This is a genomic window from Cytobacillus oceanisediminis (assembly GCF_007830235.1).
In the GTDB taxonomy this organism is placed as follows: Bacteria; Bacillota; Bacilli; order Bacillales; family Cytobacillaceae; genus Cytobacillus; species Cytobacillus oceanisediminis.
On sequence record NZ_VLKI01000017.1, the window covers coordinates 57672 to 112972 of the forward strand.

At 40.7% G+C, this 55301-nt stretch carries 60 protein-coding genes, 3 pseudogenes, 1 riboswitch and 2 other annotated features (1 of these 66 only partly in view); of the genes and pseudogenes, 17 read left to right on the forward strand and 46 right to left on the reverse strand.

The features are described from left to right. Positions 1-18, reverse strand: the 5' portion of a protein-coding gene (locus tag IQ19_RS20985; RefSeq protein ID WP_144544759.1) for a molybdopterin oxidoreductase family protein. The gene continues 2151 nt to the left of window position 1, outside the view; the window shows 18 of its 2169 coding nt (coding positions 1-18); it begins with the start codon at positions 16-18; the stop codon falls past the left edge of the window. Beyond that, a complete protein-coding gene (locus tag IQ19_RS20990; RefSeq protein WP_144544761.1) occupies positions 5-1087 on the reverse strand; it encodes a hypothetical protein in 1083 nt (360 codons plus the stop codon). The genes IQ19_RS20985 and IQ19_RS20990 overlap by 14 nt, the downstream gene beginning before the upstream one ends. 270 nt (positions 1088-1357) lie before the next feature. Between IQ19_RS20990 and IQ19_RS20995 the strand changes: the two genes are divergently transcribed. Both IQ19_RS20995 and IQ19_RS21000 read left to right on the forward strand, forming a co-directional pair. Further along, positions 1358-1687 carry a hypothetical protein gene (locus IQ19_RS20995; protein ID WP_144544763.1) on the forward strand — a complete coding sequence of 110 codons (330 nt, stop codon included), beginning with the start codon at positions 1358-1360 and terminating at the stop codon, positions 1685-1687. Between the two features lie 65 nt (positions 1688-1752). After that, positions 1753-2013, forward strand: coding sequence for a hypothetical protein (locus IQ19_RS21000; protein ID WP_144544765.1), 261 nt, complete (start codon positions 1753-1755; stop codon positions 2011-2013). A 211-nt stretch (positions 2014-2224) separates the two neighbouring features. Here the strand turns inward: IQ19_RS21000 and IQ19_RS21005 are convergent, their stop codons facing one another. Next, entirely contained in the window at positions 2225-2557 is a 333-nt protein-coding gene (locus tag IQ19_RS21005; RefSeq protein WP_242021081.1) for a hydrolase, read from the reverse strand. Positions 2558-2722: 165 nt separating this feature from the next. Between IQ19_RS21005 and IQ19_RS21010 the strand changes: the two genes are divergently transcribed. Then, positions 2723-3235: a DUF3231 family protein gene (locus IQ19_RS21010; protein WP_144544767.1), complete on the forward strand. Its 513-nt coding sequence runs from the start codon at positions 2723-2725 to the stop codon at positions 3233-3235. Positions 3236-3297: 62 nt separating this feature from the next. On the opposite strand, the gene IQ19_RS21015 is transcribed toward IQ19_RS21010, so the two are convergent. Beyond that, positions 3298-3732 carry a VOC family protein gene (locus IQ19_RS21015; protein WP_144544769.1) on the reverse strand — a complete coding sequence of 145 codons (435 nt, stop codon included), beginning with the start codon at positions 3730-3732 and terminating at the stop codon, positions 3298-3300. Positions 3733-4098: 366 nt separating this feature from the next. Continuing rightward, on the reverse strand, positions 4099-4377 hold the full coding sequence (locus IQ19_RS21020) for a hypothetical protein (protein WP_144544771.1): 279 nt from the start codon (positions 4375-4377) through the stop codon (positions 4099-4101). Between the two features lie 154 nt (positions 4378-4531). On the opposite strand from IQ19_RS21020, the gene IQ19_RS27845 reads away from it, so the two are divergent. Beyond that, positions 4532-4669 carry a hypothetical protein gene (locus IQ19_RS27845; RefSeq protein WP_158638873.1) on the forward strand — a complete coding sequence of 46 codons (138 nt, stop codon included), beginning with the start codon at positions 4532-4534 and terminating at the stop codon, positions 4667-4669. A gap of 463 nt (positions 4670-5132) precedes the next feature. On the opposite strand, the gene IQ19_RS21030 is transcribed toward IQ19_RS27845, so the two are convergent. Next, positions 5133-7265: a peptidoglycan D,D-transpeptidase FtsI family protein gene (locus IQ19_RS21030; protein ID WP_144544775.1), complete on the reverse strand. Its 2133-nt coding sequence runs from the start codon at positions 7263-7265 to the stop codon at positions 5133-5135. 251 nt (positions 7266-7516) lie between these two features. Here IQ19_RS21030 and IQ19_RS21035 point away from each other — a divergent pair, with 251 nt between their 5' ends. Beyond that, positions 7517-7981, forward strand: a complete 465-nt coding sequence (locus tag IQ19_RS21035; protein ID WP_144544874.1) for a DinB family protein — start codon at positions 7517-7519, stop codon at positions 7979-7981. A 31-nt stretch (positions 7982-8012) separates the two neighbouring features. Here IQ19_RS21035 and IQ19_RS21040 read toward each other — a convergent pair whose 3' ends face one another. Together IQ19_RS21040 and IQ19_RS21045 are read right to left on the reverse strand one after the other, a co-directional pair. Next, complete coding sequence (locus IQ19_RS21040) at positions 8013-8684, reverse strand: SOS response-associated peptidase (RefSeq protein ID WP_144544777.1); 672 nt, start codon at positions 8682-8684, stop codon at positions 8013-8015. Positions 8685-8714: 30 nt separating this feature from the next. Continuing rightward, positions 8715-10019, reverse strand: a pseudogene (locus IQ19_RS21045) (TrkH family potassium uptake protein). Between the two features lie 175 nt (positions 10020-10194). Between IQ19_RS21045 and IQ19_RS28175 the strand changes: the two are divergent. Next, positions 10195-10350 carry a hypothetical protein gene (locus tag IQ19_RS28175; protein WP_199749513.1) on the forward strand — a complete coding sequence of 52 codons (156 nt, stop codon included), beginning with the start codon at positions 10195-10197 and terminating at the stop codon, positions 10348-10350. 33 nt (positions 10351-10383) lie between these two features. On the opposite strand, the gene cdaS is transcribed toward IQ19_RS28175, so the two are convergent. Next, positions 10384-10983, reverse strand: coding sequence for a sporulation-specific diadenylate cyclase CdaS (gene cdaS / locus IQ19_RS21050; RefSeq protein ID WP_144544779.1), 600 nt, complete (start codon positions 10981-10983; stop codon positions 10384-10386). A gap of 145 nt (positions 10984-11128) precedes the next feature. On the opposite strand from cdaS, the gene IQ19_RS21055 reads away from it, so the two are divergent. After that, positions 11129-11326: a hypothetical protein gene (locus IQ19_RS21055; protein WP_144544781.1), complete on the forward strand. Its 198-nt coding sequence runs from the start codon at positions 11129-11131 to the stop codon at positions 11324-11326. Positions 11327-11356: 30 nt separating this feature from the next. Further along, positions 11357-11953 (forward strand): class I SAM-dependent methyltransferase, encoded by a 597-nt coding sequence (locus IQ19_RS21060; protein ID WP_144544783.1) that lies wholly within the window; start codon positions 11357-11359, stop codon positions 11951-11953. A 53-nt stretch (positions 11954-12006) separates the two neighbouring features. On the opposite strand, the gene IQ19_RS21065 is transcribed toward IQ19_RS21060, so the two are convergent. The 13 genes from IQ19_RS21065 to IQ19_RS21125 form a co-directional block, all read right to left on the reverse strand. Beyond that, entirely contained in the window at positions 12007-12747 is a 741-nt protein-coding gene (locus IQ19_RS21065) for a TPM domain-containing protein (protein WP_144544785.1), read from the reverse strand. Next, a complete protein-coding gene (locus IQ19_RS21070) occupies positions 12744-13322 on the reverse strand; it encodes a LemA family protein (RefSeq protein WP_144544787.1) in 579 nt (192 codons plus the stop codon). The genes IQ19_RS21065 and IQ19_RS21070 overlap by 4 nt, the downstream gene beginning before the upstream one ends. A 390-nt stretch (positions 13323-13712) precedes the next feature. Further along, positions 13713-14705 carry an aliphatic sulfonate ABC transporter substrate-binding protein gene (locus IQ19_RS21075; RefSeq protein ID WP_144544789.1) on the reverse strand — a complete coding sequence of 331 codons (993 nt, stop codon included), beginning with the start codon at positions 14703-14705 and terminating at the stop codon, positions 13713-13715. A gap of 15 nt (positions 14706-14720) precedes the next feature. Continuing rightward, positions 14721-15476 (reverse strand): ABC transporter permease, encoded by a 756-nt coding sequence (locus IQ19_RS21080; RefSeq protein ID WP_144544792.1) that lies wholly within the window; start codon positions 15474-15476, stop codon positions 14721-14723. Continuing rightward, a complete protein-coding gene (locus tag IQ19_RS21085) occupies positions 15460-16248 on the reverse strand; it encodes an ABC transporter ATP-binding protein (protein WP_144544794.1) in 789 nt (262 codons plus the stop codon). The genes IQ19_RS21080 and IQ19_RS21085 overlap by 17 nt, the downstream gene beginning before the upstream one ends. A gap of 292 nt (positions 16249-16540) precedes the next feature. After that, positions 16541-17326 (reverse strand): tryptophan synthase subunit alpha, encoded by a 786-nt coding sequence (gene trpA, locus IQ19_RS21090; protein WP_144544800.1) that lies wholly within the window; start codon positions 17324-17326, stop codon positions 16541-16543. Next, entirely contained in the window at positions 17323-18528 is a 1206-nt protein-coding gene (gene trpB / locus IQ19_RS21095) for a tryptophan synthase subunit beta (RefSeq protein ID WP_144544802.1), read from the reverse strand. The genes trpA and trpB overlap by 4 nt, the downstream gene beginning before the upstream one ends. Beyond that, positions 18525-19148 carry a phosphoribosylanthranilate isomerase gene (locus IQ19_RS21100; protein ID WP_144544804.1) on the reverse strand — a complete coding sequence of 208 codons (624 nt, stop codon included), beginning with the start codon at positions 19146-19148 and terminating at the stop codon, positions 18525-18527. Before IQ19_RS21100 ends, trpB begins: the two co-directional genes overlap by 4 nt. Further along, the gene (trpC, locus tag IQ19_RS21105; RefSeq protein ID WP_144544806.1) at positions 19145-19939 is read right to left on the reverse strand and encodes an indole-3-glycerol phosphate synthase TrpC; all 795 of its coding nucleotides are present in this window, start codon (positions 19937-19939) and stop codon (positions 19145-19147) included. The genes IQ19_RS21100 and trpC overlap by 4 nt, the downstream gene beginning before the upstream one ends. Further along, positions 19940-20965, reverse strand: coding sequence for an anthranilate phosphoribosyltransferase (trpD, locus tag IQ19_RS21110; RefSeq protein ID WP_144544808.1), 1026 nt, complete (start codon positions 20963-20965; stop codon positions 19940-19942). Then, positions 20937-21548: an anthranilate synthase component II gene (locus IQ19_RS21115; RefSeq protein ID WP_144544810.1), complete on the reverse strand. Its 612-nt coding sequence runs from the start codon at positions 21546-21548 to the stop codon at positions 20937-20939. Before IQ19_RS21115 ends, trpD begins: the two co-directional genes overlap by 29 nt. Then, the gene (gene trpE / locus IQ19_RS21120) at positions 21545-22930 is read right to left on the reverse strand and encodes an anthranilate synthase component I (RefSeq protein WP_394140458.1); all 1386 of its coding nucleotides are present in this window, start codon (positions 22928-22930) and stop codon (positions 21545-21547) included. Before trpE ends, IQ19_RS21115 begins: the two co-directional genes overlap by 4 nt. Before the next feature lie 75 nt (positions 22931-23005). Then, positions 23006-23254 (reverse strand) — a binding site (T-box leader). Between the two features lie 43 nt (positions 23255-23297). Next, positions 23298-23549: a binding site (T-box leader), on the reverse strand. A gap of 61 nt (positions 23550-23610) precedes the next feature. Next, on the reverse strand, positions 23611-24252 hold the full coding sequence (locus IQ19_RS21125; RefSeq protein ID WP_144544814.1) for an MOSC domain-containing protein: 642 nt from the start codon (positions 24250-24252) through the stop codon (positions 23611-23613). A 180-nt stretch (positions 24253-24432) separates the two neighbouring features. On the opposite strand from IQ19_RS21125, the gene IQ19_RS21130 reads away from it, so the two are divergent. Continuing rightward, the gene (locus tag IQ19_RS21130) at positions 24433-25692 is read left to right on the forward strand and encodes a bacillibactin exporter BcbE (protein WP_144544816.1); all 1260 of its coding nucleotides are present in this window, start codon (positions 24433-24435) and stop codon (positions 25690-25692) included. Positions 25693-25732: 40 nt separating this feature from the next. Here the strand turns inward: IQ19_RS21130 and IQ19_RS21135 are convergent, their stop codons facing one another. The 4 genes from IQ19_RS21135 to IQ19_RS21145 form a co-directional block, all read right to left on the reverse strand. Beyond that, entirely contained in the window at positions 25733-26494 is a 762-nt protein-coding gene (locus IQ19_RS21135; protein ID WP_144544819.1) for an alpha/beta fold hydrolase, read from the reverse strand. A gap of 111 nt (positions 26495-26605) precedes the next feature. Next, on the reverse strand, positions 26606-26731 hold the full coding sequence (locus tag IQ19_RS29045; RefSeq protein ID WP_277875356.1) for a hypothetical protein: 126 nt from the start codon (positions 26729-26731) through the stop codon (positions 26606-26608). A gap of 287 nt (positions 26732-27018) precedes the next feature. Further along, positions 27019-27108 (reverse strand): putative holin-like toxin, encoded by a 90-nt coding sequence (locus IQ19_RS29320; RefSeq protein ID WP_219993454.1) that lies wholly within the window; start codon positions 27106-27108, stop codon positions 27019-27021. 486 nt (positions 27109-27594) lie between these two features. Continuing rightward, entirely contained in the window at positions 27595-28395 is an 801-nt protein-coding gene (locus IQ19_RS21145; RefSeq protein WP_199749514.1) for a DUF2935 domain-containing protein, read from the reverse strand. 168 nt (positions 28396-28563) lie between these two features. On the opposite strand from IQ19_RS21145, the gene IQ19_RS21150 reads away from it, so the two are divergent. Continuing rightward, positions 28564-29097, forward strand: coding sequence for a DJ-1/PfpI family protein (locus tag IQ19_RS21150; RefSeq protein ID WP_144544823.1), 534 nt, complete (start codon positions 28564-28566; stop codon positions 29095-29097). A gap of 25 nt (positions 29098-29122) precedes the next feature. Here IQ19_RS21150 and IQ19_RS21155 read toward each other — a convergent pair whose 3' ends face one another. The 5 genes from IQ19_RS21155 to IQ19_RS21175 form a co-directional block, all read right to left on the reverse strand. Next, complete coding sequence (locus IQ19_RS21155; RefSeq protein WP_144544825.1) at positions 29123-29992, reverse strand: GNAT family N-acetyltransferase; 870 nt, start codon at positions 29990-29992, stop codon at positions 29123-29125. A gap of 497 nt (positions 29993-30489) precedes the next feature. Then, the gene (locus IQ19_RS21160; RefSeq protein ID WP_144544827.1) at positions 30490-32361 is read right to left on the reverse strand and encodes a PTS fructose transporter subunit IIABC; all 1872 of its coding nucleotides are present in this window, start codon (positions 32359-32361) and stop codon (positions 30490-30492) included. Between the two features lies 1 nt (position 32362). After that, positions 32363-33292, reverse strand: a complete 930-nt coding sequence (pfkB, locus tag IQ19_RS21165) for a 1-phosphofructokinase (protein ID WP_144544829.1) — start codon at positions 33290-33292, stop codon at positions 32363-32365. Further along, positions 33289-34041, reverse strand: coding sequence for a DeoR/GlpR family DNA-binding transcription regulator (locus tag IQ19_RS21170; protein WP_144544831.1), 753 nt, complete (start codon positions 34039-34041; stop codon positions 33289-33291). Before IQ19_RS21170 ends, pfkB begins: the two co-directional genes overlap by 4 nt. A gap of 939 nt (positions 34042-34980) precedes the next feature. Continuing rightward, on the reverse strand, positions 34981-35250 hold the full coding sequence (locus IQ19_RS21175) for a DUF2188 domain-containing protein (protein WP_144544833.1): 270 nt from the start codon (positions 35248-35250) through the stop codon (positions 34981-34983). A gap of 274 nt (positions 35251-35524) precedes the next feature. On the opposite strand from IQ19_RS21175, the pseudogene IQ19_RS21180 reads away from it, so the two are divergent. Next, positions 35525-36901: pseudogene (locus IQ19_RS21180) on the forward strand (M20/M25/M40 family metallo-hydrolase). 77 nt (positions 36902-36978) lie between these two features. On the opposite strand, the gene IQ19_RS21185 reads toward IQ19_RS21180, so the two are convergent. Continuing rightward, complete coding sequence (locus IQ19_RS21185; RefSeq protein ID WP_144544835.1) at positions 36979-37212, reverse strand: hypothetical protein; 234 nt, start codon at positions 37210-37212, stop codon at positions 36979-36981. 250 nt (positions 37213-37462) lie between these two features. On the opposite strand from IQ19_RS21185, the gene IQ19_RS21190 reads away from it, so the two are divergent. Next, complete coding sequence (locus IQ19_RS21190) at positions 37463-37969, forward strand: DoxX family membrane protein (RefSeq protein ID WP_144544837.1); 507 nt, start codon at positions 37463-37465, stop codon at positions 37967-37969. Between the two features lie 45 nt (positions 37970-38014). Here IQ19_RS21190 and IQ19_RS21195 read toward each other — a convergent pair whose 3' ends face one another. From IQ19_RS21195 to IQ19_RS21205, 3 genes are read right to left on the reverse strand one after another with little or no spacing between them, the layout of a single operon-like run. Then, positions 38015-38407, reverse strand: a complete 393-nt coding sequence (locus IQ19_RS21195; protein WP_144544839.1) for a hypothetical protein — start codon at positions 38405-38407, stop codon at positions 38015-38017. Beyond that, entirely contained in the window at positions 38391-39107 is a 717-nt protein-coding gene (locus IQ19_RS21200) for an ABC transporter ATP-binding protein (protein WP_144544841.1), read from the reverse strand. Before IQ19_RS21200 ends, IQ19_RS21195 begins: the two co-directional genes overlap by 17 nt. After that, positions 39107-40174 (reverse strand): ABC transporter permease, encoded by a 1068-nt coding sequence (locus tag IQ19_RS21205; RefSeq protein ID WP_338422695.1) that lies wholly within the window; start codon positions 40172-40174, stop codon positions 39107-39109. The genes IQ19_RS21200 and IQ19_RS21205 overlap by 1 nt, the downstream gene beginning before the upstream one ends. 192 nt (positions 40175-40366) lie before the next feature. Between IQ19_RS21205 and IQ19_RS21210 the strand changes: the two genes are divergently transcribed. Together IQ19_RS21210 and bioB are read left to right on the forward strand one after the other, a co-directional pair. Then, positions 40367-40963 (forward strand): biotin transporter BioY, encoded by a 597-nt coding sequence (locus tag IQ19_RS21210; RefSeq protein WP_144544845.1) that lies wholly within the window; start codon positions 40367-40369, stop codon positions 40961-40963. A gap of 23 nt (positions 40964-40986) precedes the next feature. After that, the gene (gene bioB / locus IQ19_RS21215) at positions 40987-41979 is read left to right on the forward strand and encodes a biotin synthase BioB (RefSeq protein WP_144544847.1); all 993 of its coding nucleotides are present in this window, start codon (positions 40987-40989) and stop codon (positions 41977-41979) included. Between the two features lie 39 nt (positions 41980-42018). On the opposite strand, the gene IQ19_RS21220 is transcribed toward bioB, so the two are convergent. The 4 genes from IQ19_RS21220 to IQ19_RS21235 all read right to left on the reverse strand — a co-directional run bounded on the left by IQ19_RS21220 (position 42019) and on the right by IQ19_RS21235 (position 47459). Then, the gene (locus tag IQ19_RS21220; RefSeq protein WP_144544849.1) at positions 42019-43410 is read right to left on the reverse strand and encodes a sensor histidine kinase; all 1392 of its coding nucleotides are present in this window, start codon (positions 43408-43410) and stop codon (positions 42019-42021) included. Beyond that, entirely contained in the window at positions 43407-44081 is a 675-nt protein-coding gene (locus IQ19_RS21225; RefSeq protein WP_144544850.1) for a response regulator transcription factor, read from the reverse strand. Before IQ19_RS21225 ends, IQ19_RS21220 begins: the two co-directional genes overlap by 4 nt. A gap of 104 nt (positions 44082-44185) precedes the next feature. After that, entirely contained in the window at positions 44186-45223 is a 1038-nt protein-coding gene (locus tag IQ19_RS21230) for a ribonucleotide-diphosphate reductase subunit beta (protein WP_144544852.1), read from the reverse strand. Positions 45224-45236: 13 nt separating this feature from the next. Then, a complete protein-coding gene (locus IQ19_RS21235; RefSeq protein ID WP_144544854.1) occupies positions 45237-47459 on the reverse strand; it encodes a ribonucleoside-diphosphate reductase subunit alpha in 2223 nt (740 codons plus the stop codon). A 137-nt stretch (positions 47460-47596) separates the two neighbouring features. Next, a riboswitch (cobalamin riboswitch) is annotated at positions 47597-47791 on the reverse strand. Positions 47792-47961: 170 nt separating this feature from the next. On the opposite strand from IQ19_RS21235, the gene IQ19_RS21240 reads away from it, so the two are divergent. Further along, positions 47962-48222 (forward strand): hypothetical protein, encoded by a 261-nt coding sequence (locus IQ19_RS21240; RefSeq protein WP_199749515.1) that lies wholly within the window; start codon positions 47962-47964, stop codon positions 48220-48222. 42 nt (positions 48223-48264) lie between these two features. Here the strand turns inward: IQ19_RS21240 and IQ19_RS21245 are convergent. The 5 genes and pseudogenes from IQ19_RS21245 to IQ19_RS21260 all read right to left on the reverse strand — a co-directional run. After that, positions 48265-48489: pseudogene (locus IQ19_RS21245) on the reverse strand (glutaredoxin family protein); the annotation flags it as partial. 110 nt (positions 48490-48599) lie between these two features. After that, complete coding sequence (locus IQ19_RS27850; protein ID WP_158638876.1) at positions 48600-48743, reverse strand: hypothetical protein; 144 nt, start codon at positions 48741-48743, stop codon at positions 48600-48602. Positions 48744-48769: 26 nt separating this feature from the next. Beyond that, on the reverse strand, positions 48770-51205 hold the full coding sequence (locus tag IQ19_RS21250; RefSeq protein ID WP_144544858.1) for a heavy metal translocating P-type ATPase: 2436 nt from the start codon (positions 51203-51205) through the stop codon (positions 48770-48772). Positions 51206-51427: 222 nt separating this feature from the next. Next, positions 51428-51634 carry a copper chaperone CopZ gene (gene copZ, locus IQ19_RS21255; RefSeq protein ID WP_144544860.1) on the reverse strand — a complete coding sequence of 69 codons (207 nt, stop codon included), beginning with the start codon at positions 51632-51634 and terminating at the stop codon, positions 51428-51430. Positions 51635-51647: 13 nt separating this feature from the next. Next, the gene (locus IQ19_RS21260) at positions 51648-51989 is read right to left on the reverse strand and encodes a metal-sensitive transcriptional regulator (protein ID WP_110067782.1); all 342 of its coding nucleotides are present in this window, start codon (positions 51987-51989) and stop codon (positions 51648-51650) included. A gap of 193 nt (positions 51990-52182) precedes the next feature. On the opposite strand from IQ19_RS21260, the gene IQ19_RS28180 reads away from it, so the two are divergent. Next, positions 52183-52335 (forward strand): hypothetical protein, encoded by a 153-nt coding sequence (locus IQ19_RS28180; protein WP_199749516.1) that lies wholly within the window; start codon positions 52183-52185, stop codon positions 52333-52335. Positions 52336-52368: 33 nt separating this feature from the next. On the opposite strand, the gene IQ19_RS21265 is transcribed toward IQ19_RS28180, so the two are convergent. Both IQ19_RS21265 and mgtE read right to left on the reverse strand, forming a co-directional pair. Continuing rightward, positions 52369-52548, reverse strand: a complete 180-nt coding sequence (locus tag IQ19_RS21265) for an H-type small acid-soluble spore protein (protein WP_110067783.1) — start codon at positions 52546-52548, stop codon at positions 52369-52371. 74 nt (positions 52549-52622) lie between these two features. Then, the gene (gene mgtE, locus IQ19_RS21270; RefSeq protein ID WP_144544862.1) at positions 52623-53978 is read right to left on the reverse strand and encodes a magnesium transporter; all 1356 of its coding nucleotides are present in this window, start codon (positions 53976-53978) and stop codon (positions 52623-52625) included. Positions 53979-54146: 168 nt separating this feature from the next. Here mgtE and IQ19_RS21275 point away from each other — a divergent pair, with 168 nt between their 5' ends. After that, entirely contained in the window at positions 54147-54770 is a 624-nt protein-coding gene (locus IQ19_RS21275; RefSeq protein WP_144544864.1) for a LysE family transporter, read from the forward strand. The last annotated feature ends 531 nt before the right edge of the window (positions 54771-55301 follow it).

Below are 55301 nucleotides of genomic sequence, written 5' to 3' on the forward strand. Positions count from 1 at the left end.
AAACTTATCCCTTTGCATTCTGGTTTGCCTCCTTGACCTTCACTTCATGAGTAGGGAATCCGGAAAATTGTGCAATCCGGTATTTTCTTCGGCATGGAAGGCACATTTCTGCAAGATGATGACCTTCCTTTGTTTTAAATTGAATATCGTTCACGCCGAGTACATCGACGACATCTTGTGATTGTTCTGAAGAAACAAACTGATCTCCGCACACTTTGCATTCCTTCATGTCTTGCTCCGCGTAATGCTCTCTGTAGTTTCTTGCCAGAACACTCATTGGGCGGAAAGGAATATGTGCAAGCTTTCCAAATGGCAGGTAAATTAAAGTAATTATGACTGACCATTGATGAATTAGGGACATTGCCGGCTGTCCTGCACCGTGTAAAAAGATGTTCATAAATGTTAGAGCTAATCCAGTAATGCTTACAAGAAGCAGCATATATAGCGGCAAGAAATCATAAAGGAATTTCTGTTCCGCTCTTGCCTGCATGTTTTTCAAGCGGCGATATAGAGCCATGCAAACGCCGACGATTACCATTACAGCCGTAATATTCAGTGCGTTATAAGAAAGATTTGCGATGATGCCATCCGCAGGAACAGTCATTACCTGCATTCCTAATGCAATAATGTTGTAGTAGCCATTGTCATCCATCGTAAAGTACATCCAGCCGAAAACGAGCGGAAAAGTAACAAAGCAGGATAGGATACATCCCCAACCGATTAACACGTGCTGGGTCCATCGGTAAATTCCCCTATTCCAGATGAAATTGTAAGTGGCAAGATGTTCAACAGAAGTTTTAGGTGTTGATTTCCGAAATAACAATTTCAGTCCTTTTTTTAAAATAATCTTGGTTGGGGGGCGTTCACCCCAGGCAATAAAGCGATAAAAGAAACCTCCAAGAAAGACGATTGTTCCAACCATATATCCGTAAAGATTCAAATCCACATGTGTAAACATTCTTGTTCCGATAAATGATAAGACTGCAAGTGCTGTTACTGATAAAAACATCGATTTTGCAAAATTTGATGCAAACGCATTGTTTAGTGTGTTTCCTGTTTTTTGATTGACTGCAGCTTTTGCCTGCATATTAACTCCTCCTCATTCACAAACAATTACCTTAACCTTATTGTAAAAGCGGGAAGAGATTTTACATATCGGGGAAACTCCCCATTAGGAGGGGGAAATTCCCCTATCTTTGACAAAGTAAAACTTTCATGGTGTTTAGTTGAATTAATCGGTCATTTATTGGAAATTGGAGCTGTTCAATCTTAATAAGGACTAATGAGGGAAAATAAAAGGTCTGTTAATTTGAAACTATATATAACAATCACTCGTATAATATGAGGAGGCGGGCTGATGAAAAGGAATTTGATTATACTGCTCATAACATTATTGTTGGAATCGGTGATTACACTTTTTATTTCAAGAGCATTATCCATTCGATTTATAGAAATTATGTTTTTTGCAGGAGTGGTTTTTACCGCTTTAAGTGTATGGTTCTCAGGGAGCGGAGGAATGGTCACGAGGTTTATTGACATCACAACAAGTGCCCGAACTGGATTATTAACAAAACGGGAAGAGTTTCACTTCAGGCCAAATTATGTTGCTCTGGGTTCTGCGATATTTCTTCTTATTGGATTGGTTTTATTTGTTTTGCTTTTAACAAACGTGATCTCTCCTGCTTAAAATAAGTGCAGGAGGCCTTTTGTATATGATAAAATGAACTTAATCTTTTCGAAGGAGTTGTTAGTATGGCTAAATCAGCTGCAAAAAAATTCCGTGATAAATCTGTTCGCGAGGGAAAAAGAAATCCTGAATCGAATCGCAGCCCATTTGCTTTTGAGGATATGCGGACAAGGCAAACGAAGACCAAGAAAGATCATTTATATAGAAGCAGACATAAGAACCGCTTTTCTGAAGAATACAGAAGAGATGGTTCTTTTTATTTTGCCCTGAAAAGCTTTCGGCCCAGTGTATTTTTGGATTCGTTGATATATTTAAAAATTCGTTGATATAATCCTTTTTTTCGTTGATATATCAAAATTTCCGTTGATAAAATAACTTTTTCGTTGATAAATTCATTTTCCAGCTTAAACATAACTTTTTTTGTATTCAATATGGGAACTTTCATCATAATTTACCGCCGATTCCTGTGAAAATATCCCCTAAAACAACAAAAAGCGGCCTGTCCATATGGAAACCAGCCGCGTTCCTTTGATATATTCAAATTTTATCCCTATTTAAAATGCCCATCTTTTCGATATTTCTGCGGGCTTCTTCATCACCGAGTTCGTAAATCATCCCATATATTCCTTCCATAGTTGCATCATAGTTGCGATTTTGATTTTCCTCTTTCTCTTCAACAAAAGGAACATGTGCCAATTCAAATGTTTTCATATCCGCGTCATAATTTTGTCTGATATAATCGGCTAATTTTGCTTTTTCTTTATCTGTAGCAAAAATTTTAAACTGCCAGTCAGCAGCTTCATCTGGCTCAGGATATACTTGAGCATTTTCGATATCTATATAGTATGGTTTTTTAGCTTGTTCCATCATTTCATCTCCTCTTCCTTTTTTGGGTATTTACCACAAATGAGCGGACTTTAACCTTTTTAGTTGTCCTGATTTATTAGAAGGCATTTTAAATGAGCAATTGGGCATGATATATCTGTGCAATTTAGGAAGGTGGCACATAACATGAATTTTTTCAGGAGGTATACAATGGGTATTTTAAGCGGTAATCCAAAAGACGAGCCGATGCACTATGGCGAGGTCTATAGCGCATGGTCTTACTTGTTGGCAGGCAAGGGCATGGCATCAGCATATCAAACGATGCTCAGCCACTCAGGAGATCAAGACTTGAAGAAATTGCTTGAAGAAGCTATCCGCCTTTCCAAGCAAGAAGAAGAACAAATCGAGGCACTCTTAAAGGAAAACGGGGTTGGGCTGCCTCCAGCACCGCCGGATCGCCCTGATGCATGTGTGAATGATATTCCAGCTGGTGCAAGGTTTATGGATCCCGAAGTAGCTGCCAAATTATCTGGGGATATCGCAGCGGGAATGGTTGGATGCAGCACAATTATGGGCCAATGCATTCGTGAAGACATTGCCGGCATGTTTGGCCAATTCCATACGCAAAAAGCTGCACTAGGTGTTAAGGTTCTCCGTATGAATAAAGAAAAAGGCTGGCTCATTCCTCCTCCGCTTCATCTCCATAAATCGGATAGTTGCTAATACAAAAGCGGAGCGAGAGCTGTACAACTTTCAATACTTAAAGAAAAAGAGCAGACCCTGTTTTACGTCTGCTCTTTTTCCAACATATTCGCTTCTTTAAAGCTAGGGCTTAGTTCACTCCATACATCGAAAAGATTTCCGTCCGGATCGGAAAAAACAAAATTACGGCCAGGATGTCCGCGGTCTTCAATCTCTCCTGCTTTTACCTTTTGCAACAGAAGCTCTTTATGCAGACTTTCTAATTGTGCGGGTCCATCCACTTCAAAAGTAAGAGAAAAACGCTTGTTTCCGTCTGTATCCATAAAGTTCATGCTCTCTTGTTCAGGAGACTCGACAAGGAAGAAACTTTGGCTCGCCATATTGATAATGGCCATCTTTCCCTTCTTATCTTTATAGCTTTCAACAGCTCCAAGCTTTTCCGTATACCACTTTAATGAATTACATACATTTGTGACAGGTATGTATACTGTTCCGACTCTAAGAAGCTTTTTCCTCATTAAATAACCCCCTTTATTTAATCCTTCCACTTGTAAATTCTATAAGTACCATTGAATCCCTTTTTTTATTGGCTCTGTTAAAGCTGGATGCTGATTTCCACTCAAGAAACTCGCTTTCCGTGGGCGGTCCGTGAGCCTCCTCGGCATTTTACGCCTGCGGGGTCTCCCTCAGGTACGATATTCCCGCAGGACTTTGAACAACCATCCTTGAATAAACACCGCACGACGGAAATGCGAATGCATTTCGAGGAGCTCGCGCCTTCCACTCCAATCAACACGTGCTAAATCAACACTTGGCTTTAAAACTTTAATATAGCCAAATACAAAAAAGCCCCAGTCTTAAATAAGACTAAGGCTCGTTTTTGTTTAAGAATATTTACTATCACTAGAATCAGGGGACACCATACCACCTGCGCCGCTTGAATTGATATCAGGTTCAACGCCTTCCGGCTGTGATGGCAGTACTTTATTTTTCTTTTGGTTTGGAAGGCCGGAATGCTCCTCGAGATATTTATCATTTTCCATGATCGTTACAACATGAAAACCTGTTCCATCCAGATGCTCCTTCAATTGATCAAATACCTTTGTTTGGTTCTCATTCAATTTCTTTTCATCGTATTGAAGCTCGACGTTAATTGTTTTCATGATAGCGACCTCCTTTTTAAAACTATTTTCCCGAATGTCCTTTTCTTAAACTACAGCAGCTGTTTTTAAAATGGTAAAGTTTTTTTCAATAAATTGTTTATGGTACTAAAAATAGGTTATAAGTAAAATAACAACTAGAACGGGAGCTTGATAGATGATTAAGGATACAGAGTATTTGGCGTTTATTAAAGAAATTGGCCGTCTGTTTAATGATTATTACAAGTGCCGTGATGAGAAAATGAAACAAATTCTCCTGGATGATATCAGACTAATCGGGCAGGTACTTCATTAAATCTCCCTTTTACCTATGGATAAAAACTCCAATTTTTTCATTCCTTCTGGATTTTTGAATATATTTAAATTATGTGGATCGGATGAAAGGAGCAGAAGCATGTGGTTTTGGATTCTGATAATCTCCATTCCTATTATAATCTTAGCTATTTTGGAAGAAACGATTCAATTCATCGTTAACCGTAAAATTTTTGGGAAAAGTGAAAAACAGTTTAAACTTAGAGAGAAACTCAGACATGTAAGGAATAAATTTATGTACAAGAAAAGCCCTTCCCAATAAGGAAAGGCTTTTCTTCTATTATTGCAGTTTCGATAGAATATAACATGGTCCCTAGAAGATATATTCCCCCCTCCAATTGGTGCACTTCTTTCATTCTCCATTTTTCCTCAACTGTTTTTAATTTCAAGGTTTTCTCATTCTAATCCATTTCAGAGCCTTCCTGCGTAACAGGAAGGCTCTGAGATTAGGATTCTTCTGTTTCTGCATTTTCTGCTTTTTCTTTTAGAGGCTGTTCGTGTTTTTTTCCGGACATCCGCTGCTTTTTCAATGCAAAATAAGTGTCCAAAACCCTTCTGCCTATTTCATAGTTGGCTGTATGTCCGCTTCGGCCCTGATACGCCCACGGAACAATAACAGACATGGCAATTTCAGGATTGTTATGCGGTGCATAGGCAACGAGGCTTAAATTCATAACATCAATTAGGGGATCTCCTTTTTTTCTGAGTGGTCCATCGTAAAAAGCCTCCGCTGTACCTGTTTTCCCAGCCGGAGAATAAGGAGCGTCAGCAAATCTTCTATATGCTGTTCCTTCCGGATGCTGCATAACCTGCCTTAAACCTTCTTTTACAGTGCTTAGCTCTCTATCAGTTACATCGATCGTGTTCAGAACGGTTGGCTGAATATCCTTCCAAATTGGCCCTAAATCATTTTGCACATTAGAAGGCTCTCGAATTTCTTTTACAAGGCGCGGCTGAATTCGGTAGCCCCCATTGGCAATGGTTGATATATATTGCGCCATTTGCATTGGAGTATACGTATCATACTGGCCGATTGCAAGGTCGAGAAGGAAGCCCGGCAAACGAAGCGGCCCCTCATACCCTGCCATTTCATTCGGCAAGTCAATTCCAGTTCTTACCCCGAGACCGAACTGGCCGAAGGAATCTCTCATATCTTCAAATGCCCTTGGGTTTTTAAATCCTAGAGGCTGGTCATAAGCGTATCGTGCATCAGCTATTTCTACAGCTGTTTTAAACATATAAACGTTCGAGGAAATACGCAAAGCCCTGGTCTCATTCATTACAGCCTGAAAATTAAACCAGGACTTTTTCACCTGCGGAGTTCCTGCAATTTTCATTGGGGCATCCAAGAAAGTTGTTCCCGGAGTAATGGCACCTGTTTTATATCCTGTCAAAACTGTAGCACCCTTAACCGATGAGCCAACATTATAAGAGGATGCAATCGTTCCAAGCGCATAATCCTGAAGAACCGTTCTGCCGTCGTCATCTTTGCCGTTCATTTTTCCAGCCATCGTAAGGACTTCTCCTGTATGGGGATCCATTAACACGACAAATGCACGATCCATTAAATAGGTTCCGCCAGTCCGTTTTGCCGCCGAAATTTCCTCTTCCAATATTTTTTCCACTGCCCGCTGGAGATCCATATCAATCGTAAGGACAAGATCTTTTCCCCTTTGTCCATCCGAAACCATTTCACTTCCGAGAATTTCACCTTTTTTGGTAATAAGCCTCTCTTTTGATTTTTGTCCGTGCAGGACATCCTCATATTGCATTTCAAGATAGCTTTTCCCTACCCGTTCATTTCTGCTGTAATCTCTTGCAAGAAAATAATCCACCCTTTCCTCAGGCAGCCCTTCGTTCGAATCTGTAACTTTCCCGAGAACAGTTTGAAGTGTATTGCCAAAGGCGTATGTACGGTCCCAATCTGTAGTCGTATTGACTCCTGGCAGATATTGCAGGTTTTCGCTTACAGCCGCGTATTCTTCAGGAGTTACACTCTCATTTTTTACAATTTGAGGAGTCATGGCATAGCCGCTTGTAAACTCTCTATAGATTGCGAGAACCTCAAGATCTTGTTCACTTAGCTGATTAAGATCTTCATCTGTAATTCTTTCAAGCTGCATCTCATAGATTTGTTTATCGGTGAGCTTTTTGTTTTCAAAAAGCTCCCATTCCTTTTCAGTAATTTTTTCTTTAACAGCTTCAGGATTTTTCATGATCCAGAAATCCTTTTTATCCCGTTCCCTTACCTTATCCGGCTTTTTATCAATAAGTACAGCAAGCCTATCTGCTACCTCCACCATCTCTTCCTGTTTGGCATTCCGGTTTGTGTACGTAATCGCACTCTTTGGGATATTATCCACGATTAGCTGATGATTCCTGTCCAGCATCCTTCCCCTTGGAACCGGGCTGGAAACGATGACGTCTTCCGTCCGTTCAACCTCCTTTTTATATGTCTCTCCATTGACGATTTGAACGACTCCAAGCCTTAAAATAAGCAATGAAAAGAGAATAAAAACTGCAAAGAATAATAAATTGACCCTAAATGGCACATGGCTTTTCTTTTTCTTTTTTCCCATGCTGGAATCTCCCCCCCTTTATGAACACTATGTCTGTTTGACAGAGATTCTTCTAAATCTTATACTCTGTTAATTTATTCCACAGATATTGTAAAATTCCTGCCAGATAATGCACTGAAGTAATGATTTTTGAAGATTCATGCCAAGGTTAAAGGCAAAAAAATTTCGAAAAAGGAAAATTCATGGTAGGATTTTAAGGAATTGAAGTTGAAAATGTTATACAGATTATACTAATTCCAGGAGGGATTATGATGGAAAGATCACAAAAGCTTTTAAACTATTTTTTGTCACATCGCAGCGTTACAAATGAACTTATCAATAAAATTGAAGAGAAAAATTATGATTACAAACCAACTGAAACAAGCATGCCCGCGGGCAAATTAGCCACTCATATGCTCACTTCCTTTTATACATTTGCAAGAACAGTAAAAGACGGCAATGCAGCAGTCTTTGGCGAAAAATTCGAAAGCGTGCCGCAAAATCTATCAGAAGCTGCTGCCGCCTATACAGAAAAGACAAAAGATTTAATATATTCACTGACAAATGAGGAATTGGAAAGAAGCATTGATATGAAACAGATTTTTGGAATGGAGTTAACAGGAAGCCAGCTTCTTCAGATTGCCATGGACCATGAAATCCATCATAAAGGCAACTTATTTGTTTATGTCCGTGAAATGGGACATACAGACCTGCCGATGTTTGTGAGCAGAGGATAAGAAAAAGGACGCCAAAGCGGCGCCCTTTTTTTTACAAACTATTAAGCGGAGAAATCAGTTCTGCCCGTTCATTTTTGGGAGAGTTAACTTTAGATGATACCGGATACTTATCCATTTTCTCAGCCGGATAAGGAACCAGCAAAGATTTCAGGTAGTCAGTATCATTAAAGTTCGGATTAAGCCAATCCTCAAAATCGCTTTTTTTTAATATGACCGGCATCCGATCATGGACTTCTTCCGTTACTTCATTAGGGTCTGTTGTAATGATTGTACAGCTCATGAGGGGATTTTCCCCTTTATTCCATGTATCCCAAACTCCCGCCAAAGCAAAGGGCTCTTCATCTTTCATAATAAATCTGTAAGGCTGTTTTCCTTCTTCTGTTTTCCTCCATTCATAAAAACCGTCTGCAAGGATTAAACATCGTTTTCTTTTAAATGGTGTTTTAAAGCTGGTCTTTGAATCAATGCCTTCCGCTCTGGCATTGATCATTTTAAAACCAATCTTTTCGTCTTTGGCCCAAAAAGGGACGAGCCCCCACTTCATCTGTTTGCCAATCCGCTGCTCGCCGTTTCCAATAACCGTCAATATATTTTGGCTCGGTGCAATATTGTACCTGGGTACAATCTCTCCGCCCGAATATTCAAATTCAAATGCCATCTGGAGCTTTTGGATTGTCTCAGTCAGAGTAAAACGACCGCACATAAAATTTACCTCCATTCTAAAAAATCATTTTTAACCAACGATAATTCTCTCTTTAGGGTAATGGTAATTATCATCGTACTGTTCATGTTTATTGATAATGAACAAGAAGGATAGGATTCCAATTCTTCCGAGCAATAATAACGTACTTCCCGAATGTGCTTAGATCCGGAGTAATTCCCATTGACAAACCCGTTGTCCCGAAGGCGGAACATACTTCAAAGATAATTTGCATTAGGGTAAATTTTTCTGAAATGGATAGAAGGATACCGGTCATAAAACATAGCCCTACAGCCATCATTGTCACAATAACAGATTTATTAACGTCCTCCTCATGAACTTCTCTTTTGAAGATTTTAATCGTTTTCTTCCCTTTGGCAAAATGATAAATATGTAAAACATTAAGAGCAAAAGTAGTTGTCCTTACACCTCCGCCTACCGAGCTTGGAGAAGCACCAATAAACATTAAAAAGCTGATTACAAGCAAAGTCGGTTCAGAGAACTGAGAGACATCCATAGTTGCCAAGCCCCCGTTCCTTGTCGTCGACGATTGAAAAAACGCGTAGAAGAAAGGTTCATGCCACTCTTTCCCCTTAAAGAAGTGATTAAATTCCAATAGCAGAATCAAAATTGTGCCTAAAAGCATTAAAAAGAAAAAGGTAAGTGTTGTTAATTTTGTATATAACGTAAACCGGAAGAACTTGTCTTTATTAAATAAAAAGGCTTTTAACTCTATTAAAACCGGAAAATCGATTGCACAAAATAGTCATTTGCAAATGGCATAAGCGATGAGCCGGTAATATCAAAACCTGCATTTGTGGTCGCACTTACTGAAGCGAATGCCCCTTGCAGAAACGCTTCCTGCCATGTTGGGTAATAATTTAAAAAATAAATGCCAAGTGTTATTGCGCCGATGAATTCAATCGCAAGGATCAAAAGCAGAATTTGTTTCACTAAGACAACAAGGCCAGCTAGATTGGTCTGATTTTGGTCAATCATAATCAAGCGTCTCTCTTTAAGGCCAATCCTTTTTCTGACTACCAGCCATAAAAAAGTCCCAAGCGTCATTATGCCGATACCGCCAAATTGAAGAATGAACATTAAAAAGAAAATGCCTGTGGTACTTAATGTATCGACTGTTGATACCACCGTTAGCCCTGTTACACTTACTGCACTAACTGCAGTAAATAGCGCATCTGTGAAAGACCAGGACATACCCGGTTTATGAGCGACAGGCAAACTTAATAAAATGACAGAAATCGTAACTGCTACAGCATAGAAGGAGACGATCAGCTGTGTTGGTGTTAAAGCATTGATTTTATTCTTTATCCTGTTCATTTACCCCACCAATTCTTTATGTCTTTGAAATACCCTTACGATAATGCAAAATGTGTATTCCTGCAAGATAAATTTTTTTGCAGGTCTTTTAATAATTTTACTGAAGACATTAATCTATTTTGTAAGATGGAGCATATTAAAACTGTTAAGCACTTTATTTAAAGGAGGATGCTGGATGACAAAACAAGGCAGACAAAATGCAAACCAAACTAGAGAACAAATTGAAAAGCAGGATAAAAGGAATGATCTAGAACTAGGAAGCGACTTTCAGATTGGCAATAACAAATCACAAAGCCAGAAGAAGAGCGGAAAACAAATGAACAAGAAGTAAAACAGGAAATCCCCCAGTTCCAGGGGGACTTTTTTATGTTCTCACTGTATACAGCTGACCATCAACAGCAAATGAAATTCGGCCTGTTTCCTCGGAAACAATAATGACAACAGCATCCGTTTTCTCTGTAATTCCCAACGCAGCCCTATGCCTTGTCCCGAGCTTCTTCCCCTCTATGCTTTTCCTTGCAAGGGGTAAAATATTGCCTGCCGAGATAATCATATCTTCTCTTATAAGGGTACCGCCATCATGGAGAGGATTTCCCGGATAAAAGATCGTTTCCAGCAAGGTATGGCTGACCTTGGCCCCGATTGGCGTTCCATTATGAAGATTATCATCAAGCGGCTGCCTTCTCTCCACAATAATGAGACCGCCATGCCTTTTTTCGGATAAATGCTGGGCGGCCAATGAAAGGTTAGAATATTCCTTTGTATATGGTGATAAATAAGACTGCAAATAATAAGTAGAAGCAATGTTGTGGGCATCTGTCACCATTTTCTGCAATCTTTCAAAATCGGATAAAATACAGCAGTTGAAGTCCTCCAGCGTTTTGGAAAGTGAATGAAGCTGCTGATCTATATTGCCAATATATCGGTTTAAGTCATTTCGATATTGTTCCTCACCATAAATCACTGGACTTCCTCCAATCCTTTTTCATATTAGTACCTTTTCCTGTTAAAAAATATTTATCCACATACATATTTAACAGAAGGCTCTGTTAAAGCACTGTGTTGGCATTGGCACCCTGTTGATTGGCGAAAGCGCGAGATCCTCGAAAATGCATTCGCATTTCCTTCGTGCGGTGTTTCTCGAGGATGCTTATTCAAAGTGCCAGCGGGAGAAGCGAGTCAAAGGAGACCCTGCAGGCTTAATGCTTGAGGAGCGTCAGACCACCCGCGGAGGAGCGGACGGCTGGAAAGAAAATCAACAGCCAAGTTTAACAGAAAAAGGTTTAGAAACCGCAAAAAAAGATTAAATATAAGTATTACGCAACGAGGTGAGAGACATGTTTGAAATTTTGGCAAAACAATTTGTAAAACCTGAAGGAATAATGGGGAAACTTGCGGGAAAAATTATGTATTTTGAAAACCGCAAGATTAATAAATGGACAGTAGGAAAACTCAAGATAAAACGCAGAGACTCTATTTTAGAGGTTGGTTACGGCCCTGGATACAGCATCCGTTATATCATGGACAACTACCGCCATGTAGATGCAGATGGAGTCGACGTTTCAGAAGATATGAAATCAGCTGCAGCAAAGCTGAATGACGATTGTATTCAGCAAGGTAAAGTCAGGTTGTTCGTAAAGGACATACATGATTTCTTTCCGGATAAAAAATATCATAAGATCTTCTCTGTAAACAATTATCCTTTGTGGACCAAGCCAAGAGAATCCCTGCAGCATTTATATGGAATGCTTGAAAGCAAGGGAAAGATCGCGATTACTGTGCAGCCACGAGAAGAAGGAGCAAATGAAACAATAACGAAAAGTCTTGGACAGGTAATTAAAGCAGATTTGGAAGCAGCCGGCTTCCATTCCATATCAATTTCTTATAAAAATGCACGGCCTGTGGTAACAGTCTGTGTAACAGGAATTAAATAAATAATTAAAAAAGAGTGGGGAAATGATATTCCCCACTCTTTTTGCATAGTACATTACCAGCCTCGACTGGCGCCTCCGCCTCCGGAAGAACCGCCTCCCCCTCCACGGGGACCGCTGCCTCCACCCCCGCCGCTTCTTGAGAGGATGGATAAAATGGCATATGAAAATGCTCCGCCAAAAAATTTAATATCAAGAAATAAAAAGCCAACGACAATAATGATGAGCAGCCAGGATGGAATGCCCACACCATTGTCTCGGGTTTCGGCATTGGCATTTCCGCCATTGCCTTGCACAATATTTTCTCCGGCAGCCTCCTGTGCAAGAACCTTATAGGTTTCAACAATTGCCCTATTCGGCTGTCCTGCCTGAAGATACGGGATTGTATACTGATCCAGGATCCTGCCGGCTTTTCCATCAGGAATCCGTCCTTCAAGTCCATACCCAACCTCAATCCGAACCTGCCGATCCTGCATAGCAGCAACTAATAAAACACCATTATTTTCTGCAGCGCTCCCTATTCCATATGTTCGAAAAGCTTCATTTGCGTACTCTTCAATTGGCCTGCCTCCGGTCGTATCAACGGTAAGAACAACAACCTGAACAGAAGTCTGATCCTCGATCAGCCTGCCTAAATTATTTAATTCATACTTCTCCTGGTCATTGAGGACGCTCGCAAAATCCTGAACATAAATGTCTCCGACCGGCTGGGGTATATACTCATCCGCATGAGCTGGCGATAACCCTATTGCTAAAAGCAATATTAGTAGGATCGAGCTGACCCTGCGAATGGTCATTCTCCATTGCCTCCAAAGTCAACATCCGGCGCTTCATTAGCAAGCGGGTCGGCTCTAAAGTATTCTTTTTCATCAAAACCAGTAATTCCGGCGATGATTGCACCTGGAAACCTTTTTACTTTCTTGTTATATACAGAAACCTGGCCATTGTAATCCTTTCGGGCAACGGAAATTCGATTTTCAGTCCCGGCAAGTTCGTCCATTAATTGGGTAAATTGCTTGTCCGCTTTTAAATTTGGATAGTTCTCAACCACAACAAGCAATCTGCTCAAAGCGCTTGATAACTCGGCATTTGCTGCCGCTTCTTCTTCAGGAGACCGCGCACCGGCCAATCTCGCGCGAGCATCAGAAATTGCAGAAATCGTCTCCTTTTCATGAGCAGCATAACCTTTTACCGTATTTACCAGGTTTGGTATCAAATCCAGCCTCCTCTGCAGCTGGTTCTCAATTTGCGAATATGCCTGGTCTACGTTTTCCTCTGCATTTACAAATCCGTTATAGCTGGACATCAACATCATACCCAGCACTACAACTACCGCAATAACGGCAATTAAAACGCCCATTCCTTTTTTCATATAGTTCGCCACTCCTATTTCTAAGTTGTATTATGTCACTTGCATGGTATTTTTCCTTTTTTGAATGGAAGTTAAACCTTAATGTAGATGTGATGGTGGATGGGGTGTGGGACTTAATTACGCGGAGCTTCTTAGGTTACGAGCGGGGACGGGTTTTTCTGCGCGGGATTCCTACTTTTGTGTGCGAGTTTTCTTTTGTTCCGCGCGGGTTCGGCCATTACGCGCGGATCTGTAGTTTTACGCGTCGTCTACCGCATTTTATGCGTCATTTTCACTCTTTTTTGCGTCATCACTCTCTTAGCGAATACCTGGAATTCTTCTGCTTCAAACCCCAAAGCCTTCAAATCAAAAAAACCAGAACCCAATGAGGGCTCCGGTCAAAAATTCCTATTACTGAATAAAGTTTTTTGCAATAAGCTCGCTGAATTCAGGTTTGTCTTTAAGGAATTTTAGAGTATAGGATGACTCCGCAAATGCTTGGATGGTTTCAGAGTCCACTTCATATGTGAATCCGATTCTTTCCCAGGCGCGGTCTACTACTTCTTTTTCAAGCTCCTGGCCTGTTACTTCCTTAATATCTTTAATTGTAATTGCTTTTGCTTCTTCCGGATTTTCTTCGATAAATTTAACTGCGTCTTTATGTGCATCTACAATTTTCTGTACTTTTTCCGGGCTATTTTTTACCGCTTCTCCAGTTGCGACTAATACTGATGCCGGCAAAGTTTCACCGAAAGATACTTCATCCCAGCCGATTACGACTTCTGCATTTGTTTCCTGTTCAATTACCGCTGCCCATGGTTCCGGCGCTACTGCAATATCCACTTTTCCAGTATTCAGCATGCTTGCATACTGTGCAGGATTACCTGTCAGATGCTTCATTGTACCACCAATACGGGCAGATGTGATGCCAGCTTCTTCTAAATACGTTTCATACTGAACATCATGTGTGCAGCCAACACCTGGAGTGATGAACGTTTTACCCTGGAAATCTTCAAGGGAGTTGATTTCAACGCCCTCTCTCGCAAGGACAACCGTCCCGCCAGTCGAGGCTCCCGCGATAATTTTTACATCTGCGCCAGTTGAGAAGTTGTTCATTGCTGGCCCAGGCCCTACAAGACCGGCATCAATATCTCCGGTTTTCAGGGCGGTCATAAATGAACCACCTTCTGCAAATGTTTTATATTCCACTTTTGTTCCATCCCCAAGCTGCTTTTCAAAGTAGCCCTGGTCTTTTGCAACCATCGCTGGGACGTGATTGATGTTCGGAAAATATCCGATGACAATTTTGTCTTCGCTTCCGCTGCTCTTTTTAGATGATCCGCAGCCTGCAAGCAGCCCCGCGAATGTGAATAATACAGCGATCCATACTAATGCCTTTTTCATATTTACCCCTCCTGATTATGATTCAAGTCCCCATTTTTTTATAACTGATTTTTCAATGCGCTGGAAGATTAATTGGTCGACGATCATCCCGATCGCACCTATGATAATCATGACGCCGATTACAATATCCATTCTTCCAAAATCTGAAGCATATCTTAGCGTGTATCCTAATCCTGGTCCAGTGCTTAAAAGCTCGCCGGCCATGAGTGCCCGCCAGGCAAATGCCCATGCAAGACGGGATCCGGTAACGACATATGGGATAGAAGCTGGGAAGATAACCCTTGCGAAAAGGTCAATCCCATTTGCCCCCATGGTTTGTGCCGCTTTTATATATAATGGTGAAACATTTTTGATTCCTGTACGCATGTTGAGGGCCATCACAAATGTTCCTCCAAGGATGGTTACAAAGATAACCGCTTTTTCATTTAGTCCAAACCACATGATAGCTATTGGAAGCCATACAATGCTTGGAACACTTTGCAGTGCAAGGATGACCGCTCCCAATGTATCATCTGCTGTCTTCGATTTTCCAAGCAAAATGCCAATCAAGGTACCGATAACAAGGCTGATGGCCAATCCCACTGCAAGCCGTTTAAAGCTAGCTATTAAATCATATATGAGCGTTTTATCCTGAAACCCTTCCACCAGAGCGTTGAAAACACTGGACAAGGAAGGGAAAATAAGCGGGTGCCATAGCTCAAGCCGGGAACCAATTTCCCAAAAAGCGATGATGGCTGCGAAGAAGATAATTCGTTTAATGGCTGTTTGCATATTCAAGTTCCTCATTTACGACTTTGTCAATTTCCTTCTTTAAATAGCTCATAATATGATCTTCAATCTCCAGCATTTCTTTTTTGTATTCCTCACGCGGTCTTGGAAGATCTACAATGATATCCTGTAAAATGGTACCCGGCTTTGTCCCCATCACGATGATCCGGTCTGAAAGCTTAATAGATTCAGAGATACTATGAGTGACAAACAGAATGGTCTTCTTTGTCTCGGTCCAGATATTCTCCAGCTGCAAGTGCAAACGTGAACGGGTTTGTTCATCAAGTGCTCCAAACGGTTCATCCATTAAAAGTGTATCCGGATTCATGGCAAGTGCTCTTGCTATTGCAACCCGCTGCTGCATTCCTCCTGACAGTTCGTGAGGATAATGGGATAAATACTTCCCCAGCTGAACCATTTGCAGGTATTTGAGTGCCGATTCCTCTGCATCCTTCTTCTTCATTTCTTTTTTCAAAGGGAACGTGACATTTTCCATTACTGTTAACCAAGGGAATAGGGCTGCCTGCTGGAAAACCATTCCCCTGTCTTTTCCAGGTTTGGTGATGGTTTTTCCATCGATAAGAATTTTGCCGGAAGTTGTTTTCGTCAGTCCTGCGACGATTGAAAGAAGCGTGGATTTCCCGCATCCAGATGGGCCCAGTATCGAAACAAACTGGCCTTTAGCAATCGAAAGATTAATATCTTTTAGTACATCCACAGGCTGATTTTCTTTATCGTTATATTGTTTATTCACATCATTTATCTCAATGAACATCCAAAAATCACCTATTCCTATAAAACTTATTAATATACTCGGATTACTTGTAATTATAATGTATTCACCATGCATGTCAACCTTTCCTGTTAAAACTTTTAAAAATGGGTTTTTCAAAAAAAATGGATCTGTTAACCTTTCCTGTTGATTTCCGCTCAAGAAGCTCAGCGAACCAGCGGGAAGTCCGGGATCCTCCTCAAGCATTAAGCCTGCGGGGTCTCCCTTTGACTCGCTGCCCAGAGCCCCAAAAATAAAAATGAGCTTCCTCCGATTTAGGAGAAAGCTCATTCTTTTACAACTTAATTTTCTCTGCTTTTGATGCAGCAATCAGGGCTTCAATTCCATCTAAATCCCCGCTTTCAAACAGGTCAACGATCTTGCTTCCGACAATGACACCATCGCAGTGCCGATTCATTTCTTCAACATGGGAAGGCTCGGAGATTCCGAATCCGGCAAGGACCGGTATCGGGCTGACCTCCTTCACCATTTCGAGATGTTTGCCCAGTTCTTCATTAAACCCTTTTCTTGCACCAGTAATACCATTAACAGTTACGGCATATAAAAACCCTTTTCCCCTGGCTGCAATTTCCTGAATTCGCTCTATTGGGCTTGTTAAGGTCACAAGCCGAATAATCTCAATTCCTGACCTCTCCGCAATAGGCGCTATGATTTCTTCTTCCTCAGCAGGCAGGTCTGGCAAGATTAATCCATCCACACCTGCCTTAGAGGCATCAGCGATAAAATTCCCGATGCCATATGCCATGATTGGATTCATGTATGTCATGAAAACTATCGGGATATGGACAATTGGGCGAATCTCAGCAATTTTTGCCATAACCCCTCGAAGTGTTGTACCCGCTTGCAAAGCCCGGATTCCCGCCTGCTGGATAACAGGCCCATCTGCTACCGGATCTGAAAATGGGATTCCAATCTCAATAGCCGTTGCTCCCGATTTTTCAAGGAATGTTATTTTTTCAGCCAGTGTGTCCAAGCCGCCATCGCCAGCCATAATATATGGCACAAATGCTTTTTCATTATTTTGTTTCAGATTTTGAAATACTTTTTCGATCCGGTTCATTTTCCTTCCCCTCCTAATCTAGCTCTTACTGTTTCTACGTCTTTGTCGCCTCTTCCTGACAAGCAGATGACAAGGCCTTCATCTTTTTTCATTTGCGGTGCCAGCTTCAAAGTATATGCAACAGCATGGGAGCTTTCCAATGCAGGAATAATACCTTCAAGCTTGCATAGCAGCTTTAATGCCTCCATCGCTTCTTCATCTGTGATGGATTCATATTGTGCTCGTCCGCTATCTTTTAAATAGCTGTGCTCCGGGCCGACACCTGGGTAATCAAGGCCAGCTGAAATCGAATGGGCTTCCTGAATTTGCCCGTGCTCATCCTGCAATAAATACATGAGTGCTCCATGAAGGACTCCAGGAGATCCCTTTGTTAGTGATGCTGCATGCTTTTCAGTATCTGTTCCCAAGCCTGCTGCTTCTACGCCGACCATGCGGACACTTTTATCTTTTATAAAAGGATAAAACATCCCCATCGAGTTGCTGCCCCCGCCGATGCAGGCTACAACTGCATCTGGCAGCTTTCCTTCTTTCTCAAGATATTGCTGCTTCGTTTCATTTCCTATAACACTTTGAAAGTCGCGGACAATCATTGGAAATGGATGCGGTCCCATGACAGACCCTAAAATATAATGAGTATCTTCAACGTTTGTTACCCAGTAGCGGAGTGCTTCGTTCACCGCATCCTTTAAAGTGGCGCTGCCTGATTTAACACCCACCACCTTTGCTCCGAGCAGTTCCATCCGAAATACGTTCAGCTGCTGCCTGCGAATATCCTCTTCACCCATAAAAATAATACATTCCAGATTCAATAGCGCACAAGCCGTTGCTGTAGCCACCCCATGCTGGCCTGCCCCCGTTTCGGCAACAATTTTCCGCTTGCCCATTCTGGCGGCTAGAAGCGCCTGGCCCAATGAATTGTTGATTTTATGTGCGCCTGTATGGTTTAAATCCTCCCGCTTAAGATAGATTTTCGCACCGCCGGCATATTTTGTGAGGTTATCAGCATAATATAATGGCGTTTCACGGCCGACATAATCCTTCAATAAAGCTTGAAGTTCCGCCTGGAAGCTCTTATCAGCACGCGCTTTTTTATATTCCTCTTCTAATTCAAGAATGGCCTGCATTAGGGTTTCCGGTACATATCTGCCCCCATATTCACCGAAGTGTCCCCGTTCATCTGGCAATGTGTATGTCACTGTCATTTTACTTCCTCCCTCTCCAAGCTTCTTGCTTTATCTATAAATCTTTCTATTTTCCCAAGGTCTTTTTTCCCCTCTGTCTCTACCCCGCTGCTCACATCAACCATATACGGGTTAGCCGTTTTAATGCCTTCTGCCACATTGTCAGGATTCAGCCCCCCAGCGAGGATAATCTTTTTATCTAAAAAATGTTTTTCGTTAAGAATGCTCCAATCAAATGAGACGCCGTTGCCTCCTCGATACTTCCCCTTTGGGCTATCCAGCAGGAAGTATTCACTTGAATACTCATCCAGCTTGGATAAATCTTCAGCCGAGCCAACGCTCAATGCTTTAATAACAGGAATAGAAAATGCGCTGCTAAATTCAGGTGTTTCATCACCATGTAGCTGTATCACATTTATTCTTGTGATCTCTACAATTTTATCTATGTTTTCTTTTGTTTCATTTACAAACACGCCGACTTTTAATAGATCCTCAGGAAGCTGGCGTATGATCTTCCCTGCTTCCTCCGGCTCAATTCTCCTCTTGCTTTGCGCAAAAACAAACCCCAGTGCATCTGCACCACTTTCAATAGCTGACAAAGCCGTTGCAATGTCCCTGATTCCGCAAATTTTTACTTTCATTGTTTTACAGCCCCTCGTAAAGGAAGCTTCATGGCTTTCAGCAGCCCTTCCAAATTGTTTGATGTCATAAACGCTTCACCGACGAGAATGCCGTTTGCTCCTGCTGCAATGACCCGCTGCACATCTTCTTCCGTTTTGATGCCGCTCTCGCTGATCAGGAATCTGCCTGCCTTCTTAATAGCTGGAGCAAGCCTTTCCGTTACTTCAAGGTCCACTTCAAAGGTTTTTAAATTTCGATTATTGACACCAATTAATTTTGTTCCCGTTTCTAGTGCTGTTTCCAACTCTTCTTCATTATGGACCTCCATCAGCACCTCGAGCTCCTGCTCAAGAGCAAAATCGTAAAGCTCTTTCAGCCTTCCCCCGCCCATTGCGGCAACAATCAGTAAAATAAGATTCGCACCTGAAGCCTTGGCTTTTATAATTTGTGCCTCATCTATAATAAAATCTTTGCAAAGAACCGGCAGGTCAACCGTCTCCCTGACAGACGTTAAATCTGAAAAGCTGCCCTTAAAAAAGGTATTATCGGTTAAAACTGAAATCACATCTGCACCAAATTTTTTATAAAATAATGCCTGGTCTTCAGGCTTCTGAGAAATATTAATATCCCCTTTTGAAGGCGAAGCTCTTTTGAATTCAGCTATAACTGCCAGCTCATCACCTGCTTCAAGCCTGGAAATAAAGGAGCGCTTAGGGTGTTTATCAAGTGTCTGTGCCGCTTCTTTCCCTTTATGCAGCTCCATGATTTCCTTTCTTTTTTCAGTCAAAATTTTATCTAAAATGGTTTCCATTTAAATCACCTCTTTTTGAAAGCTTTTGCTTGCTTTAATTAATTGTTGAAGTTTATCGAAAGCTGCTCCTGAGTCGATGCTTTCTCTTGCTATATCAATCCCTCTTTGAATGGTTTCTGCTTTACCTCCTGTAAAGATACCGATTCCGGCATTCAGCAGTACCGTATCTCTTTTTGCCCCTTTTTCGCCTTTAAGGACATTTAAGAGAATCTCCGCATTTTCTCTGGAATCACCGCCTCTGATGGCGTCATTGCTGTAAACCGGCAGTCCAACCTCTTCTGGATGCAAAATCTTTTCGATTACTTTGCCATTGTCAAGTATAGCCAGGTGATTTTCTCCCTGCAGCGAGGCTTCATCCATATAACCAGCACCATTTAGGACAACAGCCCGTTTTCTGCCCAATGTTTTCAACACTTCTGCGAACATCATGGTATAATCTCTTCGGTAAATGCCAAGGAGCTGGTTTTCAAGTTCAACAGGATTTGTCAGGGGACCGATTAAGTTAAATGTCGTCGGAATTCTTAAATCCTTGCGCACCTTCATGATTCTCTTAATGTTTGGATGCACATGGGGAGCAAACAGGAATGCAATTCCGATTTCCCCGAGGATCTCTTCTGTTCGTTCCGGTGAATGATTCAAATTGATTCCCAGATGCTCCAGTACGTCAGCACTGCCGGTTTTGCTGGAAACGCTTCTGTTCCCATGCTTGGCAACAGGGATTCCTGCTCCGGCAATCACAAATGCCGAAGTGGAACTGATATTAAAGCTGCTTGATCCATCTCCGCCTGTACCGCAATTATCCAAAACATTGGGAATCTTCTTGCTAAATGTTAATGATTTATCCCTCATTGCTCTTACAATCCCTGCAATTTCGTCAACCGTTTCCCCTTTCGTCTTAAGGCTGACCATAAAAGCGGCTATTTCACTATCTGTTACATCATTGGAAAATATAGTATCCATTGCTTCCTTCATTTCTGATTCTGTTAAAGACTCTCTATCAGATAACCGTTGCAGTATTGTTTTCATGTTTCTTTTCCCTCCCGATTGTTTGTAAAAAGTTTTCCAATATCTTTTTGCCAAGGTCCGTTCCCACTGACTCCGGATGAAATTGTAAACCGTAAAGCGGATATGCTTCATGCTTGATGGCCATTATTTCATTATCATCCATGGATCTTGCCAACACTTTAAAGCTGCCTGGCAAAGTACCGGATTGGATGATTAAGGAATGGTATCGCATGATATTAATAGGCTGTGGCATGTATTGAAACAGCTGCGAACCATTATGCTTCAGGTTTGAAACCTTGCCATGCATGATTTTCCTGGCTTTTTCGATTTTGGCGCCAAATGCATAGCCGATTGCCTGATGGCCTAGGCAAATCCCGAGAATAGGCACCTCTTTATAGAAGTTCCGAATCACTTCTACCATTATCCCAGCATGTTCCGGCCTGCCTGGCCCCGGCGAAAGCACAATTGCCTCAGGATCCAGTTTTTCTATTTCTTCAAGGTTAACTTGGTCATTGCGGACAACTTTAATCTCTTCCCCAAGCTCCCCTAAATATTGATAAAGGTTATAAGTGAATGAATCATAATTATCAATCAGCAAAATCATTTTTTATCCTCCAAAAATGCTTTTAGTTTATGAAGTGTTTCTTCATATTCTTTTTCAGGAACCGAATCATGGACAATCCCCGCACCAGCCTGTATATATGCATTGCCATCTTTAATGACCATGGTTCTGATCGCAAGAGCGAAATCCATATTGCCATTTCCGGAAAAATAGCCGACTGCCCCGGAATAGATTCCTCTTTTAACTTTTTCAAGTTCATTAATGATTTCCATTGCCCTTATTTTCGGTGCTCCGGATACTGTCCCGGCAGGCAAGCATGCGATTAAGGCGTCAATGGCTGAGTAAGGGTTTTTCAGCTTGCCTCCAACTTCTGAGACCAGGTGCATAACATGCTTATATCTTTCGATTACCATGTTTTTTTCAATAGTGATTGAACCAAATTCACAGACACGGCCAAGGTCATTGCGGCCGAGATCCAGGAGCATACGATGCTCGGCAAGCTCCTTTTCATCTTCTTTTAAGCTTTTTTCAAGCAGAAGATCTTCTGCTTCCGTTTTCCCTCTTGGCCTCGTTCCAGCAATGGGGTTTGTTATCACCTTATCGCCAGTTGCTTTGATGAGGCTTTCGGGTGATGCTCCAGCAACCGCATAATCCTCAAAGTCAAGATAATACATATATGGCGACGGGTTTTGCACTCTTAATTTTCGGTAAAAGGAGAAAGGGTCGCCTGTCATTTCAGCCTTCAATCGCTGTGACAGAACCACTTGAAAAATGTCGCCCTCTTCGATGTATTGCTTTGCTTTTTTTACTTTGTCAACAAAGTCTTCTTTTGAAGTGGAAGCTTTAAAATCAGTTAGAGCAGCCTCTTTGGATTCCATTTTCCTGTTTTCATTTTGGATTTCAGCCTTTCTTTTTTCCACTTTTTGGCGAAGTCGCGATATATCCGTTTTTTCAGTCAAAGGCATTGCGACAAGGTAAACCTTTTGCTCCAGATGGTCAAACACAGCTACCTCTTCAAAAAACAAAAGGTGAACATCCGGAACATTCAACTCATCCTCCGGCATATAACCGATCTCCTCGTACTGCCTAATAACATCATAGCCTGCATAGCCAACAGCTCCTCCGCAAAACGGAAATCGTTCAAGCTGCGGTCTATTCACTTCCGGCATAAGTTTCTTTAATACATCGAGGGGTTTTTCAGAAAAAACCTCTTCGCTTTCCTCTGTTGTAACTGTTGTATGGCTTCCTTCTCCCTTAAGCTCCATCACAGGATCCGCCCCAATGAATGAATACCTGCCTGACTTTTCATGCTTTAATGAGCTTTCGAAAAGGAACTTCTTTTTCCCGCTCATTCTTTGGTAAATTAAAATTGGTGTTAATGTATCACCCTCAAGCTCTTCGATCATATGTGGCTCATCAATCATCGTCTTCAAGTTTTTTCTCCTCCAGTTCGTTTACAGAAATAAAAAAAGTCCCCTATACACACAGGAATTGTGTGTATAGAGGACGTATCTTGTGACCGTGGTGCCACCTCATTTTAGAGCAGCTAGCTGCTCCCTCTTCGGGTACGGATTAGATAAATCATAAATCGATACCCTATCCTTTTAACGGTGGAGACCGTGCTTTCCTACTGATTTCAGAAAGCCTCTCGCAAGTCCATTCGATTGATTTTCCGTACCGGGTTCCCACCTGCCCCGGCTCTCTGGAACGGAAAGTATCAATGTACTCCTCTTGCTCAACGATTTAAAGCTATAAAGTTTTAAATAAAATAAAAAAAGGGCTCCCCGTCTTAAAAAGGACGAGAAACCCGTGGTGCCACCTTCATTAGCTGAAATTTCAGCTCACTTTAACAGATATCAAAACGAAAAACGCTTGAATATCTGTCCCTTGTAACGATGAGACCGTTCGCCAAAGCCTACTGCTTTAAAAGGTTCGGTTTGGAGGCTCGAAAGTCCATTCACTTCAGCATTCGCACTGATTTGCACCAACCATCAGCTCTCTAAAGCTTCCGCAGAAGTTACTACTCTTTGTCATTGCCTTTCGATATATTGCTTATTATAATATTCCGATAAATAAAAAATGTCAAGGGATGAACAAGAAATTTTTATAAAAGTGCTTTTTCCAGCTTCTCTCTCCAAACATCAGCAAGCTCCTGAACTTCCAGCAATTCCTCGACTGCTTTCCGGTTTTTGCGGTTATGAAACAGTGTAAAATTTGCATCAAGGACCGATATATTTCCCTGTTTTCTTTCCACCAGCTTAAGGCAGGAATCATCTCCCACACTTCCTTCTTCAAGCACCCTAAAAAAATAACCGGTATACCCTGTTTCGACAATTCTGCCCAGAAGCTGGTCTTCACCGTTATGCTTCGATATGGTTGAACATGGAATGCGTCCCTGTGTTATTTGCACCATTGCTTCCCCCAGTGAAAAAATATCCCCAATAAAAACATCCTTTTCAATCATATTGCTTACACAAATATTTTCGCCAAAGGACGGCGGATTGAAAACCTTCTTGAATTCTTTTTCCCACATTTGATAATGTTCATAAGGATAAAGGCAGACAGCCCTGTCAGGACCGCCATGGAAATCTGTATTTGCCACGCCATCTCCGATAAAACCTTCTTTCGTTAATAAAGCAGCCACTGTTTTACTTTTGCCAATCCCTGATATCTCCATTTGACTTTTCCAATAATGTGCTTTTGGCTTTCCAACGCTTAAAGATTTGATGATCCCCTTTGTCTCCATTATATTCCCCTCGCCTAGTTCACTTTTCCTTATATTTTAACTCTTTCTTTTTAGCACATCGTAACATTTATTTCCATAATTTGATTTTTCCCATAAAAAGACAGAGCTTTTTCTAATTAGTTTTACGGCAAAAAGCCCATATTAATATTAGTTTGATTAACGAAAAGGAAGGTAAGAAATATGGAGCATGTTGAAAATTTACAATCCGTAAATTCCAAAGCTAAAAAGAAGTCCGGAGATGATGTTCATAACCAAAAATGGGCCATTCTTTCACTTTCTTCAATTCCTCTCGTTATGACCCTTGGAAATTCCATGTTAATTCCTGTATTGCCGGAAATGGAAAACACACTAAATATTTCAGCATTCCAATCAAGCATGATTATAACAGTATACAGTATTGTAGCGATAATCTTAATTCCAATCGCCGGCTTTTTATCGGATCATATCGGCCGTAAAAAGGTAATCATTCCAAGTCTTCTCATTGCGGGAATTGGGGGGCTCATCTCAGGATGGGCTGCTTGGAAAGTGGAGGATGCCTACTGGATTATATTGGCCGGCAGGGCTTTGCAGGGGGTTGGTGCTGCGGGTGCGGCACCAATTGTTATGCCATTGGTCGGTGATATGTTTAAGAATGATGATGAGGTAAGCAGCTCGCTCGGTCTAATCGAAACCTCCAATACATTTGGGAAAGTCTTGTCACCTATTCTTGGTGCCTTTTTGGCAGGATTTATTTGGTTTTTGCCGTTTTTTTCTTTTCCGTTTTTTTGTACGATATCAATATTACTGGTGTTTTTTCTAGTTAAAACGCCAAAAAAACGTGAAGAACCCCTGCCATTGAAGAAATTTTGGGGAAATATTAAGGATACCTTTAAGAACAACGGCAAATGGCTCTACGCTATCTTTTTTATTGGCGCTATTCTTATGTTTGTACTTTTTGGAATCCTTTTTTATTTATCTGATGTGCTGGAAAAAATATATGATATTAAAGATGTTAAAAAAGGGCTGCTCCTTGCTGTCCCACTGGGTGCCCTTTGCATTTCATCCTACTTGACGGGAAAAAAAATAAAAGAAAATAAAATTCTGATGAAGTGGATTATCTTTTTAGGTTCTGTTTTGGTTGCTGCTGCAACTGCCATTCTCAGTTTTTCAAACAATATGTGGTTTATGATCGGCATGTTCCTATTTGCCGGTATTGGAATTGGGGTTGCCCTCCCCTCTTTGGACGCTCTTATTACAGAAGGGATTGAAAAAGAGGAAAGAGGAACCATTACATCCATATACAGCTCTATGAGATTTATTGGAGTTGCGGCAGGCCCCCCGGCAATTGCAATCCTTATGAAGTACTCGGACAAGGCGCTTTTTTATATATTAAGTGCCATAACCTTTCTTGCAGCTCTGGCCACTATTATGGCGATTAAGCCCGATAAAAATGAATCATAAAAAAAATCCGTATCGAGGCTTGCCGATACGGATTTTTTTATTAATTAAACTGCTGCTGAACAAAACCGGTTATAACCTGATTAAACAGCTGCCACTTCTTGGTTGGCACCTGATGGGAAACACCTTTGATAATGGCAGTCTGGAAGCTGACATATCTTCTGTAGCTTCTTATGTGCTGATTCACAAAGTCTCTTGAACCGTATATAAGGAGAAGGGGCACATTCAGGTTCTGAAGGCGGTCTGTACATGAATAATGAAGGGATCTATCATAAGACTCAAACCACATATTAAGGTTTGCTTTTTTCATGTGATCCAGTATTTCGTTTCTTACCTCTTTATCATTTGTATGGCTTGTCGCTATAATATATCGGAGAAAACCGGGAAAGTGTTTTACAAAATACATCCCCAGTATATGCTCATACCTGAATGCCTCTGATAAAACCTCCGGAAACCCTCCAGAAAGAATGACACCCAGAGTCCTTTCAGGAAAAGAAAGAGCAAACTCCTGTGCAATTGCCCCGCCGGAGGAATATCCCAGTATTACGGCTTTGTCGATATTCAAGTGATCCAAAACAGCCCTAATTTCCTCAGCATAGCCAAGTATCGTTACTTTTTTTTCAGGACCCGTTGTATCTCCATTTCCGCTCAAATCGGGAAAAATAACTTGAAAATGTTCCGCTAAGAGGCCCTGATAATAAAAAACCTTCCTTCCCATCGCAGGAGGATGTATAAAAATGATCGGTACGCCATGACCTTTGATTTCGTAAAAAATATTGGTATCACCATTAAGAACTGCAGGCACTTTAAATCGTCCTTTCTATTCCTCAATCAATAATATTAGCCGCGCCCTTTTTATATAAAAAATGGGACAGTCTTAGTCTGCCCCATTTCGGTAAATACTTTTTTTCCAACATCAGTTAGGCTTTGTCTTTTCTGCCTTCTTGCTTTGCGGACTCATCTCTTTCGAGAATTCCATATCATTAATGCTCTTCTTTGAGCTTTGCAATCCAGATTTGGTCTTAATATTGCGCTTTGTCATGATGTGTTCCTCCTTTACAGGGATACGATTTTAGTATGGCTATAAGCACTCGAAATCATTTATGGATTTTCCGAACAAGACTGGCATATACTATAACCATTAATGAGTTTATGCTTATTTCCGTGACTTTCAAAGCCGTATATGATATTCTTTAATTAAGATTATGAATAAAGAAAAAACGACCGCAGGTGTTGCCGCACCCACGGTCATTTGCAATAGTCGTTCCCTTAGGGGATCGGCCTGTCAAAGACATAGACCTCTCCCTCAATTGTCAGATCAAGGGAGGTCTATTTTTTATGGTTAAAAGTCATGACAGCAATGATCAGACTAGAAAATGAAATCATCATCATGATCGATTCGAATACTGTCAAAGGCATCACCCCCTTTCATACGGGGCTAGCCGACCACCCTTGAGAAACTCCCATTGCTTCTCTATTATAACACATTCTTGTCCATTTATTCGAACAAGTGTTCTATTTTTTAGAAATTGAGCCTTCTTTCCTATTTTTTCATTTACTGTCATTTCTGATCATCTGTATATTATAGCTAGAAGATCTCCGTCTTAAATACCCCTCAAGAAAGCCCATCTCTTTATTAAGCAAATACTCCATTTCTTCCAGCTGTTCTTTTTTAATTATTTGAGGGCATTCTTTCCAATCTACACTATGGATAAAATAATAATTTTTAATCCTTTTAAAGATAACGAACGAGTCAGGACAGCAATCAAAGACTCCCTTTACCTGGTTTCTCCGCATATAGCTCCATCTTATCAGTTTCATGAAATCAGACCTTTTATATCTTCTTTACCCTGAAAACGATTAAGCACTCACAAAAAAATAACTGCCAATCATGGCAGCTGGTTCTTACTCTTTAAGTCTTGGCTTAGCAGGGTCACATTTTGGCTTTTCAGTCTGTGTGGACTCTGCCAGCTTTGTCAGGTAGTAGCATTCTTCACGGAACATATGATCAGCCATTAAAGCAGCAAACGTTCCTAAAGCTTCCTTGCTTAGTTCAAGCTCTTCAATCTCTTCCAAGAAGTTCATGAACAGCTTCATTTCAAGTGTGACATCATTATTAAACCTTTGGAGTGCTGGAAACGATGTGATATTTGTACGGAGAAATCCTGACATTTCAACTGCTTTTAAATAAAAGGCCTCAAAGTCTTTTGTGAAATTGTCACTGATTTTTCTGATTTTCCTTTCCACCCTATTCATGTTGTCAGATATTGCTCCTGCATGGCCGGCTGCATCGAGAAGCCAAATTAAGTGATGGTGAAGCTCATGAAATACAGGCGGTTCCTCTCCCTTTTTCAGATATTGAAGAACCAGCAAATATTCTTCCAATTCATTTACCATATGATTGATGAAAACGGGTCCAAGATTAATGGAAATTTTACCGGTCAAATGGCGTTCAATAATATTCAGTTTAAACTTTCTCAGTTCTTTTCCCTCTTCCTCAGCTCTTTTGCTTAATTCCATCAGGTCTTCCACTTCCACTCTTCCCAGAAGCTGATCAAAGGTTTGGATAAAATAATTTGCAAGTTCGATGCTCTCTTTTTCTTTCGGTGATAGCGAATCATGGATAAACCGGGCATGATCCCCCAATATTTGAAGCCAAAATCCATGTTCAAATTTAGCGGCACCTTCAAAAACAGCAGTCACCATATCTCCCCTTTCACCCATACTCATAAATACATATCAGTAAGGTAAGGGATTTATTCCATATATTAGATAAACCTATTTATATCTGAATATTAAAAAAACTAATTTTTTAAAAGGATTTTTGTTTTTTTTGTAGAATTATGCCTTAACAAGATGGGAGGGGAAACTTAAGTGACTACCGGAATCCTTTTATACCCAAGGTTTAGCGAATATGAGCTATCTGTAGTCCTTTCCGTTTTAACCCAGGCTAACCAGCCAAAAGTCTTTATAGGGTTAAATCACGAGCCAGTCAAAGGAGAAGCAGGTTTAATTTGCTTGCCCGAAAGAAACATACATGACGTGGATCCTGAAGTGCTTACAAGCCTTATATTGCCTGGTGTTGACGATTTTCAGCATTTGCTTGATGAGAAGCCGCTCTTTGAATTTATCCGGTCTGTTTATGAAAGGGACGCCGTAATTGGCGCCATTTCAAGTGCTCCTTTTCTTCTCGCAAAAGCAGGTGTTCTGCTTGACCGAAATTATACAACAGGAATCTCAAGACAAGGCAGACAATTTCTAGGCGTATTTTCGGAAAAAAGCTACGTCGATGCTCCCTATGTTTTCGACAGAGGCATCCTGACAGCCAAGGGGGCCTACTTTATCGACTTTGCCAATAAGTTCGGCCAGGTGCTTGAGCTCGACTTCAATCGCAATTGGTACCGGTAAATAAACGGTCTGTTTGTCCCTGTTCCTATAAATATTTCTTCATCATTACCTGGCCCAACTTTTTTTCGAACCCCATTTTTAAAAGAGCTTTTGAAGAAGGATTATTAGCAGAAATATTCACAGCAGTAAAATCAATCCTATCATCAGAGTCCTGAAAAAGTGTACTTAGGATACTTTCTGTCACATCCTCTATAAATGTGCTGTTATGACTATATTTCAGCTGATAAATAATGATCCTGTCTGTGTGTCCACCGTTATCCAACACCCGTTTATAAAAAATGTACCCTTTCTCATTGCCCTCCGGACTGATAAAAACAGCAGCTTCCGCAAATTTAACGCTTTCCCACTGACATTGCCATGCCGCTTCCGTATCATAAAAACCTAGAGCCTTCAGTTGTTCCGGATATACTTTTTTAATTAGTAATTCGCTATTTCCAAAGGCTTTAAACTCTTTTCTCTCAACCTTTTTATTTAAATATAATAAATGGTCTGTGACCTCATATCCCATTTTTTTATATAGCTGAATTGCTCTTTCATTTTTTTCAATGGCCTCGAGTACAGCAATATTAACATTTTCTTCTTTATAGATCTTCATCACTTCTTCCATCATTGCAACAGCAAGGCCTTTCCCTCTATATTCAGGAGCAATGCCGGTTCCCCCGTTCCAGGCAATTTTTCTTCCGTCAATCTCCCTGATTCCCGTCATAATAATTCCAGAGGGTTCTCCATGCATAAAAGCAATAATCGATTTTTCAGGTGAAAGGCCCTCGAGCGCCATCCGGTTCATAAAGGCCTGAACATCCATTTTTACAGGGACCAAATATCCTGTGAAGCCTTTATTCCAAGCAGTTAACGTTTCTTCCAACGTGCATTGTGACAGCTTTTTAATCTTCATAAATCTTTCTCCTTTTAATAGGGGCTTCACGTCTTTTCACCTCATTTTTGTTTACTGCCTCTTTTAATAACAATAATAATCGCCATTTATGCCACCCCCTAAATAGACCAATTAGTTTATTTGTCATTAAAAAAATAAAAAAGACTACTCAGTTTATTTAATTAAACCATAAGTTTTCAGTTTTTTCAATCATTTATGTTTTATTTACACTCTTTTAAATTTGCCTGGTGACTTCCGCTCAAGAAGCTCAGTGAACCGCGGGCGGTCCAGGAGCCCCCTCGGGTATTCGCCTCTGTTGGGTCTCCCTTCGACACGCTCCACCCGCTGGACATTGATAGCATCCTCGAGTAAGCACCGCACGAAGAAAATGCGAATGCATTTTCGAGGAACTTGCCCCTTCCACTCCAATCAACAGGGTGCCAAAATCAACAAAAAGCTTTAACACAGCCTAATATATAAAAAAGCCGATACGAAAACAGTACCGGCTTTTTACAAAATTATTTATTTAACGGTTTTTTCAGGAACCCAATCAATAGTGCTGATACAAATGCACCTGCGATGATTCCAACAAGGTAAACTACCCACGGACCATCAACGAGCGGTACAACGAATACACCGCCATGAGGCGCTCTTAATCCGATTCCAGCCATCATTGAAATGGCGCCTGCCACTGCAGAACCTGCCATGATGGATGGTATGACACGAAGCGGATCGGCAGCCGCAAATGGAATAGCACCTTCAGTAATGAATGAGAATCCCATAATATAGTTTGCTTTTCCTGCATCCTGTTCCTGTTTCGTAAATTTATTTTTAAACAAAGTTGTCGCCAGTGCAATTGCAAGCGGCGGAACCATACCTGCAGCCATAATGGCAGCCATTGGTTCGTAAACACCGTTTGCCAGCAATCCTGTTCCAAAAACATAGGCTGATTTATTAACCGGGCCGCCCATATCAAACGCCATCATTAGTCCAAGCACAACTCCAAGAAGCACCGCATTCCCAGTTCCAAGTCCTGAAAGCCATTCAGTAATGGCAGTATTCAAAGCTCCAACCGGCTTATTCACCACATAAAGCATCAGCAATCCAGTAATAGCGATTCCGAAAAGCGGGTAAAGCAAAATGGTTTTGATTCCTTCGAGGGAAACTGGCAATCCTGCAAATGCCTTTTTCAAGCCGACTACCACATAACCTGCAAGGAACCCGGCAATAATACCTCCAAGGAAGCCTGCTCCGCCAGAAGCGGCCATCATTCCGCCAACAGCACCTGCGGCAAAACCAGGACGGTCAGCAATACTCATCGCAATAAATGCAGCAAGAATCGGTACGATCAACCCGAAAGCATTTCCGCCGCCAATTGTCATTAGCGCTTCGGCAATAGGGTGATAGGATGGATCATTGGGATCTGCTGCTTTATAACCGAACATAAAGGAAATGGCAATTAAGATTCCGCCTCCTACTACAAATGGAAGCATATTGGATACACCGTTCATCAGATGCTTATAGATGCCGGCCTTTTGTTCTTTTTTGTTTTCAGACCCTGCAGTACTGTTTGTGCTGCCGCCTTTATATACTGGAGCATCCTGTTTTAGCGCTTTTTCAATTAATTCCTGCGGTTTGCGTATTCCGTCCGCAACTGGAGTTTCCAGCAAATGCTTGCCGCTGAATCGCTCCATTTCAACCTTTGTATCAGCAGCCACAATAACAGCCGTCGCATTAGCAATTTCTTCTGGTGTCAGAACATTTTTTGCGCCGCTTGATCCATTGGTTTCAACTTTAATATCAACGCCTAGTTCAGCTGCCTTTGCTTTTAAGGAATCTGCAGCCATATACGTGTGGGCAATTCCTGTAGGGCATGCTGTTACAGCAACGATAAAACGCTTGCTGTCTGCAATATTTTGATCTTCCTCTTCTTCTGTTTCATCATAGCTGTCAATAATATCTATAACTTCATCAGCTGAAGCCGCATTCTGCAGCTTTTTGCGGGCTTCTTCATTCATTAAAATAGATGAAAGCCTGGATAATGCTTCTAAGTGGGTATTATTGGCGCCTTCAGGGGCTGCAATCATAAAGAATAAATAGGCAGGCTGCCCATCAAGAGATTCATAATCCACCCCTGCTTCTGACTTGCCAAACGCAATTGCAGGCTCCTTCACCGCGGTCGTTTTCGCATGTGGGATGGCAATTCCTTCACCGATGCCTGTTGTGCTCTGCTCTTCCCTTTTTAAAATGGCTTCTTTGAATGCTGAGCGGTCATTTAGCTTTCCAGCTTTATTAAGCTGGTCTACCAGGCCATTTATAGCATCAATCTTCCCTGTTCCGCTCATAGAGAGCAGGATTGTGTCTCTTGTAAGCAATTCTGTAATTCTCATCCTAATTCTCCCCCTTTAGGCTGATCTTTGTAATGGAAACCTGAGAAAGCAATCCCTCTGCCTTTTCTTTCGTGCAAAGACCCAATGAAAACGCGGTTGCGCTTCCGGATGCTACACTGTATTGAAAAGCTTTTTCTATATCTCTGTATTGTTCAAAAGCTGCAAGGAAGCCAGCTACCATAGAGTCGCCTGCCCCGACTGAGCTTTTCACTTCCCCTTGCGGGACGCTAGCTATATAGGCATTTTCATCTGTGACCAAGACCGCGCCTTTCCCTGCTAATGACACAATTACATTTTGTGCGCCCATGTCCACAAGCTTTTGGCCATATGGAATGACTTCTTCAGCGGCTGTAAATTCTGTATCAAATATTTCTCCCAGTTCATGGTGGTTAGGCTTTATTAAAAATGGCTTGTAAGGAATGACCTTTTTCAGCAATTCGCCTTCAGCATCAACTACAAATGCTGCCCCGTTCTCTGAACAAATTTTGACCAGTTCTTCATAAGTTGTTTCCGGCAATGTAGAAGGAATGCTCCCCGCTAATACGAGCAAATCGCCATCAGACAGACGGCCTATTTTCGTTTTAAGATCCTGAAGGTTTTCTTTTAAAATAGCTGGACCTTTAGCATTGATTTCTGTTTCTGTTCCGGTCTTTATCTTTACATTAATCCTTGTGTCTTCAGCGACGGGAACAAAGTCAGTATCAATATTTTCATTTTTTAAGTAATCAGCGATATAGTCTCCTGTAAATCCTCCAACAAAACCAAGTGCTTTGCTCTTAACATCCATTCTGTTTAGCACTCTTGAAACATTTATCCCTTTTCCGCCCGGGAATTTAGTGTCATTTTGCATGCGGTTTAAACCGCCGACTTTAATCTCTTCCAGTTCTACGATGTAGTCCACTGACGGGTTTAACGTCAATGTGTGTATCATGCTGTCACAACCTTTATTGTAGTTTTGCTGGCATAAGGCTCCTGATGCTCTTCATCCAGCCCATTAGTGATGATTGTTGCCGTATGCAGATCGGCTATTTTGGCAAATGCTATCTCCGAAAACTTCGTATCATCAGCGAGTATAAAGGCCTCCCTCGAAAGCGAAATGGCCATTTGCTTAATCATTGCCTCATCCTGATCCGGCGTAGTGTAACCGAATTGAGGATGGATTCCATTAACACCCATAAAGCATTTGTCAAAGCGATAGTGCTCAAGGCTCGCCATCGCTCCCCTGCCGATAATGGCTTTTGTCTGTTCTTTGGCAAAACCGCCAATTATAAATGTTTTTATATTCCGTTCGAGCAGTGCATTGATATGCATCAACCCGTTCGTTACAACTACGATTTCTTTTGAAGGCAAAAACGGGATTATTTCTGTCACAGTTGAACCTGCATCCAGATAGATGGAATCTCCTTCTTCAACAAGGCCTGCCGCATATTTGGCGATTTGGCGTTTTTGCTGAAGGTTTTTGGAGGATTTTTCAGTCATGCTCGGTTCCTGCAGCTTCCCCTGAAGCCTCGCTGCCCCGCCATGAATCCTTTTTAGGTATTTTCCCTCTTCCAGCTGAGTCAGATCCCTTCTGATCGTTGACTCGGATGTCTCTGTTAGATCAACCAGATCCTGAATTTTCACTACACCTTTTTCTTTTATAAGCTGCAGAATCAATTTATGGCGCTCCGGTGTTAACAAAACATTACCCCCTAAATTCTGTTTCTTGCCTTGATTACATCATACTGAAACCGATTGCAAAAATCAATCATTTTCTCTCAAAAATAATCAAAATCAATCATTTTATCGATTGATTTTGACCGTTTTATGCATTTCAATATCGATTTAAATAAATAGAAAGAATATTTAAATATATCAAAATAATAGTTTGCCCTATGCGCTAAATTATGCTAGAATCAAAAATAACAATATATAGTTTTTCTATTCTGTTTTCAATACTATATATTGTTTTACTTTTTGAATTAACTCGTTCCAAGGTCTCTTTTTGGTCCGCTTTCTATCTTGAAAGCGGACATTTTTTGTTATTAGAAATAAAAACAACACTCCTGGCAGCCTGGAGTGTTGTTGATTGTAAATATTTCCGTAAATTCTTTAAGCGTAGTCTTAAAGAGTGGAATCATATATTCAAAAAACCCAGAAGGTTATTTTTATTCTAATAAGCTTCTGGGTTTTAGCTTTCTTCATTAGTGACTCCAACCTTAATAAGTTTAGTTAGTTTTAAGCAGGCTCAGAGCACTGCACTGCATTAACTGCAATAATACAATCTCTTAGAATATTCTTGCCCCAGGTACTAATAAAAAAGCCAGTATCCTTGCTACCACTAATAGTACAAGAATCAGAAATCTTGCAAGTTGAAGACTTTGAAGAGCCATTAAGTCTCCCCCTTTCAGAATAAAAATTATAAGGGCCCTTACATAATTCATTCTATGTAGTTAAATTGGACAAGTATAAACGTATATCCCTACTGCAAAAAAAGCGTCCAATCCTGAATTAACGATTAAAATAAACGATGCGTGCTGCTGTTTTAGCTGTCTTTATACAATCTGATAAAAAGCAATGCATTTAATCATGACATTAAATAGCCCGGCAAATACCGAAGCATTGCCGGGCAGTAATTATTTATTCATAATTTACAAGGTCTTCTATTTTTCCATCTTCGTTATGAAGGATGGCCATTGTACCCGCTTCTTCTGCCATACGTTTGGCTTCCTCCACTGCATCGGATCTTGATTCTGCTGTATATTCAGGATTATCCTGCCCTTCCTTTTTGACAGCCCATCCTTCTTCATCATGCGGTACTACATGGAATCTTGCTTCGTCTGTTCCTGCACGGTCTTTAAAATATTGTTCCTGTTCTTCACTGCGATTATTTTGGTTATTGTTTGCCATGGTCATACCTCCTGCTTGTAGTTGGTTTAATGTCATCAATTGATGAGCAGTATCACTTTACCCTTTAAGAAATTTTAGAAACCCGATTACTATTTAAAAGAGTAGTAGATTAGAACCGTTTCAATTTGTCCTTTTTCATAAAAATCACACGAATTTTGTCGGAACATTAGGAATACCCCATAGGAATTAGTACTCTTTCTAGAAAATACCATTTCCATCTAAACTAGTAATCTTAGGGACTCTAAAAAAAACACTAAGCATTCAGGAGGTTATTATGGTAAGGAATAATCGAAAATCAGCAAAGGTTTTAGCATCTCTTTTGGCAGCTTCTTTTGCGTTTGGTTCAATCGGGTATGCAGCACCTGTCACAACTGAAAACGGAAATCTTCTTATTCACAAGACCAGAAGATCGTAGCTAAAGTCAGTGCAGAGCCTGCAATCGAACATGTAAGATATCTGTCTGAAGAAATTGGGACAAGGCCTGGCGGATTGGAGAACGAAAAGAAGTCTGCAGAATATATCGCCAATACGCTTAAAAGTCTTGGTTATGATGTTCAATATCAATACTTTCCGGTAGCGGATCAATACATAGGCAGCGTTGTCTTTGGGGACGGAACTAAATGGGAAATGGGTGCGTCGCCAGCTGGAAAAATCAGCGATGCACCTGTTAAAGCAGAAGTGATTTATGTAGAAAATAATGATTTTGCAAATGTTGAAGGTAAAATAGTGCTTGTAGCTCGTGGAGGGACGGTTGCAGATTATCGCAATCAAGTTGCTCAAGCAATAGAAGCAGGAGCAGCAGGGGTAATTCTGCAAAGCGTTGTCGGAAGCCGCGGGAATTACGGACAAACTTTCAATCCCAGCCTGACTGAACATTATGATATTCCGGTTTTTGGCGCTTCCTATATTCATGGAGAATGGCTAAAGGAACAAATGGAGCAGGAAAGAGTTGAACTTTCCTTAACAGCAAAACACTATTCCGACCTTAAGTCAGTAAACGTTATTGCAACAAAAGAAGCTAAAACAAAGACTAAAGATGCAAAAGAGGTAATTCTCGGCGCTCACCATGATAGTGTAGTAGGTGCTCCCGGTGCAAATGATAATGCTTCCGGCGTAGGGCTTATGCTTGAGCTCGCAAGGGTTTATAAGGGATACAACACTGACAAAACACTTAAATTTATTGCGTTTGGATCTGAGGAGCGCGGGTTGCTGGGAGCAAGATATTATGTGGATCAATTAACACAGGAACAGAAAGACCAAATTGAGGCGGTTTTCGTTCCTGATATGGTGGCTACAAATTATGACAAAGCAACAAATCTCTATGCCCTGACACCAGACGGCAGACAAAATATTGTGACCGATTCAACTGGTGATGCTGGTGCACGTTTGGGGCAATTCGGATATCCTTCCTGGTAAATTCGGATCAAGCGACCATATTCCGTTCCATAATGCCGGCATTCCTGCAGCCCTTTTCATCTGGATGGGCATCGACAGCTGGGATCCGCTTATTTACCATATTGAAAAAGTCTACCATACTCCACAAGATACGATTGAAGACAATATCTCTGCAGATAGAATGCAATCTGCCTTGGATATTATTGGATCTGGACTTTTTGATGTCGTCAGGAAGGAAACCCCCGGAAACAACTAATGTTTCAAAAGCCGCCGCTTACATTTAACAGCGGCGGTTTTCCACAAAAAAAGATGCCCAAAAAGAGCATCCCCGAATTAATAGTCGTTCTCGGAACAAGTTTCTTCTCTGGCAGCCTGACGATCATCATGCCACAGCTTCAGGTGGGTGAGGATTGTAAACAGAAAAAAGAAGTTCATCGCCCATATCGTTACAAAAGGGCTGATCCCGCCAAAGTCAATCGTTTGGTAGCCTTTCAAAAACATGACAATATACGCTTCAACAAAAACGAGGAAAAATCCCCCAACACCAGCGACTGACATTCGAATCATGCCTCGCCCTCCTTTTCTTTCTTTATAATTATTATAATCCTATCTGTTTTTTGGTACAATATCCCTGCGTAAATATACTGTTAAATCCCGCATTATTGCAGTGTGTCCTTCTTATTTAATCAATTTCATATTATTGCCATAATCTTTCAGCAGATGTGTGAACACTCTGCCAAATCGATCCATTTTTGTTTCCTTCGGAGTATATTATAAGTGTAATCATTAATTAAATTTTTGGAAGGAAGTGATTAGAATGTTTGTCAAATGGCTTAGGGAAAATCAAATTGCTGCTGCACTTCTCACTGTGATCAGATTATATCTTGGGTATTCTTGGCTGACTGCCGGTTACCATAAAGTAGTGGATGGCTTTGATGCATCCGGATTTTTGCAAGGAGCGGTTGCCAAAGCAACTGGCGATCATCCAGCTGTTCAAAGCTGGTGGGCAACCTTCCTTGAAGGCATTGCTATTCCAAACGCAGAATTATTCAGCTTTTTGGTAGCTTGGGGAGAATTGCTTGTAGGCCTTGGATTAATTTTAGGATGCTTGACCACTGCCGCTGCTTTCTTTGGAATTATCATGAACTTTGCTTTCTTGTTCTCTGGAACAGTCAGCACAAACGCACAAATGGTCCTTTTAACCATATTCATTCTTGTTGCAGGCTATAATGCCGGAAAATTCGGTCTTGATCGCTATGTCGCCCCATTCCTACGCAAACTATTCAAAGGAAAACTGGGACGAAATGAAACAATCGCCTCTTAATCTACCTATTATATAAAGCCCGTTCTATTTCGAACGGGCCTTTTTTTATTTTTCTTCACTTGTTTTTAAGAAGGTTAAAATGACAAATAGCAGAAAGCTAATCAGCAGAATGACTCCGCCAAAGATATAAAGAGCTGTGTTGACTGCTTCTGGCAAAAACGCTGGCTGAAAAATATGCAGCGCCATTCCGCCCGTTAATCCAATAGAACCAGCAGCCGCAGTCATGACATGCAGCTTTGGCAGTAACTTGCTGGCTGGAGTAAACACTTTATAATAAACAGCCCAAGCAAACAGCGATAACCATCCAACAACCAAAATATGTGCATGGATTGGCCTAATGGCATAATCATTCGATCCTGCCATATGGGCTCCTAAAGCAGCGCCAATTAAAGCAAAAATGGCGGAAAGTCTTAATAAAAATTTACTGTACTGATTCATTGTTTGTTCCCCTTTTCGTTGTTTGTTCTAATAGCTGGCCATCTTGCATGGCATATATCCGGTCACAGAATGGCAAAACCCCTTCGTCATGCGTCACAATGATACCCGCCTTGTTTTTCTTTTTTACAATCCTGGAAATTAATCCGGTAATCGCCGCACTCCGGTTTGAATCCAGGCTGGCTGTCGGCTCGTCCGCCAATATGATGTCAGGGTCATTAGCAAAGGCTCTGGCAATTGCCACCCTTTGCTTTTCACCACCTGACAGCTGATGGGGATAATGGCTTGATCTATGTTCCATGCCAACCGATATTAATAAAATTCTAACATGATCACTTTTTTCTTCCGTGTTATGATTTGCCATTTTCAGAACAAGACCCAACTGCTCTTCTACTTTCAGATAAGGTACAAGATTTGAAGTTTGAAAGATATAGCCAATGGAATGCAGCCTGACGTCAGCTTTTTGAAAATCAGAAAGACCTGAAACGTCTTTTCCATTTATGAATATATTTCCATCATCCGGTGTCAAAAGAGCTCCTGCAATTGATAGAAAAGTACTTTTTCCCGAACCAGATGGTCCTATAACTGCTGCAAGTTCACCTTTTTTAACTGAGAAAGAAAGATCTTTTAATATTTTAATACTTTTATCACCGTCATTAAAGGATTTATTAATTTGATTAAGAACCAAAGGAAAATTTCCCATTATTCCACCCTTCCCATTGCCTGAATTGGATCTGCTTTTATGATGTTTATGCTGGAAATCAGCGATCCAAAAAGTGAAACCATACAGAGGATTGCAGCATATTTAATAATCTGAACAATATCAAATACAAAAGGAATGTTTGGGGGAAGGAGAAGTCCTGCCAGCCATGTAAAGCCTATTGCTGCTCCAATGCTTATCACTGTCAGCATTAGCACCTGTGCTAAAGTGCTTTTTATTAAAAAGCCAGTTTTGGCTCCGATTGCCTTTAAAATACCCATCTGGCCCTTCTTTTGGATCGTCATAATATAGAAGAATGCTGCCAGGACGAATACAGCAATTACAATCAGAAATGAAAGCATCATGAATAGAGAATTCTGTTCAGCCTCGTAGCCTGGAATACCGCTAATAACCTTCTCTTTTTCCGCCCAGATGCCATCTGCAGCTTTGGTGATTTTATCCTGTATCAATTGATCCTTCTCCTGCAATGCCAGAAAGCTGACTTTTCCATTTGTAAGCCCACTCCAGAAATCGAGGGATATAAACACAACTGGAGTATGGCTATAGGTTTGATGTTCCGCAAATCCGGAAACCTTGAAGATTGCACCAGTGCGCTCATCCTCCAGCACATCCCCAATTTTCAATCCCTCATTCTTAAGAGAGCTGTCCACAACCATGGAATTATTACCATTAAGTGCTTCTCCCTCAATGGCGATAGGCTCTAAGTAACTTCCTGGATTAATAGCCAAGAAGGTTACATCCAGCTTTTGATTGTCATCTCCTTTCAGCGATGCCATTTGAATGGCTGCAGGCTGAATTTTAGCCGAAGAAGATTCTATTTGAGTCTTGCCAATCTCTATGTTTGAACGATCTAACCTTAATTCTGCATCACTGGAAATAAAAAATGCCTCCGCATCCATTGTTTTGAATGACGATGCATTATCCATTGATAACCCGTTTGCAAGGCCATTTATGATAAAAACCAGTGCAGCGATAAAAAATAGAATAAAGCTTATTAGCAGATATCTTACCTTAAAAAAACGCATCTCCTTAAAGGATAATGAGAACATCTCCAATCACCTTCCTCTTCTTTCTTCCCCTTAACTATAAAAAGTGAATATGAACAGAAAATGAACGGATGGTTACAATTTATAAGTTTGAAAGAATGATAAATGTAAACTTAAAACAAAAATAGGTTGACACATTATATGTGCTGCTATTATTCTAAATTGTGTAAATATTAATTCATCAGGAGGCCACTTATGAAAAAAGGATTAAGAACGATTGATTTAACACTGTCCGGAATGTTTGTTGCTCTTATGGCTGTTGGGGCAAACATCACCTCATTTGTTCCGTTTATGGTTATTGGAGGAGTTCCTATTACCCTGCAAACCTTTTTTGCCATTTTGGCAGGAGCCGTTTTAGGAAGCCGCTTAGGTGCCATAACGATGGGAGTGTATGCATTTGTCGGCCTTGCAGGCGCTCCGATTTTCGCTAAATTTGGCGGAGGGTTTGCATCATTATTAAGTCCCACTTTTGGATTTATCCTATCTTTTATTTTTACAGCTTATGTAACAGGCAAAATCATTGAAAGGAAAAAATCCCTGCCTGTTTATATTTCTGCTGCCTTAATCGGTATGGCAATCAACTATGTTTTCGGGACGAATTGGATGTATATGGCTTACAAGCTATGGTTTACAGCACCAGAAGGCTTTACCTATCAAATGGCATGGCTGTGGATGGTTGTCCCGCTTCCAAAAGATATTTTTCTATCAGTTTTTGCCGGAATGATGGCTTACCGCTTGGAGCATAGAGTTTTTGCCCGCAGCCAATTCAGAAAAATAAACCGTGCAGCATAACGTAACAAAAAAGGAGGAGTTTCATGAATTATCGAGTGTTAGCTCAAAATGTATTGGAAGGATATGAACTGACAGATTCGCAGGCTATGGAAATTCTAAATTGCCCCGATGAAGAACTGCTGGATTTATTGTATAGCGCGTATAAGATACGCCACCATTACTATGGAAATCAAGTCAAGCTGAATATGATTATTAACACAAAATCAGGTTTGTGCCCTGAAAACTGCGGCTACTGTTCTCAATCGAGCATTTCAACAGCTCCGATTGAAAAATACAGAATGATGGATAAAGAATCCATACTTAAGGGAGCGACACAAGCTCATCAGCTGAACGTCGGCACCTATTGTATTGTAGCGAGCGGCAGAGGGCCAAGCAATAAAGAACTCGATGAAGTGGTATCAGCTGTTAAAGAAATAAAGGAATCTTATAATATGAAGGTTTGTGCATGCCTTGGGCTCCTAAAGCCTGAACAGGCTGAAAAGCTGAAGGAAGCAGGAGTTGACCGCTATAATCACAATATCAACACCTCAGAAAATCATCATGAAAGCATTACTACTTCCCATACATACCAGGACAGAGTAAACACTGTCCAATTAATTAAGGAAGCCGGCATTTCTCCATGCTCCGGTGTGATCATCGGCATGAAAGAGACCAAACAGGATGTCATAATGATGGCCAAAAGTCTTAAAGCTCTTGATGCAGATTCAATTCCTGTTAACTTTTTGCATGCGATTGATGGTACCCCGCTAGCAGGAACAAATGAGCTGAATCCGCGTTACTGCCTGAAGGTGCTTTGCCTGATGCGTTTTATCAACCCGACTAAGGAGATCCGCATCTCCGGGGGCCGAGAGGTTAATCTTCGTAGCCTCCAGCCGTTTGGCTTATATCCGGCTAACTCCATTTTTGTTGGCGATTACTTGACCACTGCTGGCCAGGAAAGCACTGCAGACCATCAGATGCTGAAAGATCTCGGCTTTGAAATTGATTTTGTTTCTGAAAATCCAGTATTAACTTAAATGATATGAAGATCCTGCGTTTAAGCAGGATCTTTTCTGTTACTTCGTTTTAACGACTTCTTTTGGCAGTCTCACTGTAAATGTGGTTCCTTTCCCTTTTATGCTCCAAACATTAATTTTACCGTTATGCAAATAAACAATAGAATGAACGATTGCCAGGCCAAGGCCTGATCCTTCGACGGACCGTGTCCTGGAAGTATCAGCCCTATAAAAGCGGTCATATATCCTTGCAAGCTCATCCTGTTCCATGCCAATCCCGTTGTCTTTAATACTGATTTCATACTGCTCCTCTTGTTCAACTAATTTAATGTCTATTTCCCCATTTTCGCTGCTGTATTTAATGCTATTTGTCAGCAGATTTTCCCACACAGAATAGAGAAGTGGAGGATCGGCCACTATATATGCTTTGGGCAAAGAATAACTTACCATCATTCCTTTTTCACTTAAGTTCCATTGATATTGGCGAATAACCATTTTGATTTGTTCGCTAAGATCATATTTTTGGGCATTAAGCAGGTCTTGCCTGCTATCGATTGATGATAAAAGCAGGAGCTGCCGTGTCAGTGTTGATAAGCGGTCAATCTCGGAATCGACTGCATCGATATTTTTACGGGTTTCCTCTTGTGTTCCCACCGCTTTTATCAGCTTCATATACCCTTTTATATTAGAAAGCGGAGATTGAATATCGTGGGAGATATTGCTGATAAATTCTTTGCGCATTTCATTGGTTTTCTCAAGTTTATTGGCCATTTTTGTAAAACTTGAAGCCAGTTCTCCAATTTCATCCCGCCTCTTGATATTGAGTTTAATGCCAAAGTCGCCAGCGGCTATAAGAGATGTAGCGCGATTAAGCTTTCCGATTGGCCGAATAAGGTATTTTGCACTGATCAGAACGAGAATTACGCTAAGTACAATCATGCCTGCAACCAGCCATGCAATCAGTGAGTGCAGTTCCCCAAAAAGAAGCTTGATATCCGGGCGTATAAACAGGCCATAATTTAACCCTCTATATTCAAAAGGAATTCCCACAGTATTCTTTAATTCATTGGCAAAAAAACCAGTAACAAAAGTCTTATGGGGAAATGCTCCAACCCCATGATATTCCTCTCCGTCCAGCACCATTTCCTTTGCTTCTTCCGGTAAATTATACTCCCTGAAACCAGCCCCGTAATAGATTTCCTCACCGTTTTTATTTACAATGAATATTTGGTATCCAATGGAACCGAGGTGTTCAAAATAGCTATGTAAATCCGTATCATTATGTGAACCAATAAAATCAGCCATATCCATAGCAATAGAAGTCAATTTAGTATCATTTTGTCTTTTTAATTCTTTCTGGTAATAAACATTTGATACCGAAAAAGAGATAAGGCCGCTTAACAGCATAATGAGTATCGTCGTAAGGGTAAACTTTGAATACAAAGATCTCATTGCCGATACTCCAAAGAATAGCCGATTCCTCGAATGGTTTTAATACTGAATTCAGTGAATCCCTTTGAAAAACGCTCCCTTAAGCGTTTGATATGAACATCAACCGTGCGTTCATCTCCTTCATAATCCATCCCCCATATTTGTTCAATTAATTGGCTCCTGCTGAATACCTGTTTCGGATGGGAAGCAAGAAAGTGAAGCAATTCGAATTCTTTTAACGGCAGCATATAGGTTTTGCCATCCAGCTCTACCTCATAGCTTTTCTTATTAATATGAAAGCTTCCAATCATTAGATTTTCTCCCTCGCTTTTTCCGTACCTTCTTAACAGAGCATTTACCCTGAACAAAAGCTCCTTTGGCTCAAAAGGCTTTACAAGATAGTCATCCGTCCCCAATAGAAAGCCTTTTTCCTTGTCTTCTATCTGGCTTTTTGCCGTTAGCATTATGATAGGAATTTCGGAATATTTCCTTATCTCTTCTGTCAATTTATACCCGTCAATATAAGGCAACATAATATCAATTATGGCAAGATCAATGGATTCTTTTTTAATAAGTTCAAAAGCTTCTGAGCCATTGGCAGCCTCGACAGTTTGAAATCCTTCTTTGTTTAAAAGCTCTTTTACTAAAAAACGGACATGCTGATCATCATCTGTTATTAGAATTGTCTTCATACCTGCACCTGCTCACTATATAATCTTCTAAATCTATTGTATTAAATAAGGGCATATAAATAAACCTTGCCTGAACAGCAAGGTTTATCGATAAATACTACACTCTATAATTCGTCAAATCCATTATCCACTTGTACCTTTGTATATTGCCGTGACTTTTGTTCAAAGAAATCCGATTTGCCATGGTCCACTTCTTCGTACGCCACAATCCAGCGAAGCGGATTTGTACGATAACCTTCAAATGGACGCTCATAGCCAAGCTGATTGCATCGAACATTTGCATAAAATTTGATATATGCCTCCACATCGGAGAGCAAGATTCCTTCAGTCTTCTCCCCTATCACATAACGGGCCCATTTTATTTCCAATTCCGCAGCCCGCTTAAAAGTACCCAGGACAAAGTCCTCCAATTCCTTCGTCTCTAGGTCCGGATTTTCCTGCAATATTTCTTTAAATATCTTTACAAACAAATCTACATGGATTTGCTCGTCCCGATTAATATAATTAATCATTGTTGAAGTAGCTACCATTTTTTGATTTCTGGCCAGATGATAAAAGAATGCAAAGCCCGAATAGAAAAATAAACCCTCCAGCACAACATCATATACGATTGACTTCAGCAAATTTTCAGGAGTCGGATTCTCCGCAAAGTTTCGATATCCACTCGTTACAAACTGATTTCTTTCTGCTAATATAGGCTCCGTCCTCCAGAATTCAAAGACTTCATCCTGCCTTTGCTTTGGTACAAGGCTTGACAGCACATATGAATAAGAGTGATTATGGATCACCTCCTGCTGTGCAAGAATGATCATAAGGGCTGAGAGGCTCGAATCCGTTAAATAATCAGCAACCTTACCTGCATAATCCGTTTGAATGCTGTCGAGCAATGCAAGCAGGCCAATAATCTTCAAAAAAGTTTCTTGTTCGCCGTCTTTTAATGCAGGGAATTGCTTTATATCCTGGGACATATTAATTTCAAATGGCGTCCAGAAATTAGCGAGCATTTTTTTATATTTTGGGTATGCCCAGGAAAAACGGACATCATCCCAGTTAAGGATATTGGAGCATTCCCCATTTAGGATCGAAGTTGCACGGTTTGGTGCGGCAGTGTTGATTAGTTGGCGTTTTTTTAATGTATTCATAGGATTCTCCCCTTTAGCTTGAACAAGATTCACAGTCTTCTATTTCTGATGATGTTGAACGAACATAATATGTCGTTTTTAATTTATTTTTCCAGGCAGAAAGATGCAGATTTAATAGATCAACCGCTTTAATATTGTTAGGGATGTAAAAATTAAATGAGATTGCCTGGTCGATATGCTTTTGCCTTTTGGCATTCTGCTGGATGCTCCATTCCTGGCCAATATGGTAGGCTGATTTGTAATACCAGGTCGTTTCGCTGTTTAAATCAGGAGCTGTCACAGGAATCCGGTAATCTTTTTTCTCCTCGGAATACTGTTTATTGAAAATGGGGTCTATACTTGGTGTGCTGCCTGCAATCAAGGCGGTTGATGCATTGGGAGCAACCGCCATCAAGTACCCGTTGCGTATTCCAACTTTCTTTACGTTTTCTTTTAATGCTGGCCAATTTAATTTTGATTCTGTCTCCAAATACCCGCGTTTTTCAAAATAGGCACCAGTTTCCCATTCAGATCCTTCAAAAGCTGGATATTTGCCTTTTTCTTCTGCAAGCGCCATAGAGCTCTTTATCGTTAAATAAGCTACTTTTTCATAGAGCCTGTCAGCAAAGTCTTCTGCTTCCATGCTCTCCCATGGTATTTTTTTCAATGCTAGCAGATGGTGCCAGCCAAAGGTTCCCAAACCAATCGCCCGGTATTTTTGATTGGTCATTTGGCCCTGGAGGACTGGAATCCTATTAATATCAATTACATTATCAAGCATCCGTACCTGAATCGGAATGAGCCTTTCAAGGGCATTATGTTGGCAGGCCCTTGCAAGATTAATAGATGAAAGATTGCAGACGACAAAGTCTCCAGGTATCTTTTCAATAATGATCTTTCCATCCTTTGTATACTCTTCCGTTCTCTTTGTCACGCTTTGATTTTGGACAATCTCTGTACAAAGATTTGTACAATAGATCATTCCGGAATGCGAATTTGTATTTTTCCGGTTTACTTCATCCCGATAAAACATGAATGGAGTTCCTGTCTCGAGCTGGCTTCTCATGATTGACTTCATAATTTCAATTGCAGGTACCTTTTCCCTTGAAAGCAGCGGGCTGTCAATGCATTCTTTGTATTTCTGCCGGAAAGATCCTTCCCTTTCACCCTCGTCGTAAAAATCCTCAAGCGAGAAACCCATTGCCTTCCGTACTTCATGAGGATCAAACAAGTACCAATACCCGCGGCTTTCTACTTTTTCCATGAACAAATCCGGAATGCAGACACCCGTAAATAAATCATGTGTGCGCTGCCTTTCATCTCCGTTATTTAGCTTTGCATCCAGAAATGAGAAGATATCTTTATGCCATACATCCAGATAAACGCTTATGGCTCCCTGCCGTTGTCCAAGCTGATCCACACTGACTGCTGTATTATTCAGCTGCTTCATCCATGGGATAACTCCGGAAGAAGCACCTTTGAAACCTTTAATATCACTGCCTCTGCTGCGGATTTTCCCCAGGTAGACGCCAATTCCGCCGCCATTCTTGGACAGGGAGGCAATATCCGCATTGCTGTCATAGATCCCCTCAAGGCTGTCATCAACTGTTTCGACAAAACAGCTGGAAAGCTGGCCCCAGTTTTTCCCCGCATTTGCCAGTGTAGGCGTGGCCACTGTCATATAAAAACCGCTCATTGCCCAGTAGGCTTCCTTTATAAGCTCAAGCCGCTTTTCCGGCCGTTCCTTTTTCATTAAAACCATGCTTATGATCATAAACCGTTCCTGCGGCAGCTCAAACAGATTTTTCTGCCTGTCCCTGGCAAGATACCGATCTGCCAGCATTTTCAGCCCCAAATACGTAAATAAATGATCATTTTCCATTTTAATAACGGCTGCCAGCTCATTGATTTCGTCCTGTGAGTAGGTATCCAATAAATCTTTTTCATAGATTTCCAGAGCTGTCAGCTGCTCGATCAATTTATAAAAGTGTCCGTAGCAATCCTCCGGCAAACAACCTCTGTTTTCACCTGCTTCCTGATACAATTTTTTTAAAAGAAGGCGTGAAGCTGCAAAGGTCCAATCAGGCTCATCCATACTTATCCATGACAAACATTCTAAAATCAGCTGATCATACAGCGCTTTTTCCTTTAGATGATTCATCTCTTCAGATCTTTTCAATAATAATTCAAAATCAAGCCTTGGAAATTCTGATTTCAGTTCCTCTATTACTGCATTCGTTTGTAAGGTATGTACCATCTTGTTTCCTCCTAAATGGAAAAATAAAAATCCGCTCAGAAAATGAGCGGATCAAACGAAAGTTAATAGCAGGAACCAGTTCTTCTTTGGAAAGCCATTACACCATCGTTTCATCATCTCAATCCCCGAAGATAAGAAACTTTCGATCGCCCTGGCAGGTCTCCTGGCTTGTGCTTCACTCTACTAAAAGCCCTTCCCATATAAGCGCCATGAAACGGCTTATACAGTGGTATGCTTTGTTCGTCTGCACTTACAGTTGCGGGGACAGCTCCGGATTTCCACCGGATTCCCTTTTAAGTCCATTTAAGAACACCAATCACGATCTATATGTAGTTTTTTATTATATAATCAACACTATATATTGTATGCAATTCTATCACAAGGATTAATAGATTACAAATTTTTTAATTGAACAATTCACAATTAGTTCAACTTTCCTCGATAATTTCTCGATAATTAAACTGTAATCTAAAGATGCAATAAAAAAAGGAGTGATTCAAAAATGAAAAGGTTGATTGCTGGAATATTCTCCGTTACACTCATCCTCGGTTCGGGAACTGCCATTCTCGCAGCAGGAAACGAATCACCTGATGGTTTATTGAACTTTGGAAAAATGAAGCCGCTCATGCAGGAAATGCACCCCGAATTTTCCAACCAAGAACTGAAAGAAATGTATGAGAGGTGCCATGGAACAAAAGGTGCGATGCCGAGCAGAGGCTTTAAACAAATGGATAAAGACAAAATGGAGGACATAATGTATTAGGAAAAAAGACAGAAGGAGAGCAATTCTCCTTCTGTCTTTTCGTTAAAATTGATCTTTCTCAATCATATTTCTAATAACGTCCTCGTTCATCTCAAAGCCTATAAAATGCTTTTTCTTTGTTCCGCCGTACCATTTCTTTTTTTCAAACAGAAAGGCTGGAACAATTCGGCTGCCGGTTAAATTGATAAGATCCTGTTCCCTCTCAGGGTCTTTGGAAAGATCTACTTCGTTATATGGTACATTATTCTGCAAAAGAAACTCTTTCGCCGCCTGGCAATCCTGTCAGGTAGGCCTTGTATAAAGCGTGAGGTTCGCTTTCAACTCAGAACACCCCTTTAGAATAATTTATCTATGTCTTTTACTACCCGAAGTAGAGGTTATTCAGCATCCTCATTTACTTCGTGGTTCTCAGGTTCATGCTGTTCTTGCACAGGTTCGGCAAAGAATCCATCATATATAGTATAACCTGCCATAACAAGTACCAAATAGGCAATGGCAGCACCAGCCCATTTTTTCATCATAGCCAGCTCCTTCCGTCTGCTATTGTTTAACCGTTCTTTTCATTTAACTTTACTCTTTGCAATCTAAGCGCATTTAATACGACTGAGACTGAACTGAAAGCCATCGCAGCACCTGCAAGCCAAGGGGCAAGGAAACCTAAAGCTGCTACTGGAATTCCAAGCGTATTATAAGCGAAAGCCCAGAACAGGTTTTGCCTTATATTGCGTATTGTCTTCTTACTCATTAGGATCGCATCTGCAATACTATTCAGATCGCCTCTCATCAGCGTAATATCGGCAGCTTCCATCGCAACATCCGTACCTGTTCCAATAGCCATTCCGATATCCGCAACCGCAAGGGCAGGAGCATCGTTAATGCCATCACCAACCATTGCGACTTTTTTGCCTTGTTCCTGCAGCTTTTTAACTTCATCTGCTTTTCCTTCTGGAAGAACTTCCGCAATAGCGGCGTCAATTCCTACTTCATCTGCAATCGCCTGGGCAGTCCGCTTGTTATCACCTGTGATCATAACAACTTCAAGACCCATATCCTTCAGGCGCTTGATCGCTTCTTTGGATGTTTCCTTTACAGTATCCGCAACGGCTACAATGCCCATATATTGTTCATCAACTGCGACAAGCATCGCCGTTTTCCCATTGTCCTCAAGGGATTCCATTTTTGCCTGTGCTGTGTCAATGTCTATTTCGTATTTCTGCATTAACCTTCTTGTGCCGATAAGCAGATCCTTGCCATCCACTCTGGCTTTAATTCCGAAGCCTGGAATTGCTTCGAATTCTTCAGGATTTAATAAAGTTATCCCTTTTTCCTTTATTCCCTTAACAATTGCTTCAGCCAATGGATGCTCTGACTGCCTCTCGGCTGAACCAGAAAGCTGAAGGAAAGTGTCTTCTTCCATGTTCCCTTCCACAATCACATCCGTTAAAACAGGCTTTCCGTGGGTTACCGTTCCTGTTTTATCGAGAACAACAGTAGTTATTTCATGAGTTAATTCCAAATGCTCTCCGCCTTTGAAAAGAACTCCATATTCTGCTGCACGGCCTGAACCTGCCATAATGGATGTTGGCGTGGCCAAACCAAGTGCACAAGGACATGCAATAACAAGTACAGCAATTAATTTTTCAAGGGCTTCTGCAAACTCGCCCGGGCTAACCCATAAATACCAAACAAAGAAGGTAATAACGGCTATTGACACTACAATAGGGACAAAGATTCCGGAAATTTTATCTGCCAGGCGCTGTATTGGTGCTTTGGAGCCCTGTGCTTCTTCAACCACTTTGATGATTTGTGAAAGGGCTGTATCTTTGCCTACTTTAGTAGCTTTAATTTTCAAGAAACCATTTTTATTGATTGTTGATCCAATAACTGTATCGCCGACTGATTTATCAACCGGTACACTTTCCCCGGTTAGCATGGATTCATCCAGTGCGGACTGGCCTTCCGTAATTTCGCCATCCACAGGGATTTTTTCGCCTGGCTTTACATATATGATATCGCCAACGAGTACATCTTCAAGCGGGATTTCAAGCTCTTCCCCATTTCTCAAAACAGTGGCTGTTTTTGCCTGCAGCCCCATCAGCTTTTTAATAGCCTCTGAAGAACGGCCTTTGGCACGAGCTTCAAATAATTTACCCAAAATAATCAAGGTGATTAATATGGCACTCGTTTCATAGTAAAGCTCAACCATATGAGCATTCGTGCCAATTGATAAAATCGATTGATATAAACTGTAAAAATAGGCAGCTGAAGTACCAAGAGCCACCAAGACGTCCATATTGGCACTTTTATTTTTAAGCGCTTTGTATGCACCTACATAGAATTGCTTTCCTATGAAAAATTGAACAGGAGTTGCCAATGCGAGCTGCACCCACGGATTCATAAACATATCAGGAACATAAATAAATTGTGTGAATTCAAAATGGCCTACCATGGACCAGAACAAAGGAAGGGAAAGGATTAATGAAAAAATGAATTTCCCTTTTTGCTTCTCGATTTCTTTCTCCCTGTAATCCGCGCCCTCGTTTTCTGCATCTTGTTTTACTTTGGCCTGATAGCCGAGATTCTCTACTTTCTTAAACATATCCTGGACAGATACCTGTTCAGGATTATATTCAACAGTCGCTGTCTCAAGGGCAAGATTGACAACAGCTTTTTTGACACCGGCCATTTTATTAAGCCCTTTTTCTATACGCTGCGAACAGGTGGCACAGGTCATGCCAAGCAATTCAAATTCAGCTTTCTCAGAAACAACTGTATAACCCAGGTCCTCAATTTTTTTCTCAAAGGCTTCAACAGATGTTACATCTGGATTATATTTGACTGATGCTTTTTCCAGTGCAAGATTAACATTCGCTTCCTGAACACCGTCAAGCTTATTTAACCCTTTCTCGATGCGTGAAGAACATGCCGCACAGGTCATGCCTGATATAGGAAGCTGAACTTCTTTTAATGCCGCATCACTCATAAATACCACTCCTTAAATTAAGTGACGTATAATTTTGATTTCACTCATTATACTATACCCCTCTACCCTATATGTCAACCAAAAATAATTAGACAAATTTTTTAAAAAGCTATATTAAGATGTCTGTTGATTTCCGCTCCTCATTGCCACAATCAAGGATGAGCTTTAACATAGCCTTAAAAAAAGAGAACGTGCTGATAATCCACACGTTCTTTTCAAAAACTATTCTACATCATATCCCTGATCGTCAATTGTTTCCTTAATCTGCTCAAGTGACACAGCTGAAGAATCATACTGTACTTGTACCTGGCCATTATCAAGATCAACAGATACCTTTTCAACCCCGTTTAATTTTCCAACACTGCCTTCAACTGCTTTTACACAATGGCCGCAAGACATGCCGCTTACTTTTAATGTTATGTTTTCCATATATAACATCTCCTTATTTTTTCATTAATTTTTGAATGGTTACCAAAAATTCATCCAGGACTTCATCGTCGCCTTCGTGAATTCTTTCTACTACACAGCTTTTCAAATGGCCTTCCAGCAAAAGCTTTGCTACACTGTTCAAGGCAGACTGTGTTGCTGAAATTTGTGTTATAACATCATCGCAATAGGTATCTTTTTCTATAAGTCCTTTTATTCCGCGAATCTGCCCTTCAATCCGATTTAAACGGGTTGTCAAATTCTTTTTTACTTTTTCAGAATGGTGACTTTTTCGTTCCGAGTCAATCGAACAGCAGCTCTCCGCCAATAATTCATCATTTTCCAATTCAAAAGCCATTTGATCCGCCCCCTTATGCATATCATATTATACCCCGGTATCCTATGTAAAGGATTTTGCTTAAAATTCTTTGCTTCTCTCTCTTCACAATTTCCCACTTTTGTAAATGGTGTCTTGTTCATTTTTCCCTATTATGATATTCAAATTCCCTGTTCATACTAACGGAAACATATCTATAAAAGGAGGCAATGAAATGAAAAAGAAACAAACTTTTATGGAAGATGCCGGCAAGGACTTATATGGAATCGACAAGGATGTTAGCCTTCAGTCCGTCAACTTCGCTGCAGCTGAAAATCAGTATATAAACGAGCGCACTGAAAAAGAATCCAATAATGAAATATACTAAACAAAGCCGCCTTTTTAGGCGGCCTTTTTCACGTTACAGTTCTTTAAGCTCAGCAATTTCTACTTCTGATCTTTCCTCAAGAGGGCCGCGCAAATGAACAGTCGCTGTTCTGCCATCTTCATTTAACTTATCGATCCAAACAGAAGCTCCATTGTATTTCACTTCAATATCTGCTGATGAAGAAAGAATTTGCTTTACACGTCTAACATCCACTTTAAAACACTCCCCTGCATTTTTTCATTTTATTTTTTGTAAGGGAGCGAATTTTATGCTAATAAAAACACAAATTAAGTCAATTTTGTTATAAAAATGGTTGCCAGCCCAAAATAAATAAATAATGACAGAATATCATTTAGTGTGGTAATTAAAGGGCCTGACGCAACGGCAGGGTCAACATTTAATTTGTACAAAACGAGTGGAATAATTGTTCCAGCAAGGGTTCCAATAATTAGAGTAATAATTAAAGATGTGCCAACCACTAATCCCAGGATAAAACTCCCTTGCCAAACATATGCAATTACCGCAATTAAGATTCCACAGGTCACTCCTATAATAATCCCGACGCTAAGCTCCCGGAAAACCAATTTTGTTACCAGCCTTTTATCCAAATCTCTGTTAATCAGTCCACGGACAACAACTGCTAACGATTGAGTGCCTGTATTTCCTGTCATACCTGCTATCATAGGCATAAAGAAGGCAAGTGCCACAGCTTGAGATAGTGTTTCTTCAAAACCGCTGATGATGGTACCTGAAACTATGCCAATAAATAAGAGCAGGATAAGCCATGGAAGCCTTCTATAAGCAGCAACTAGAGGCTTTGTATCAAAATCAATCGCCCTTCCTGAAGCGGAAAGCTTTTCAATGTCCTCGTTGGCCTCGCTGATTACAACGTCAATAATATCATCAAACGTAACAATCCCAACCAGCTGCCCTTTTTCCACAACAGGTATAGCCAGAAAATCATACCTCTCGATCAGCCTTGCGACCTCTTCCTGGTCAGTATCCGCTGCTACAGCGATTACCCTGCTGTACATAATGTCCTGAATCTTTTCATTCTCATTGGCAAGAATCAAATCGCGATAAGAAACAACACCCACCAGTTCTTTATTCTCATTTATTACATATAGGTAGTTTATTGTCTCCGAGTATTCAGCAAATGATTTTATTTTTTCCACAGTGTCCCTGACTGTATAATGCTGCGGTATCCAGACAAAGCGATTAGTCATTAGCCGCCCTGCTGTTTCAGGCGGATATTTCATAATGCTTTTTACAATACGGGATTCTTCCAGCTTCATGCCGGATAGAAGCTCTTCCATCCTCTCAGCTGACATCCCTTCCAATAAAGCTGCAATATCGTCATTATCCATCAGGTCAAGAACCTCACCTGACTTTTCAATTCCTAATAATGAAAGTACCCTTGCCTGATGTTGCTGTTCAAGTTCCTGAATTAATTCGGCAATTTGCTCGGGGGTCATATAAAGAAGAAAACGCGGGTGATGCTTTACTGGTAAACCTTCAAAAATTCGGGCAATATCATATGGCTGAAGTTCCGAAATGATACTTTGAAAGTGAAACCTCCTTGTTTCTTTCAATGCTTTTATTATTTCAAGGGTTATTTGATTCTCAGACATGTTTATCGCCATGTTTTCCCCTCCAGAAGTCACTCCATCTAATATATCCTTTTTGTTATTCCCGAAAATGCCTAACAATAAAACGGCTAGTATTTCATGCTTATGTTAAAAGTTGTCCTATCCTACTTCAAGGCTGAATAGAATGTGTACAAACAGTGCTTAAGTTGGGGAGTTGTATATATGAGTATTTTTCTAGGGTATGTATTCTTAGGTCTCTCTCTGGCGGCACCGATTGGCCCAATCAATGCAGCACAGCTTGATAAAGGAATCAAAAACGGTTTCTTCCATGCCTGGCTTGTTGGCCTGGGTGCCATGACTGCAGATGCTATTTACATGCTTGCCGTCTATCTGGGTGTCGTTCATTTTTTGGAGATGCCATTTATGAAAGCTTTTTTGTGGTGCTTTGGTTTTTTTGTCCTTGTCTACACAGGAATTGAAAGCCTGCTAAGTGCCGGAAAAATAATTTCAAGCAAAAGAGGGGAAGACGAATCTTCCATAAAATCGTTTATGTCCGGTTTTCTTATGTCATTGTCAAACCCTTTGACTATTTTATTCTGGCTTGGCATTTATGGTTCTGTTCTTGCAAAAACAGCAGCTGAATATGATAAAGCGCATGTGATTTTGTACAGTGGAGCCATCTTTATCGGGCTATTACTGTGGGATTTGACAATGGCCGGAGTCGCCAGCAGCTTTAGGAGATTTTTAACCGGCAAGATTCTAGCATTTATTTCGATTTTATCTGGCCTTTCTTTGATTGGTTTTGGCATTTACTTTGGGGTGCAAGCGTATAAGTTGTTGTTTTAGATACATACGGCTAGGATAGTATCTGCGAAAATGTGCGGATGCTATTTTTTATAAGGGTGTGCTGGGCTAATTGAAATAGTTATTAGTAGTTTTTAGCTTAAGATAAGGCCTTTTCGATAGAACTCCGACTGAAAATTCACGCCATTATAACTTTAAGTTTAGGATTCACCTTGCATATTTTGATGATTGTCCATGGCTTAGTTTCTTTCCTACATCTGGCATAAATAGTTTTTTTTGAAAAGACTAACAAATGAGTTTCATCATCTCTTATATGGAGAGTTTGATCCTGTCTCAGGAAGAACATTTGGTGATAAATTTATTTTTCAGGTCAATAAAGACCGCTAACAAGCCAACTGACCGATATATCAAAATAGTGACCGATAATGCTTAAAATAAAGGTAAATTACTAACAATAGATGAGACCCTTTTCTAAAATTCAGAGGCACTTTTTTAAAAGACGCAAAAAAATCATCTAATTAGCGCTTTTCGCTCAAATGGAATTCATTTATAGAAGTCTTCGGGCAAGCGAAA

What these genes read in the sequence shown, in the direction of transcription:
- IQ19_RS20990 (WP_144544761.1), bottom strand. Translation starts at nt 1,087, where the DNA reads ATGCAGGCAAAAGCTGCAGTCAATCAAAAAACAGGAAACACACTAAAC.
- IQ19_RS20995 (WP_144544763.1), top strand. Translation starts at nt 1,358, where the DNA reads ATGAAAAGGAATTTGATTATACTGCTCATAACATTATTGTTGGAATCG.
- IQ19_RS21000 (WP_144544765.1), top strand. Translation starts at nt 1,753, where the DNA reads ATGGCTAAATCAGCTGCAAAAAAATTCCGTGATAAATCTGTTCGCGAG.
- IQ19_RS21005 (WP_242021081.1), bottom strand. Translation starts at nt 2,557, where the DNA reads ATGATGGAACAAGCTAAAAAACCATACTATATAGATATCGAAAATGCT.
- IQ19_RS21010 (WP_144544767.1), top strand. Translation starts at nt 2,723, where the DNA reads ATGGGTATTTTAAGCGGTAATCCAAAAGACGAGCCGATGCACTATGGC.
- IQ19_RS21015 (WP_144544769.1), bottom strand. Translation starts at nt 3,732, where the DNA reads ATGAGGAAAAAGCTTCTTAGAGTCGGAACAGTATACATACCTGTCACA.
- IQ19_RS21020 (WP_144544771.1), bottom strand. Translation starts at nt 4,377, where the DNA reads ATGAAAACAATTAACGTCGAGCTTCAATACGATGAAAAGAAATTGAAT.
- IQ19_RS27845 (WP_158638873.1), top strand. Translation starts at nt 4,532, where the DNA reads ATGATTAAGGATACAGAGTATTTGGCGTTTATTAAAGAAATTGGCCGT.
- IQ19_RS21030 (WP_144544775.1), bottom strand. Translation starts at nt 7,265, where the DNA reads ATGGGAAAAAAGAAAAAGAAAAGCCATGTGCCATTTAGGGTCAATTTA.
- IQ19_RS21035 (WP_144544874.1), top strand. Translation starts at nt 7,517, where the DNA reads ATGGAAAGATCACAAAAGCTTTTAAACTATTTTTTGTCACATCGCAGC.
- IQ19_RS21040 (WP_144544777.1), bottom strand. Translation starts at nt 8,684, where the DNA reads ATGTGCGGTCGTTTTACTCTGACTGAGACAATCCAAAAGCTCCAGATG.
- IQ19_RS28175 (WP_199749513.1), top strand. Translation starts at nt 10,195, where the DNA reads ATGACAAAACAAGGCAGACAAAATGCAAACCAAACTAGAGAACAAATT.
- IQ19_RS21055 (WP_144544781.1), top strand. Translation starts at nt 11,129, where the DNA reads ATGCATTCGCATTTCCTTCGTGCGGTGTTTCTCGAGGATGCTTATTCA.
- IQ19_RS21060 (WP_144544783.1), top strand. Translation starts at nt 11,357, where the DNA reads ATGTTTGAAATTTTGGCAAAACAATTTGTAAAACCTGAAGGAATAATG.
- IQ19_RS21065 (WP_144544785.1), bottom strand. Translation starts at nt 12,747, where the DNA reads ATGACCATTCGCAGGGTCAGCTCGATCCTACTAATATTGCTTTTAGCA.
- IQ19_RS21070 (WP_144544787.1), bottom strand. Translation starts at nt 13,322, where the DNA reads ATGAAAAAAGGAATGGGCGTTTTAATTGCCGTTATTGCGGTAGTTGTA.
- IQ19_RS21075 (WP_144544789.1), bottom strand. Translation starts at nt 14,705, where the DNA reads ATGAAAAAGGCATTAGTATGGATCGCTGTATTATTCACATTCGCGGGG.
- IQ19_RS21080 (WP_144544792.1), bottom strand. Translation starts at nt 15,476, where the DNA reads ATGCAAACAGCCATTAAACGAATTATCTTCTTCGCAGCCATCATCGCT.
- IQ19_RS21085 (WP_144544794.1), bottom strand. Translation starts at nt 16,248, where the DNA reads ATGTTCATTGAGATAAATGATGTGAATAAACAATATAACGATAAAGAA.
- trpA (WP_144544800.1), bottom strand. Translation starts at nt 17,326, where the DNA reads ATGAACCGGATCGAAAAAGTATTTCAAAATCTGAAACAAAATAATGAA.
- trpB (WP_144544802.1), bottom strand. Translation starts at nt 18,528, where the DNA reads ATGACAGTGACATACACATTGCCAGATGAACGGGGACACTTCGGTGAA.
- IQ19_RS21100 (WP_144544804.1), bottom strand. Translation starts at nt 19,148, where the DNA reads ATGAAAGTAAAAATTTGCGGAATCAGGGACATTGCAACGGCTTTGTCA.
- trpC (WP_144544806.1), bottom strand. Translation starts at nt 19,939, where the DNA reads ATGGAAACCATTTTAGATAAAATTTTGACTGAAAAAAGAAAGGAAATC.
- trpD (WP_144544808.1), bottom strand. Translation starts at nt 20,965, where the DNA reads ATGAAAACAATACTGCAACGGTTATCTGATAGAGAGTCTTTAACAGAA.
- IQ19_RS21115 (WP_144544810.1), bottom strand. Translation starts at nt 21,548, where the DNA reads ATGATTTTGCTGATTGATAATTATGATTCATTCACTTATAACCTTTAT.
- trpE (WP_394140458.1), bottom strand. Translation starts at nt 22,930, where the DNA reads ATGATTGATGAGCCACATATGATCGAAGAGCTTGAGGGTGATACATTA.
- IQ19_RS21125 (WP_144544814.1), bottom strand. Translation starts at nt 24,252, where the DNA reads ATGGAGACAAAGGGGATCATCAAATCTTTAAGCGTTGGAAAGCCAAAA.
- IQ19_RS21130 (WP_144544816.1), top strand. Translation starts at nt 24,433, where the DNA reads ATGGAGCATGTTGAAAATTTACAATCCGTAAATTCCAAAGCTAAAAAG.
- IQ19_RS29045 (WP_277875356.1), bottom strand. Translation starts at nt 26,731, where the DNA reads ATGACAAAGCGCAATATTAAGACCAAATCTGGATTGCAAAGCTCAAAG.
- IQ19_RS29320 (WP_219993454.1), bottom strand. Translation starts at nt 27,108, where the DNA reads ATGCCTTTGACAGTATTCGAATCGATCATGATGATGATTTCATTTTCT.
- IQ19_RS21145 (WP_199749514.1), bottom strand. Translation starts at nt 28,395, where the DNA reads ATGGTGACTGCTGTTTTTGAAGGTGCCGCTAAATTTGAACATGGATTT.
- IQ19_RS21155 (WP_144544825.1), bottom strand. Translation starts at nt 29,992, where the DNA reads ATGAAGATTAAAAAGCTGTCACAATGCACGTTGGAAGAAACGTTAACT.
- IQ19_RS21160 (WP_144544827.1), bottom strand. Translation starts at nt 32,361, where the DNA reads ATGAGAATTACAGAATTGCTTACAAGAGACACAATCCTGCTCTCTATG.
- pfkB (WP_144544829.1), bottom strand. Translation starts at nt 33,292, where the DNA reads ATGATACACACATTGACGTTAAACCCGTCAGTGGACTACATCGTAGAA.
- IQ19_RS21175 (WP_144544833.1), bottom strand. Translation starts at nt 35,250, where the DNA reads ATGGCAAACAATAACCAAAATAATCGCAGTGAAGAACAGGAACAATAT.
- IQ19_RS21185 (WP_144544835.1), bottom strand. Translation starts at nt 37,212, where the DNA reads ATGATTCGAATGTCAGTCGCTGGTGTTGGGGGATTTTTCCTCGTTTTT.
- IQ19_RS21190 (WP_144544837.1), top strand. Translation starts at nt 37,463, where the DNA reads ATGTTTGTCAAATGGCTTAGGGAAAATCAAATTGCTGCTGCACTTCTC.
- IQ19_RS21195 (WP_144544839.1), bottom strand. Translation starts at nt 38,407, where the DNA reads ATGAATCAGTACAGTAAATTTTTATTAAGACTTTCCGCCATTTTTGCT.
- IQ19_RS21200 (WP_144544841.1), bottom strand. Translation starts at nt 39,107, where the DNA reads ATGGGAAATTTTCCTTTGGTTCTTAATCAAATTAATAAATCCTTTAAT.
- IQ19_RS21205 (WP_338422695.1), bottom strand. Translation starts at nt 40,174, where the DNA reads ATGTTCTCATTATCCTTTAAGGAGATGCGTTTTTTTAAGGTAAGATAT.
- IQ19_RS21210 (WP_144544845.1), top strand. Translation starts at nt 40,367, where the DNA reads ATGAAAAAAGGATTAAGAACGATTGATTTAACACTGTCCGGAATGTTT.
- bioB (WP_144544847.1), top strand. Translation starts at nt 40,987, where the DNA reads ATGAATTATCGAGTGTTAGCTCAAAATGTATTGGAAGGATATGAACTG.
- IQ19_RS21220 (WP_144544849.1), bottom strand. Translation starts at nt 43,410, where the DNA reads ATGAGATCTTTGTATTCAAAGTTTACCCTTACGACGATACTCATTATG.
- IQ19_RS21225 (WP_144544850.1), bottom strand. Translation starts at nt 44,081, where the DNA reads ATGAAGACAATTCTAATAACAGATGATGATCAGCATGTCCGTTTTTTA.
- IQ19_RS21230 (WP_144544852.1), bottom strand. Translation starts at nt 45,223, where the DNA reads ATGAATACATTAAAAAAACGCCAACTAATCAACACTGCCGCACCAAAC.
- IQ19_RS21235 (WP_144544854.1), bottom strand. Translation starts at nt 47,459, where the DNA reads ATGGTACATACCTTACAAACGAATGCAGTAATAGAGGAACTGAAATCA.
- IQ19_RS21240 (WP_199749515.1), top strand. Translation starts at nt 47,962, where the DNA reads ATGAAAAGGTTGATTGCTGGAATATTCTCCGTTACACTCATCCTCGGT.
- IQ19_RS27850 (WP_158638876.1), bottom strand. Translation starts at nt 48,743, where the DNA reads ATGATGAAAAAATGGGCTGGTGCTGCCATTGCCTATTTGGTACTTGTT.
- IQ19_RS21250 (WP_144544858.1), bottom strand. Translation starts at nt 51,205, where the DNA reads ATGAGTGATGCGGCATTAAAAGAAGTTCAGCTTCCTATATCAGGCATG.
- copZ (WP_144544860.1), bottom strand. Translation starts at nt 51,634, where the DNA reads ATGGAAAACATAACATTAAAAGTAAGCGGCATGTCTTGCGGCCATTGT.
- IQ19_RS21260 (WP_110067782.1), bottom strand. Translation starts at nt 51,989, where the DNA reads ATGGCTTTTGAATTGGAAAATGATGAATTATTGGCGGAGAGCTGCTGT.
- IQ19_RS28180 (WP_199749516.1), top strand. Translation starts at nt 52,183, where the DNA reads ATGAAAAAGAAACAAACTTTTATGGAAGATGCCGGCAAGGACTTATAT.
- mgtE (WP_144544862.1), bottom strand. Translation starts at nt 53,978, where the DNA reads ATGGCGATAAACATGTCTGAGAATCAAATAACCCTTGAAATAATAAAA.
- IQ19_RS21275 (WP_144544864.1), top strand. Translation starts at nt 54,147, where the DNA reads ATGAGTATTTTTCTAGGGTATGTATTCTTAGGTCTCTCTCTGGCGGCA.